The sequence below is a fragment of the Seonamhaeicola algicola genome (genome assembly GCF_007997385.1).
Lineage (GTDB): Bacteria > Bacteroidota > Bacteroidia > Flavobacteriales > Flavobacteriaceae > Seonamhaeicola > Seonamhaeicola algicola.
Genome location: NZ_VOSC01000030.1, coordinates 173852 through 231522, shown reverse-complemented (window position 1 = coordinate 231522; position 57671 = coordinate 173852). Strand labels below are relative to the sequence as shown.

Below are 57671 nucleotides of genomic sequence, written 5' to 3'. Positions count from 1 at the left end.
ACCAGGTAATGGAGAAGATGAAATTTTTGGTCAATTATGGCAAGTGCCTCCAACAGCTGAGATAGACATTAGGGGAAATACAGTTAGTATTGCCGATGGAGATACTACACCCGATACTACTGATAATACAGACTTTGGTAGTGTAGCAACATCTTCATCAATAATTAAAGAGTTTACTATTTATAATACGAATACAGAACAATTAGTTTTAAATGGTACACCTACAATTGATATAACAGGAACTAATGCCGCAGATTTTGTTGTTACTAAACAGCCTAATTTAGCTATAAATGCAGGAGAGTCTACTACTTTTGAAATTACCTTTACACCAACAGCAATTGGCGTAAAAACAGCAAATATTAGCATTGCTAACAACGATGTTGGTGAAAACCCTTATAATTTTAGTATTCAAGGAGAAGGTGAAAATACTTTAGATGTAGAGTTGCCAAAAAAGGAAGAGTTTTTGGTGCTTTACCCAAATCCAGTAGATAATTATTTATACGTTAAGGGATTAAAAGAAACTACCAGTTTTTCGGTTGTAAATATTATTGGTAAGCAAGTTTTAAGTGGTAAGGTTAAACCAAATACGTATGTAGAGCTAGAGAATTTGGTTCATGGAGTATATATTATAAAACTTAAAGGTCATTCACCTGTAAAATTTATAAAAAAATAAAACCAAAATAAAACCCGGTAACTTATGCTACCGGGTTTTTTATATTCATAAAAGAAAATTAATCGTCTTTTCTATCTTCTCTAGGCTTTCTATCGTCTCTACGATTACCTTTGTTGCGGTTGTTATCACGACCACGATTGTTGTCTCTATTACGATTGTTATTATCGCGTTTAGGTCTATCTTCCCAACCTTCTGGTTTGGGTAAAATTGCTTTTCTAGACACTTTTTCTTTACGTGTTCTTTGGTCTATACCAAAGTACTTAACGTCAAATACATCGCCCATGTTAACAACATCACTTACATTTTCTGTGCGTTCCCAAGCTAACTCGCTTACGTGAAGCAATACTTCATTACCTGGCGCTTCAGTATATTCTACTACGGCACCAAAATCTAGCATTTTAATGACTTTTACCTCGTAAATGCTACCAACTTCTGGTTTAAATAACATAGCATCAATACGTGCTAGTACAGCCTCAATACCTGTTGAGCCAACGCCTAATATTTCAACAATACCTTCTTCTGTAACAGGGTCTTCATTAATAACAATAGTAGTTTCAGTCTCTTTTTGTAATTCCTGAATGTTTTTACCACCCGGACCAATAAGTGCACCTATAAACTCATTTGGTATACGTCTTGTAACCATTTTTGGGGCATGACCTTTAACATCTGCATTTGGTGTTGCAATAGTATCGGTTAATTTACCAAGAATGTGCATTCTGCCTTCCTTTGCTTGGTTTAATGCGTTTACTAAAATCTCGTAGCTTAAGCCCTTAATTTTAATATCCATTTGGCAGGCTGTAATACCATCTTCAGTACCAGTAACTTTAAAGTCCATGTCGCCTAAATGATCTTCATCACCTAAAATATCAGATAAAACAGCATAACGTTCACCATCAGAAATTAATCCCATAGCAATACCAGAAACTGGTTTTTTAAGCTGTACACCAGCATCCATCATAGCCATTGTACCAGCACAAACAGTTGCCATAGATGATGAACCGTTAGATTCTAACACCTCAGAAACTACTCTTACAGTATATGGGCAATCTTCAGGAACCATGCGTTTTAATGCACGTTGTGCTAAATTTCCGTGTCCAATTTCACGACGCGAAGTACCTCTTAAAGGTCTAGCTTCACCTGTTGAGAAAGGCGGGAAGTTATAATGTAAATAAAAACGCTCTTCACCTTCTAACGATGGGTTGTCAATCATGTTAGCTTCACGCGATGTACCTAAGGTAACCGTTGCTAAAGCTTGTGTTTCACCACGTGTAAATATTGAAGAACCGTGTGTAGATGGTAAATAATCTACCTCACACCAAATTGGTCTAATCTCTGTAGTTGCACGACCATCTAAACGGATACCTTCTTCTAAAACTAAATTTCTAACGGCGTCTTTTTGTACTTTACTAAAGTATTTTGATACTAAACCGCCAACCTCTTCAAGTTCTTCTTCGGTAAACTCAGCTTTTAAAGCGTCTTTCACTTCAGAAAAAGCCAAACCTCTATCATGTTTAGATGAAGCGCTTTTTGCAATCTCATAACATTTATCATAAGCAAACGCTTTTACTTTTTCAAGTATAGCATCATCTTCAGCTTCTGGTTCATATTCACGCGTTTTTTTAGCGCCAACTTGGGCAACTAAACGTTTTTGAGCTTCAATTTGAATTTTAATAGCTTCGTGGGCAACTTTTATAGCCTCAACCATTTCTTCTTCAGAAATTTCACTCATTTCACCTTCAACCATCATCACAGAATCTTCTGAAGCACCAATAACCATATCAATGTCAGATTGTTCTAATTGTGACTGGCTAGGATTAATAATGAATTCACCATTAAGTCTAGCAACACGTACTTCAGAAATAGGTGTTTCAAAAGGAATGTCACTTAATTGAATAGCTGCAGATGCTGCTAAACCAGCCAATGCATCTGGCATTACATCTTTATCTAAAGACATTAATTGAATCATTACCTGCGTTTCAGCGTGGTAATCTTTCGGGAATAATGGGCGTAATACACGGTCTACAATACGCATTACTAAAATTTCTTCGGTGCTAGGGCGCGCCTCACGTTTAAAAAAACCGCCAGGGTAACGTCCTGCCGCAGCAAATTTTTCACGGTAATCTACCGTTAATGGTAAAAAATCTACATCGGCAGCATCGTAGTTTGATACAACTGTACAAAGCAACATAGTGTCACCACATTGTACAACAACACTACCATGAGCTTGTTTTGCTAGTTTTCCGGTTTCAATAGTAATTTCTCTACCGTCACCAAGGTCAATAACCTCTTTAAAAGTTTGTGGAATCATAAAATTTTTTAATTCTAATTAAACAATGGTCGTTGTGTTGTTGCGGTTGTTGTGTGTGGCAAAATTTGCCTAGACCAATGAAAAACTATAATTAGCTTCTTATATACCAGGATATTTAAACTCTTCCTGATGTTTAGAGTTTTATTTTTTTGGCGTTCCCCGAAGCTTCGGGGTCGGGCTTTACGCTATATCTTTTTTTTCGTACCTCAAAAAAAGGATGCCGCTTCAATCCCTAACGCACCCATCAGCTAAGTTCAGGGCTAAAACAAAAAACCACGCTAAGTGCGTGGTCTTTTTTTATTACGATTATTTTCTTAATCCTAATTCTTTAACTATGGCACGATATCTTAAAATATCTTTCTTAGTTAAGTAATCTAACAACGCTCTGCGTTTACCTACTAACTTTACTAATGAACGCTCAGTGTTAAAATCTTTTCTGTTATTTTTTAAGTGCTCAGTTAAGTGGTTAATTCTGTAAGTAAATAATGCAATTTGCGCCTCCGCTGTACCAGAATCGTTTTTACCTTTTCCGTGTTTTGCGAAGATTTCTTCTTTCTTTTCTTTTGTTAAATACATGCTAATATTATTGTAAATGATTTTTATGTATATGAAAGACCATCTTTCAAGCGGCAAATATAATTATAATTAAATTTTAAATAGCAAAAAACATAAACTTTTTAAAAAGTAATATTTTCCTTGTTAAATGTGCTGATAATCAAATATATTTTCTATTTTTAGGTAAGCTATTACATTATGACGTATGAGGAAAAATATAAGCCTTGACGCTGATAGGATTTTTGAAAACATATTTAATTATGCAAGTGGGGGAATTGCAATAGTTAGTTTAAAAGGCGATTGGATAAAGGTAAACAACAGTATTGAGAAAACTTTAGGGTATACTAAAGAAGAACTCTATAACTTAACATTTCAGGAAATTACGCATAAAGACGATTTAGATTTAGATGTGAGTCTTATGCAATCTCTACTAAGAGGTGAAATTGAAAGTTATCAAATAGAAAAACGGTATTTTCATAAACGTGGCCATATAATATGGGCACTACTCTCAGTGTCTTTAGTAAGAGATGATTACCATAGGCCATTACATTTCATATCGCAGGTTAGTGATATTTCACAACAAAAAAAGGCATCGGTTGGTTTGCAAAACATGCTTGATGTAGCAAAAGAACAAAATACACGTCTGTCAAATTTTGCTAACATAATAACCCATAATTTAAGAACACACGCTTCTAACCTAAAAACGCTGTATAGTTTTATTGAAGATGAAGAGAATGGTTTAATTGCCAAAAGTGAAAATTTTAGTTTCTTAAAAGAATCTATATTAAACTTAAATGAAACAGTTACGCATTTGGCAGAAATTGCAAAAATTAGAGCCGTTTCTGATGATAAAATGGAACGTGTTAATTTAAGATTATATGTTAAAAATGCTATTTATAATGTTAGTGCTTTAGTTAAGAATATAAACTTTACTATAGAAAATAATGTGAAACCAGACCACTATTTAAGAGTAATACCAGCTTATTTAGATAGTATAATTCTTAATTTTTTAACCAATGCCATAAAATACCGAAGTACTAATAGGCCCGGAAAAGTAGTATTATCTAGTTTTTTAGAAGATGACTATGTAGTGTTGTGCGTAAGAGATAATGGTATTGGAATAGATTTAGATAAACACGGTAACCACATGTTTGAAATGTATAAAACATTTCATAGAAATAAAGATGCTATGGGCTTAGGTTTGTTTATTACAAGAAACCAAATAGAATCAATGGGTGGTTATGTTGAGGTTGAAAGTGAAGTAGGTATTGGTACAAAATTTTTAACATACTTAAAAAAGAGCGCATAAAAAAAGCGCCCAAAATAGTATTTATATTTAGGCGCTTTTAATTTTTTTATTTCTTGTAATTATGCTCTTATTGGCATATTTAATATTAAATCTAGATACTGATTTACTTTATTTTTTAATTCTTTTCTTAAAGTAATAAAATCTAAAAAACCATGTTCTAACAAAAACTCTGAAGTTTGGAAACCTTCAGGTAAATCTTGTCCGGTAGTATCTTTTACAACACGTGGGCCTGCAAAACCAATTAAAGCACCAGGTTCACTAATATTAATGTCTCCCAACATAGCAAATGATGCTGTTGTGCCACCAGTTGTAGGATCTGTACACAATGAAATATATGGTATTTTGGCATCAGCTAATTGCGCTAGTTTTACTGATGTTTTAGCTAATTGCATTAATGATAATGCGGCTTCCATCATTCTTGCACCGCCAGATTTTGAAATAATCATTAATGGTACGTTGTTTTTTAATGAGTAATCTGCTGCACGTGCTATTTTTTCACCAACAACACTTCCCATAGAGCCACCAATAAAACTAAAATCCATACAAGCTACTACTAAATCACGGCCTTTTGATTTTCCAACGGCGGTTCTTACGGCGTCTTTAAGTTTTGTTTTTTCTTGAGCTGCTTTTAAGCGTTCAGGGTATTTTTTTGTGTCTTCAAATTTCAAAGGGTCTTTAGATTCTAAATTGGCATCTAATTCTTTAAACTTGTTGTCATCAAAAAGTATTTCAAAATATTCTTTGCTACCAATACGTACATGGTAACCATCTTCTGGACTTACGTAAAAGTTTCTAGCTAGTTCTTCAGTATCAACAATTTTACCTGTTGGGGTTTTGTACCAAAGACCTTTAGGAGTGTCTTTTTTTTCTTCGGTAGTTGTGGTTATTCCTTTTGTTTTTCTTTTAAACCAAGACATATGATTTATAATTTTAGGTTTACGGTTGTTTACCGTTTTATGTTTCTGGGTTTTAGGGTTACTTTTAATGCAGCTTAATTTTAAGTGCTCATTACTCTAAAAGCCTGAAGGCAAAATTAAGGCTTTTTTTAATTTTGTGGTAACACCATGCTGTTTTTATTGTAATGCATGCATACTAAATGTGTTGTACAAAAAAAAGCTCTGTTAAAAACAGAGCTTTTTTTATTTTGTATTACGTTAATTATAACGTGTTTACATTGTTTAAGTCTTCAAAAGCTTTCTTTAAACGCTCTACAAACGTTTTTTCGCCTTCGCGTAACCAAACACGCGGATCATAATATTTTTTGTTAGGTACATCATCACCGTCAGGGTTTCCTATTTGAGCTTTTAAATATTCAGCTTTTGTACCCATGTAATCTCTAATGCCAGTCATAAACGCATATTGTAAATCAGTATCAATATTCATTTTAATAGCACCGTAGCTAATACTTTCTCTAATTTCTTCAACAGTTGAACCTGAGCCACCGTGGAAAACAAAGTCTATATGGTTGTGGCCAACACCATATTTTTCAGCGATGTATTCTTGTGAGTTTTTTAAGATTTTTGGTGTTAATTTAACGTTTCCTGGTTTGTAAACACCATGAACATTACCAAAAGCTGCTGCAATAGTAAATTGGTCACTTACTTTACTTAATTCTTCATAAGCGTAAGCAACTTCTTCTGGTTGTGTGTATAATTTTGAATCATCAACATCGGTATTATCAACACCGTCTTCTTCACCACCAGTAATACCTAATTCAATTTCTAGCGTCATGTTCATTTTGCTCATGCGCTCTAGGTATGTTTTACAAAGCTCAATATTTTCTTCAATTGGCTCTTCTGATAAGTCAATCATATGTGAACTGAATAATGATTTACCAGTTTCGGCGTAGTGTTTTTCACTAGCATCTAATAAACCATCAATCCAAGGTAATAATTTTTTGGCACAGTGGTCTGTATGTAAAATTACAGGAACACCGTAAGCCTCAGCCATAGTATGAACGTGTTTAGCACCAGCAATAGCACCTTGAATAGCTGCTTTTTGCCCATCATTACTTAAGCCTTTTCCTGCGTTAAATTGTGCGCCACCATTTGAGAATTGAATAATAACAGGAGCGTTTAGTGCTGCTGCAGTTTCTAAAACACCATTAATTGCGTTAGAGCCTATTACATTTACAGCTGGTAAAGCAAATCCTTTTTCTTTTGCTAGTTTAAAGATTTCTTGTACCTCATAACCTGTAGCAACTCCTGGTTTTATATTATGTGCCATTTTATGTTGAATTTAATTTGAATTTAATGTTTTCAAAAGTAATTAAATTTTATATAAAAATATGTGGTTTTTAGTATGTTGAAGATAATTTAAAACTAAAACGTTATAGTTTTTTGTTTTAGAATGGGTAGTTAATACCTATGTTGTAAACAGCATTGGCAAAGTTATAATCATTAAACCACCTATTGTTATCTGTATATGTTGGGTTATAGGTTTTAAAACCAATATCAAACCTAAAAACGAAAAAGCTAAAATCATACCTTAAGCCAAAACCAGAACCAATAGCAATGTCTTTTAACGCGCTTAAATTGTTAAAAGTAGCGTTGGGGTCATCAACATCATCAAGTACATTCCAAATATTACCAGCATCAACAAACAATGCGCCGTTTAAGTTTTCAAAAATATTAAAACGTTGCTCAATATTTAAAGCTAATTTTAAGTTAGCTTCATTAAATTCATTGGCAGATTCTGTACTACCAGGCCCTAAACGGTAGGCAGACCATGCTCTGTTGTCATTGGGGCCACCAGCAAAAAAACTTTTTGAAAACGGTATGTTTGATGAGTTGCCATACGGTATAGCAATACCAAAAAAGCTACGTAGTGCTAGTACATTTTTTGAACCCAAATCCCAGTGTTTTGTATATTCTATTTCGGTTTTAGCATATTGTGAAAAAGCAACATCTAGTAGTTTGTAGCGGTTGTTTTCATCTTTTTTTAGTCCTAAAAGGCTTGAGGCGTTTGCTAATAAGTTGCCTGCAAATTCTATTTTGAATCTGAATATTGAAAAATCATCATCAAAAAGATTGGTTCTTTCGTCTTTTGTAAAACTAAAAGCTGTAGATAGTATAAGGTTGTCTTCGGTTAAACGTTCTTTACGTTCATTAATACTATTAATATTGCTTCTTTGAGCGTTTGAAATTTCAGAAGGCGTAGGGTTTGAAAGCGCGTAGTCTATAAATTCTTCGGCTTCATTAACCATATTTTCAGCGTTTGGTAAATTCAAATCATCATCAGTGTAATTAACATCTTTAGCAATATTATTTAATAGTGAATATGAATTTTGGTAAACTTCAAAATAATTATTTGTATTTAAATTTCTGACATATTGTACGTTAAATAAATCTAGTTTATTGGTTATTTTGCTACTAGGAAACCAGTTGTAATTTAAGGTGCCGCTTAATGATTGTTTATCTAAACCAATGTTAGTTTGACTTGATAGCGCTATGCCAATGCGGGTGTTTGGAGACATGTGCTTGGGTATAAGGCGCTCTGTGTAAAATGGTGATAGTAGTCTTGGTATGGTTAGTTTTAAATCTAAACCATATTCAATAATATCAAAAAATGGGTCAGCATCATCTTTGTTGGCATCAATAGAAGCTCCAATAGCACCAATTGTTGAAATTTGAAGTGTTTCTGCTCCTCTAAAAATATTTCGTATTTGTAAACTTGGGTTTACTGAAAACCCTACTTTTTGAATGTTACTTGTAGAAACATCGGCACCTAAACTTAGGCTAAACTTTTTTAATGGCGCTAGTTTTATGGTGCTTGATAGTGAGTTGTCTAAATTTTCAACATACTCAATATTAGGATATTTAAATGTGCGTAGTTGGTTTAAATGGCGGTATGTTAGTGTGCGGTCAGAGTCTCTGTAAATGTCACCTGGTGTAATAAAAATAGCGTCTGTTAAAGCTCTGGGTTTATAGCGCATTTTGCCGTAGCTGTAAAGGTTGTAGCCACCAAACCTAATTGAATCTTGAAAGGGTTGGCTTCTTTTGTTAAACGTATAATCTGTAATAATGTTTACTTCTCTAATATCGTATATGTTAAAAGGTGTTCTTTTAATAGAGTCGGGCGTTCTTATGGCTCTATTGCTAATTAAAACATCAATATCAACATTGTCATTTTCTTTATTATGAATAACATCAAAGTTTATGTTTTCTTGAGTGAAATGATATACTCCAGAATTTCTGAATAAATTAGTTAAACGATCTCTTTCATTAACAAGGTGTACATCTCTATACTGTTCATTACTATTAATAAAGCTTTTTTCAGTTGAAAATTTATAAATAGAATCAACCACTTTAGAGTTTATGGTTGTGTAAATGGAGTCTATAATTTTGGGGTTGCCAGTAGTAACATTGTAAGTAACACTGGCACGTTTATTATCATTTTTATCAATATTATAAGTTACTTGGTTGTTAAACCATCCATTGGCTTTGTAGTAAAGTTCTAGTCTGTTTTGCGATTTTTTGGTTTTATTTTCATCTAAAATAACAGGAGCTTCGCCCGTTTTTTTTAGCCAATTATTAAATCCAATTGATGATTGTTTAAGGTTATCAACCTGTTTTTTTGAAAGTGTTTTAGTTAAGCGTTCTCTACGGTTTGGTTTCTCATCTAACCAAGCTTCAAAAAGCGAGTCTCTATTTTTTCGTGCTAAATTGTATATATGAAGCCTTAATGGCGTACCTAAAATTTTACGGTTAGGGCTTTGTACAATAAGGTTGTTTATTGCTTCTGTATTATTTTTTTTATCATTAATATTTACAGTGTTTTTGGTTAATAAAAACGCGTTTTCGGGCACTCTTTTTGTGGCTTCGCATGCAGTAAATAATGTAATACAAACAAAAAGTGTTATTATCTTTAAAACCTGTGCTTTCAAATGAAACTATAATTTGTGTTTATTGAAGTTTAGCTAAAAACTGCTCAAAAATACACTATTTAATGCGTTTAATTTTTTTTGAATTCTTAATTTTCTCAAAAAATTGAACATTAAAGGTGTTTTAAAAGCTATTTGGGTATTTCTTCATAAATTATTAAACATTAATGCTATAAAAATGGCCTATAATAAAAGTAAGCATCTATTTTTGTTTCTTTATAAAAACAAATTGGTTACATGTTATCAAAAAACCAGATTAAATTAATAACGCGTTTAAAGCAAAAAAAATATAGATTAGAATTAGGTTTTTTTGTTGTTGAAGGTATTAAAACAATAAAAGAACTTTTACAATCTAACCTAGAGCTACACATGTTATTTACTACACAAAGCTTCAATTTTGATGCCAAAAATGAAGTAATAATAACAGATACAGAATTAAAAAAAATTAGTTTTTTAAAAACGCCAAATACAGCATTGGCTGTTTTTAAAATTCCTGATGTAAAACCAATAGATACCACACAATTAATTGTAGCTTTAGATGATGTTAGAGACCCTGGTAATTTAGGAACAATAATTAGACTTTGTGATTGGTTTGGTATAACAGATTTGGTGTGTAGCAACCAAACAGTAGATTGTTTTAACCCAAAGGTAATACAAGCTACAATGGGGTCTATTACTAGAGTAAATATTAATTATGTTGATTTAGAAAGTTTTTTAAAACAAGTAGAATTACCAAAATATGGTGCTTTTATGGAAGGTAATAATGTTTATAAAACTACCTTACCAAACAAAGGTGTTTTAATACTAGGAAATGAAGCCAACGGCGTAAGTAATTCTATTGAAAACTTAGTAACTAATAAAATTTCAATTCCAAGGTTTGGGGTTTTACAAGCAACCGAAAGCTTAAACGTAGCTACTGCAACAGCTATTTTATTAAGTGAATTTAGAAGAGGTTAAATGTATACAAAATAGATGATTTTGTTATTGTTTATTGAAATGTGAAGTTTACAAAAACACCTCTAGTTTTCATGCTGTTAATGTTGCTTGTCCATGGGCTATTAGGGTCTTCATCTCTAACTAACTCGTCATTTAAACCAAATACACCGCGTATTGAAGGCGTAAATTTAAAATTGTACAAATACAAATCTATACCAAAACCAAGTTCATAAAACAACGCATTCTTTTTGGTTCTAAATTGGCCATTGCTATTATCTTCAGGGTTATCTTCATTACTAGATAAATTAAGTGCAGTTGAAAAACCACCTACAATAAAGGGCTTAAAGTTATTTATACGTTTTGTTGAAACTTTTAAAAGTAAAGGCACATGTATGTATGTAGATTTAATTTCTCTAACTAAATCGTTTTGGTTTATTGTCATGCCCGTAAAATATGTTTGGCTGTAATGTAGCTCTCTACTTGTAATAAATAAACCAGGCTCTAAACGCAAGTCTAAAAAGCTGTTAATGCGTAAATTACCAATAAGCCCAACGTTAAATCCAGCATTACGTTTTACATAAATATCACGAAGGTTTTCATTGTAATCAAAATTAAAATCATATTGACTAAAACCTAAAAAATACCCCCAACGTAATAAATTATTATCAGTAGAGCCACGGCCTTGATTGGCATCATAGGTTACTTTTTCTTTTTTGAAAAGTTGTGCGTTAGTAGTTTGTATTACTAGTAAAAATGATATTAATGCAAAAAACTGCTTCATATTATTACTTAGATGATTTATAAATTGTTGCCACGCCAAATGTTTGCGGAAAATCTTCAACATTAATAAACCCCGTTTTGCGTAAAATATTGTTTAAAGCTTCACCATAAGGAAAAACAGATGCAGATTCGCTTAAATATTTATAAGCACTTCTGTCTTTTGAAAACACTTTGCCAATTAGTGGTAAAATATGTTTTGTGTATAGCTTATAGCCTTGTTTAAAAGGTGTTTTTGTAGGTACCGAAGTTTCTAAAATAACAAATGTGCCATTAGGTTTAAGCACCCTGTAAATTTCTTTTAAGCCGTTTTCTAAATTTTCAAAATTTCTAACACCAAAGGCAACAGTAATAGCATCAAAAGTGTTGTTGGCAAAAGGCATGTTTTCGCTATCACCTAAAACCATTTCAATTTTAGTGTCTAAACCTTTAGTTTTTATCTTTTGTTTGCCAATTTCAAGCATGCCACTACTAATATCTAAACCAGTAATTTTTGTAGCATTAGTTTGTGCTAAATTTATAGCTAAATCGCCTGTGCCGGTAGCAATATCTAAAATAGTATTAGGGTTGGTGTTTTTTACAATGTTAACAACTTTTTTGCGCCATTTAACATCAATTCCAAAGGAGATAACGCGGTTTAAACCATCGTAATCACCAGAAATTGTATCAAACATTTTGGTAACCTGTTCTTTTTTACCTAAATCGCTATCTTTATAAGGTTTTATTTTTGACAAATCAGTATTTTTTAGCAAACCTACACATTTTATTTTTACTATAAAACACTAGCAATGTAGAAGTAAGTAAATATTATAATAATGTAATATTAATGCATCTGTGAGTAAAATAGTGTATATTTGCATCACTTTTTATGATTATTAAGAAATGAAAATAATTATTGCAGGAGCTGGTGAAGTAGGGTTTCATTTGGCCAAATTATTGTCTTACGAATCTCAAGAAATTACCTTAATAGACCCCAACAAAAAAAGTTTAGCACACGCAGACTCTCAATTAGATATTAGAGTTGTTAAAGGTGATGCTACGTCTATTTCAGTATTAAGAGATGCCCGAATAGATAGTGCAGACTTGCTTATTGCTGTAACATCAAGCGAAACTACAAATATTACCATTAGTGTATTATCAAAACAGCTTGGTGCTAAAAAAACAATAGCTAGAATTTCTAACACAGAATTTATTAGATATAAAGATGAAGTTGGTTTTACCAAGTTTGGTATTGATGAATTGATTTCGCCCGAAGCTTTAGCAGCAGCCGAAATTGAATTGTCTTTAAAACAGTCATCATTCAAAGAAAATTATGAGTTTGAAAATGGTGCTTTAACCATGCGTGGTTTAACACTTTCAAGTACAGCATCTTTTGTTGGTAAAACCGTAAAAGAAGCTGCTCAAATATTTCCAGAAATTCATTTTGTACCTATTGCCATACAGCGTTTTGGTACACAAAACACTATTATACCACGAGGTGATACACAGTTTAGAAGAGGTGATACCGTTGTTTTTGTAACTTCAGAAGGAGGCGCCGATGAACTTTGTAGGCTTACAGGAAAAGCAAAGGCAGATATTAAAAATGTTATGGTTTTAGGTGGTACACAAATTGCCTATAAAACAGCCAGAAACTTAAGTGAAAAAGGTATTAATGTTAAGCTTTTTGAAGGCAATAGAGAACGTGCTTTTGAAATAGCAGAAGAACTAGATAGAGTACTGGTAATTAATAGCGATGGTAGAAATGTTGATGTTTTAGAAGAAGAGAATATAAGCGAAATGGATGCTTTTATTGCAGTAGGGCCAAACTCTGAAACCAATATTATGTCCTGTTTAGTGGCCAAATCAAAAGAGGTTAAAAAAACCATAGCGCTTGTTGAAAACATGGATTACTTTGATTTGTCTCATTCTATTGGTATTGATACACTTATAAACAAAAAACTACTGGCCGCCAACAATATTTTTAGGTACATTAGGCGTGGTGAAGTAGTAGCTATGACTAAGCTTAGCAATTTAAATGCCGAATTACTTGAGTTTGAAGTAAAATCATGTTCAGCAGTTTGTAATAAATCAATTAAATCTATAGACTTCCCAAGAACAGCCATTATTGGTGGTGTAGTAAGAAATGGCGAAGGTATTATTGCTTTAGGAGACTTTGTTATAAAAGAAGGAGACCGCGTAGTAGTTTGTAGTTTACTAAAATCTATTAAGCGTGTTGAAAAATTATTTTTATAACATAATTTCATGAAGCTCAATTACAAAATCATATTTCAATTTTTAGGGTTATCAATGGTGTTTAATGGTGCTTTTATGCTATTATCAGCCTTGGTAAGTTTTATATACAATGATGGTGTAACCAACCAAATACTTTTAGCAGGTTTTTTAACATCAGCTTTAGGAGGTATAGCAATGCTTGCCACCAGAAAACATAAAAAGGAAATTAATAAAAGAGACGGATATGTAGTAGTAACATTTGGTTGGTTAGTAATGTCTTTTACAGGGGCTATGCCATATGTTTTTACCCAAAGCATTCCAGATTTTACCAATGCTTTTTTTGAAACCATGTCTGGCTACACAACAACCGGAGCCTCCATATTAAATGATATTGAAGCAGTGCCAAAAGGTGTATTATTTTGGCGAAGTTTAACACATTGGATTGGTGGTATGGGTATTATTGTTTTGGCTATAGCAATTTTACCATTATTAGGTATTGGAGGTATGCAGCTTTTTGCGGCTGAAGCTCCAGGACCCAGTGGCGATAAGTTGCACCCCAGAATTACAGATACTGCCAAACGTTTATGGCTTATTTATTTTGGTTACACTGCTGCCGAAACCATTTTATTACAAGTAGCAGGTATGTCTTTTTTTGATGCTATAAACCATGCGCTTTGTACATTGTCTACAGGAGGTTTTTCAACTAAAAATGCAAGTGTTGCCTATTGGAATGATAAGCCAATAATTCAATACATAATTATTGTTTTTATGTTTTTGGCCGGAACAAATTTTGTTTTAAGTTATTTTGCTTTTAAAGGAAAGGTTCAAAAAATAATTCAAGACGAAGAATTTAAACTATACTTTAAATTTATAGCCGCTTTTACAATTGTTGCAGCCCTATTAATTTATTTTAAAGCCGATGTAAGTGCATCTTCCATTGCGCATCCAATGGTTTGGGGTGAAGCTGAGAGTGCATTTAGGCATTCGTTATTTCAAGTATTAGCCATAATAACAACCACGGGTTTTGTAACAGCAGATTATACACTTTGGACACCCTTTTTGGTAGTGTTTTTCTTTGGGTTGATGTTTTTAGGAGGCTCTGCAGGCAGCACATCGGGTGGTGTAAAAGTAGTAAGGCATTTAATTTTAATTAGAAATGGATTTTTAGAGTTTAAACGTACATTACACCCAAATGCTATAGTACCTGTACGTTATAATAATAAAGCTATTAACAGGTTTATTGTATTTAACGTATTGGCATTTTTTATTCTCTATATGCTATCATTTATAATTGGAGGCTTAGTATTTTCAATGTTCGATATAGATTTTAAATCGGCCATTGGTTTAGCAGCATCTACATTAGGTAATGTTGGGCCAGCTTTAGGTGAATTTGGTCCAGTTAACAATTATGCAGCACTACCGCCTTTGGCAAAATGGTGGGCATCATTTTTAATGCTTATAGGCCGTTTAGAACTTTTTACGGTACTTATTTTATTTACACCTTTTTTCTGGAGAAATAGATAGTTAAAGCTATATTAAACCTAACTTTTTAGCACTTTTTACAAGGTTGAACCCTTCGTTAGAGTCTTTGGTGTCTAATAATGTTTTTAGTTTGTTTTTTCTAACTTCAATGGCACGGGTAGACAGAGGAATAAATTTTGTTAAATCTTTTGTTTTTTCTCCCATAGATAAATGATACAGTATTTGCCTATCAAAATCGTCAATTATCAAATCATTAAAAACAGATGTACTTACATAGTTTTCAATGGTTTTACTGTAATATGTTTTGTTGTTAATTACAGTTATAACGGCATCTTTTAATTCTTTAGATTCAATGTCAGATTTTATCATAAAACCTTCAGGGTTTAGCTCTTTAATAATGCTAGATATTCTGGCTAAATCTGTAATAGAAGTGAGTATAATTATTTTAGCATCAGGAAGTTTTTCTCTAATTAGCAAACTTAAATCTTCACCAGATAAAAAACGTTCATTGGTTGATATTGGTAATTGTAAATCTAAAATAAAAAGATCATTTTGCTCTTTTAATATTTTTGAAATAGCATCATCACAATTATTAGCAAAAGTAAAACTGAAATTAATTTCGGGTATTTCAGTTAAAATGTTTTTATATGCTTGGGCTATAATTTGATGATCTTCAATAATTAAAAGCTTAATACTTTGTTCCCCCATTAACTATTAGTTTTCTCAGCTCTATTTGATAAAAGATAAGCAAAAATATAGATTGTTTTACTGTTTATCATTATCGTAAGAAAAATATGTGGTAAAACCACATAGGATGTACGCTTTTTAATTATTTCTTTGCTATTGGTTGTTTTTATTTATCAATAATTACATTAGACATTGCTGTTCTTAACAGCAGATAAGAGAGGGAAAGCCGCTAAACAGCGGCTTTTTTTTATTTATACTAGTTTTATGGAAGCTTATTAATTTTTTAATATGCACTTTAAAATTTTATGAAATACGTCATTGTTTTCATAAACACCATTAAACATATTAGATTGCGGACCATAGGCGAAAATAGGAACCATAGTACCGGTATGATCATGCGTGGTAAAATCGCCTTCAACACTATGAGTTTTTAAATTACCATGAGGAATACTAAAGCCCGATGTTTCATGGTCGGCAGTGATTAATACTAGCGTGTCTGGGTTTTTATCGGCAAATTTTAGGGCTTCAGTAATTGCTTTATCAAAATCTATGGTTTCTGTAATAATACCATTTGTATCATTAGCGTGCCCAAAAGAATCTATTTTAGCAGCTTCTACCATTAAAAAAAACGGCTTTTCTTTTTTTTCAAAAAATGCTAAACTATTTTTAGTAGCGTTAGCTAATATGTTGTCTCTACCTTGCATAACAGAAGGTAAGTTTTGGCCTGATAAAAATAGGCCAACTCTATCACTTTTTTCAGTAGCAATAGCATTTATATTATGTACCATTTTAAAGGTTTTGTTAACGCTTTTACGTCTAAAAATACTGCCGCCACCAGCTATGAATACATTTAGTTTGCTTGTAATTAAATTGTTAGCAATTAAACTGGTTTGTGAACGATCTTTTTGATGTGCGTAAAACGAAGCAGGTGTGGCACCTGTAACCCAATCTGTTGTAATAATACCTGTTGAATACCCTTTTTCATTGAGTATTTCTGTAATATTTTTAATAGTTTTACCATAAGGGTCTGTTCCAATAGCTCTGTTATTGGTTTTTGTTCCGGTAGCCAAAGCGGTTGCAGCAGCAGCAGAATCTGTTGTGAAATCATCAGCAGATTGTGTTTTTAACAGCCCTATATTTTTTAATTGTGTTAAAGATAATTGACCTCCGTTAGCTAAAGCAGCAGACGATATTTGGGTTAGGCCATTACCATCACCTATCATTAAAATAATATTTTTAACAGGTTGTTGTTTGCCATCATATTTAAAATGAGGTTTATAAACTTTTGATGTAATGGTTGTTGCGTTGTAAATTCTGTTAGCCAAAGTTTTAGTGTATGATACACATTGAAAAGGTAAATCTGTATTAATTACATTTACTCCCAAATCAATAAATGCTTTCCATGCAGTTTTAGAATCTGGTGTGCCCCAAAACCTAAAAGGTTTATTAAGTTTTTTTGCTTTAGAAATAATAGCTGCAACATTTGTATAATCTTCATGGGTTAAACGGCCTTTACCATTCCAATCAGAATATTTTTTAAAATCTAAACTAACCATTGCAACTTTATTTAAACTTTCAGTTGATAGCTTTTGGTTAAGGTCTTGGTGATCAAACCATATAAAGTTTGGGTAATTATTATAAAGCTTAGGGTTTGGTCTATTTCCTGAAATTATAATTGAAATATTTTTATGGTTTATTATAGCAGGGTATAGCTTTAATGTTTTTATTATTTTATTTAAGGTTTTATGTGCGTTAGATTTAACATCAATCATTAACTGTAATGTGTTAATGTTACTTAGTTTCATTTGCATTGCAGTTTGTAAAGGCTTTAGGTACAAAGTTTCTAAAGTTCTAGATGTATCTATTTCATTTTGAGTATGTGCAACATATAGTTTATTGTTTTTTAAATGCACATCAATTTCAATAGAAGTGGCTCCGTTTGAAAAAGCATTCCAAAACGGAATGTTTTGTAAATAATCGTTATGAGCGTGTATTAATGTTTTAGTGTTGTTTTGAGACGTTACACTATTAATGGCAAAAGCAATTAAAAGTATTGTTATAATTATTTTTAAACGGTTAAGCATATTTTATATATTATGTTTTATATAGTTAAAGTTTAAAACAAGTAGATAAATAAGGGAGTTAAAACATAACTCCCTTATAACTAATTGAAAAAAACTAACTATTAATCAAACTCAAAAATGGTATTTTACCATCCTTTGTTTTGAGAAATTCCTGATGATTCTACAGCGGTGTTAGGTATAGGCCATACGTGGTTTACGTTGGGGTCAAAATTTCTAGCAGGCCAAATTATTTCAGAACTATATGGAGAATCTGGGTTGGCTCTATCAGTATGAATTCTACCATGTAACGGTTGTGCGTAAACAGTTTGAGCATCACCCCAACGTACTAAATCAAAATGCCTGTTAGCAAATTCGCCAGCTAACTCAACACGTCTTTCATGTTTTAAATCATTAATTGTAGCGTTAGATATTGGTGCTAAACCAGCTCTGTTTCTTACTAAGTTTAAAGGAGCATCACCGTTTTGGCCTTGCATAATTAAAGCTTCGGCTTTTATTAATAATACTTCGGCATATCTTAAAAGAGGTACATTATAAGCTGTTGTTGGGTTATCTCCGTTTGTGTTTACAGTAGTGCCAATAGCGCCAGCGTCTCTAAATTCATACATGTATTTGTTAAATTGAAAGCCCGATAATGAGTTTTCAGATTGATATCGTCTTGTTTCACCAAAATATTGAAACTCATCACCAAATTTTAAAATTGTAACGGCTCTTCGGGCGTCACCATCTTCATATTCATTGTATAATTCTTCAGTTGGTTGAAAATAGCCCCAACCGTTATATGAGCCCCAACCTTTGTTTTCTAGCATTACACCTGTTAAAATACTTCCGCCATCGGCACTAGAATTAACAGACCAAATATATTCTGTGTCCCATTCTTTTAAAGCACTATGTAACAGCCTGTAATCTTCAGCAGGATTATCTGTATCAATTAATGCTCTTCCAGAGCCAGAGTTTGTTACAGCATCACAATAAGTTACGGCATCAGCATATTTTGTATTATCATATTGTGCCCAGTATAAATATGTTTTTGCAATGTAGGCTAGGGCTGCATCTTTATGTGCTCTACCTTTATCGGCATCACCGTATGTTGTGAAAATCGGTAATAAATCGGCAGCAGCTTTTAAATCTTCAACTATTTGCGCATAATTTTCAGTAACACTAGCAGGCCTTTCAAAGCTACCAGCTGGGGCATTCATGTTTTCAACAGTTACAATAGGTACACCGCCATTTGTACCATTATCACCATACATGTGAGCTACCCAAAAAGCACTAAAGCCACGCATAAAGTAAGCTTCGCCTAAAATTCTACTTTTTAGGTCTTCATTAATATCCATATTAGGTACATTAGCTAAAATGAAATTGGCTCTTCTAATTACTTTATAACAATCTGCGTACATGTTTTTGTATGAACCTTCATCACCATTCATTATAAAGTTTTTTGCATTATCAACATCGGCCCTAATTCTTCCTGTAACCATATCATCTGATGCGTTTAAATACCAAAAGAAACCACGACCAAATAAATTTTGAGCTTGCATTTCATGGTATAAGCTGTTTGAGGCTTGAATGGCATCAGCTTCAGATTTCCAGAAGTTTCCTGTAGATACCCCGCCAATAGGTTCTAAGTTTGTAAATTCATCTGAACATGAGTTTACAGTAAGTACCATACTAGTTGCTAGTAAAGTAGTTTTGGTTAATTTTATAATTGATTTTATCATTTTTTTAATTTTTTTATATATAGTTTTACTATAATTTTAAAGATAAACCTGTAGTAAAGGTTCTAGATAATGGGTATCTGGCTACATCTAAACCATAGCCACCAACTTCTGGGTCTATTCCACTATAATTTGTAATAGTGAACACATTTTCGGCAGAAACATAAATTCTTAGTGATGCATTTTTAATAAACTTGTTCATTGCATTTGCAGGAATATTGTACCCTAGTGTTATGTTTTTTAATCTTAGGTATGATGCATCTTCTAAATACCAACTAGAGTTTGTACCAAAATTGCTATTGTTATCTTTGGTAGATATTCTAGGAATATTTGTGTTGGTGTTTGTAGGTGTCCATGCATTTAGTGTTCTATTATCTAAATTGTACCCTTGTAATGATGCATTGTATGTAGAGTATTTGTAAGCGTTAAACACTTCGGAGCCGCTTACACCCTGAAATATCATGTTTAAATCAAAATTTTTATAATCTAAATTTATTCCAATATTATAAGTGAAATCTGGTTGGTAGCTACCCATTAAAACTCTATCATCTGGGGTTATTTTACCATCGTTATTGGTGTCTGTAAATTTTAAATCACCCGGAACAGCATTAGGTTGAATTAAGTTACCATTTAAATTATGTGCATTAATTTCATCTTGGTTTTGAAAGATGCCTTCATAAGGAACCAAGAAATATGAAAAAGGTTCTTGGCCAACTTGGGTTCTAAAAGGCCTAATAACTTGTCTTGCTGTGGTTTCATCAGTTTGAGGGATATTGTAAACCTGTGTATTTCCATTTAAGCTTACTAATTCATTTTTAATTAAAGAGAAAACGTTAGCGTTAATATTAAAATTAAGATCTCCTATGTTGTTTTTATAATTTAAAGCTATTTCAAAACCAGTATTTAAAACTTCACCACCGTTAACAACTCCAGAGCTTAAACCAATATGAGCGTCGCCATCATCAGGTAAAAGCATATCTTTTGTGCGTTTTTCAAAATAGTCTGCAATAACAGTTAAAGAGCTATTAAAAAGGGCAACATCAACACCAATGTTTGTAGATTCTGAGGTTTCCCAGGTTAAATTTGGGTTAGATTTAATTCTTTCATAAACTGATCTGCTTATTCTTTCACCATTACTACCAATAATTTCTAAACCACTGCTTAAAGGTATATCAAATGAATAAGACTCTACTGAGTTAATGTTTCCTAATTGGCCAAAAGAGGCTCTTAATTTTAAATCATTAATAACGTTGCTGTTAAAAAAGTTTTCATTTGAAATTCTCCAAGCTAATGAGCCTGAGAAAAACTCATCTTTTTGGTTTGTTTTGAAAAGTCTAGATGATTCATCTTGCCTAAAACTAAAACTAGCATAGTATTTACTGTTGTAGTTGTACATGGCTCTACTAATAACAGATTTTAAGGCGCGCTCAAAAGCATTTGAAAACGGATTTCTAATAACTGAAGCATTTTCTAAAAATTGATTAAAAGGCGCTTCGGTACTAAAAATTTCACCACGTTGCGATAATGATTCATACTTTTGGTTTTGTGCAGAATGTATAGCCGTTAGGTTTATGTTATGGTTACCAAAAGATTTTACGTAGGTTAATTGGTTATCCCAAATCCAGGTTCTGTCGTTAGAATTACTTTGGTCTAAAGCATTTGTTAGGTTTGTTCTGCCTAATTCTGGGCGTCTGGGTGTAAATGTTTTAGATTTATTGTGTGTTGTAGCATAAGAAAAGTTTGTTTTAAAGTTTAACCCTTCAATAATTTCATAATTTAAATAAGCATTTGCATTAATGTAAGTTGAAGGTCTTGTTCTTGTTGGTGCTAGTAATAAAGCCATAGGGTTGTAAACATCACCATAAGCTCCTGCAAATTGCGCCAAATTGAAAGGCACAACACCATGAAAAAGACCGTTTTCATCTTTTACAGGTGCAGCAGCTGGCATATAAATTGCATTTATAATAGCTCCAGAATAACCACTTGAGGTATTGGTACCTAAGGCTTCAGTTTGTGAAAAATATACGTTTTCTCCAATAGTTATTTTGTCAGATAAGTCGAAATCAGATTTTACTCTAAACGAATAACGTTCAGAGTTTGTGCCTTGTAAAACGCCTTCGGTAGTATTATAACTAAATGATGTTAAGTAGTTGTAGTTATCTCCGGCACCACTAACGTTGGCATTTATGTTTGTTGTAGCGGCAGATCTAAAAATAGTATCAACCCAATTTGTTCTGGTAACTTGACCCCAAGGATTTTGAGCAGCATCATGTGCAGACTGTCTTGGGTCTCCAGCATTATCTGTAGCTTGGTTATAAACACGTGCTTGTTGCTGAGCATTTAAAGCTGTTGGTAAATTGGTAGCTTGTTTAAAGCCTGTATATGTATCAATACTAACTCTAGGTTTACCTTTTTTACCTTTTTTAGTTTGAATAACAATAACACCAGAGCTTGCAAGCGCACCATAAATAGCTGCTGCGGCACCATCTTTTAATACAGAAACAGATTCAATATCATTAGGGTTTATTGCAGGCCCATAATAAGGTACACCATCAACCACAGTTAATACATTTTCTGAATTTGGGTTTACAGAACCAATACCTCTAATTACAACTTTGCCGCCACTAGTAGGGTCTCCACCATTTTGTAAAACGGTTACACCTGGCACATTTCCTTGTAAAAAATCAGTTAAATTATTTACGGGTCGGCTAGCAATACTTTTAATATTTTCAACTTTAGAAATAGCCGAAGTTAAATCGCCTTTTTTAGAGGAACCGTATCCAATTAAAACAACTTCTTCTAGGGCGCTGGCTTCTTCTTCTAAAGTAATTTTAATGGTTTGGTTGCCATTATAAGCTATTTCTTTAGTTGCATACCCTATGTATGAAAATTTTAAAACACCGTTTTCTTGTTTTAATGATATGGTAAAGTTACCATCAAAATCTGTACTAGTACCATTGTTTAATTGGTTATTAGCAACAATAGTTACACCAGGAATAGGTATACCATCAGCGGCAGATGTTACTGTTCCTTTAATAGTTGTTTGTGCATTAATAAAGGTTGTAAAACCAATACTAAATAACAACAAAAAGTAAATTTTATTAATCATGTTTTTAATTTTTAGTTTGTGTTTCAAAACTATTTTAAAGGCATTTTTTCATGGTGTAAAAATGTTTCAGTAAAGTGTACTATTGTTACAATTGAGGGGTGTTAATGTTTAAAAAAGCAACACTTTTGTTACAGTAACAGTAGGTTAACATTGTTATAATCTGGCATTAACAGCGGGTTTGGTGTTTTGTGCTTTATAAGCTTTAGGGCTAATGCTGTATGTTTTTTTAAATAAGCGACTAAAGTACTTGGGGTCATTATAACCGCACTCAAAACTAACCTCAGATATGTTTAGGTTTTTGTTTTTTAGTAAGTAGCAAGCTTTTTCTAACCTTAGTTTTATTATGATGTCTGATGGAGATTGATTTAGTACTTCTTTAAATACTCTATAGCATTTAACCCGTGAAATTTCTAATAATGTAATTAGCTTTTCAACATTAAAGTTGGTGTCTTGTATATTGTTTTTTATGAGTTGTAAGCTTTTTTTTATTAGTTTTTCATTAGGCGTTTCTAAATCATTTTTATCTGTTAATATTTTGAAAATTTGTTGTTGAAGTTTCTGGTTACTTTTAGTGCTTTTTTGTTCTATGTAAGCTGTTATTTTTTTACTTATATAGTTTCTGGTAGCAGGTAGTTGTATAACGGTATCTATACCTAATTCAATAGATTGCTCCTGCAAATTATAATCAATAGCCTCAGATATATAAATAATAGGAATATTTTGCGAAGCTAAATCTTGCTTTAATGTATTTAAAAATGATACTAATTTGCTATTTATAGAGGCTTGATAAAGTATTATAGCGTTAATTATACTGTTTTTAGTAACGGCTACGGCATTAGTAACTTCGTTTTCAAAAATTAAATTATAGGCTTTGTTTAATAGTAATTGGTTTGCTATATCAAAATTGTTTTGGTGGCAGTAAACAAGAATATTATTACCATTTAAAATGGTTTTAGAAGTTGAGCTTAAGTGTTTCCAAGACACTGTTTGTATTACTTGTGCATTAGTATCAACCTCAGTTACAGGTATAAAAATATGGTTTTTAAATATATGCTCTGTGGTATGGGTAATGGTAGCGTTTAAATCTTTTATTAGTGTTTTTGATGCCCTAAAATAGGGGCTGTAATGTTTAATGTTGTACCAATTGCTTTTTAGTGTTTCACTATTAGATTCTGTAATTATTGTTAAAGCATTGTTTTTGTATTTAATAATGGTATTTAATTGTGTTTCAGAATCTGAATACTTAATAATATCATGAAAGATGTATTGTAACAGTAACTTAAAGCGTAAGATATCTATTTCTACCCATGGAATTTTTGAGGTTATTTCACAATTAAAATTAATAGTATTTTGCTGAAGTATTAATTTTTGCTTTTCAATAAATTTTTCAATTATAGGTTGAATGTTTACTGAGGTTCTTTTGGGTTTTCCTAAATCTTTAACATGGTCTAGATAATTCCATTCAGAAATTAAGTTAATTAGTTTGCTACCCTGTTTTAAAATGGTTTCTTTTATTTCAAGTTGTGAAGTTATATTTTGTGTTTGTTTTATTATTTCTGAAACAGGTTCTCTAAATTCAGATAAAGCAAATGTTTTAAATTTTTCAATTTCAAAAGCCTCACTTTTTAGGTTATTATGAAGCTTTAAAAGTTTTTCTTTTTGAATAGAAATTTCTTTATTTTTTTCGTCAAGTTTATTGTTAGCAATAAGTAAATGTTCTTTTTGTTGTTCAATTTCGTGAGTTCTTAAGGCTATTTGCTGCTCTAATTTTTTGTTGTGGTGTTTAATGCTTCTGTGCCTAATGAAAGAAATGTATCCAACACATGCTAATACAAAAAACGTTACTAAGGCATAAAATGTAAAAGTATTATAAAAAGGTTTGTTTATTTTTAAAACAAAAGCTTTGGTTTCAGGTACCTGTAAATTGCCATTTTTTATGAGTAGTTCATAAAACCCAAAAGGTAAATTGTTATATGATATTGTATTACCTTTTAATAAGTGCCAATTAGTATCAAAGTTATTAAGCTTGTAGTAAATTGATGTTTTTGTGTTACTTGGAAATAGTATAGTTTTTACATTAGCACTTAAATTATTATTGTAGTGTGCCTTAACAATAGTATCATTTACAACAGGAGTTTTGTTAATTAAAATATTTAGTTTGGCTATGGGGTGTTTAAATTTAATATCATTTGGGTGGAAAAAATTTAATCCTCTAATGCCGCCAAAGTAAATAATACCTTTGGGATCTTGGTAATAGGCGCCTTCAGAAAATTCTGCAGCTTGCCAACCTTCTTTTGGGTTGGTAGCATGTACTTTAAACGTGTTTTTATTAATGGCTGCAATACCTTTGGTTGTGCTAACCCAAACTTTATTTAAGTTATTAACTAAGCTGTAAACCATATGGCTAGGTAAACCATCAAATTCAGTAATGTTTTTTACTAAACCATTTTCAAGATTGTAAACACTTACACCACCTAAAGAAGCAAACCAGTAATTATTGGTGTTTTCATCAAAATAAATAGAGAAAATACTATTGCCTAGTATACCATTTTTGGTTGTTATTTTTTTTAAATCGCCTTTTTTTATATCAAAAATAAGAACACCGTTGTTTTCTGTAGCAATTGTAATATTGTTGTTTTTTACTATTATGTTTCTAATATTGAATTTTAATAAGGTGTCTTCGTTTTTAAAGTGTTCAAATTTATTTTTGTTTAAATTAAATTTGGCCAAACCACCCCAACAAGCTATCCATAGTTGTTTATTGCTTTCAAAAAAGTTGTAATTTCTGTTATTAGGTAATTCTGGCGTGTTGCTAGCACTGTATAATGTGTATTTGTTTTGTTTAATTTTTATAATACCAGCGTAGGTTCCTACCCATAGAGAGCCATCAGATGCTGTGAATAATGACCTTACACGAAGCCAATTACTATTAGTTAAAGCTTCTTTAATTTCAAATTCTAAATAGCAATTTGTTTTTTTACTAAAAAAATAAAGACCTTTTGTATAATAACCCAACCAAATATTGCCATTATCATCTTTAGTAATGGCTCTAATAGTTTCGTTAGGTAAATGAGGGAATTTTTTTGGGTGAGAAGCTATTGTTTTAATGTTTTCAGAATTAGAATAGGCCATGCTTAAACCTCCATCTTTATGGCCTAACCAAATGTTTCCAAATACATCTTTGTGTAGGGTGTTAATTTCGTTACTTTTAAAACTATAGTTAGAATAAATATCACTAACATAATGGTCTATTTTGGTGTTATTTATATTTTCGGGTGTGTTAGGTAATATAAATAGCCCGTTATTTCTAGTAGCAAACCAAATATTTCCGTTATCATCTTTAATAATATCATTGACAATTACGTCAGGGTATTTTTTTAATAAAGTTTGTTTAAAGGCGTTGTAGTTGTTATTTGTATGTGTTTGGGTATTGTATGTTTTTTTAAAACCTCCATTTTTATAAACATATAAGCTTTTAGTAGTTTGCACAACAATGTTTTTAGTATTGTTGTTATAAATACGTATAACTGGATTTGTAAAATTAAAATGCTGAAATGTATTGTTGCCAAGGTATTGGCTTACCTTATAGTCTTTAGTTAGTAACCAAATACTGTTGTTTTTATCTTTAGCTAGTTGTATAATATCATTACCAGGAAGTGAGGTTTCATCATTTTTTTTATGCTTAAAAACAGTAAAATTATCACCATCATAATAATTAAGTCCGTCCCAAGTAGCAATCCACAATCCACCGTTAGCATCATTTTCAATATCTGTAATGGAGTTGTTTGATAAGCCTGAGCTAGTTTCAAAAGTTTCAAACTTTAGATTTTGAGACCAATTTGATAAGCTAAAAAGAAGTAATAAGAGCGTGAATATTTTTTGCAACATTTTAATAAAAATAACTAACAATATTAGCTGTATTTTTTTATTTAAATGTTACTAGGTAATTAACTATAGGTTACTGTTTTATTGCTTTTGAAGCTTTTTTTAACAGATTTGTAGGTAAAAGTTTATTTAAAAAAAATGCCATTGTAAAACACTTACAATGGCATTTTTGTATGATTTAATAACGTTAGTTTAGCTAACTGCTTCTTTAATTCTTTTAATAGCTTCTTTTATTTGCTCTTGAGATGCTGCATAAGAAATTCTAATACAGTTAGGATTTCCAAAAGCATCACCAGTAACAGTTGCAACTAAGGCTTCTTCAAGTAAGTAAAGTGAAAAATCTGTAGCATTGTTTATAGTTTTTCCTTTTAAGGTTTTTCCAAAGAAATAAGAAACATCTGGAAACACATAAAAAGCACCGTCAGGTGTGTTAGTGTTAAAACCTTCAATATCACCTAATAAATCTAATATAATATCTCTACGAATATTAAACTCATCAATCATGTATTTTATACGTGATGGCGATTCGTTTAAAGCAGTAATTACAGCACGTTGTGCAATACAATTAGTGCCACTGGTTGTTTGCCCTTGTAATTTGTTACATGCGCGCGCTATTTTTTCGGGAGCACCAATAAAACCAACACGCCACCCAGTCATGGCAAAGGCTTTTGAAACACCGTTTACTGTAATTGTTCGGTCATACATTTCATCAAATTCAGCAATACTTGTATGGCCTTTTCCGTAGTTTATGTGTTCATAAATTTCATCAGAAACCACATAAATATTTGGGTATTTAGCTAAAACATCAACCAATGCTTTTAATTCTTCTTTACTGTAAACAGAGCCACTTGGGTTACATGGTGAGCTAAACCACATCATTTTAGTTTTAGGCGTAATGGCTGCCTCTAATTGTTCAGCAGTCATTTTAAAATCTGTTTCAATAGATGTTTTTACTTCAACAGGAACACCACCAAAAAGTTTTACAATATCGGCATAACTTACCCAGTATGGGCATGGTAAAATAACTTCGTCTCCATCATTTAACATAACACCAGCAACGTTAAATAGTGCTTGTTTTGCACCCGTTGAAACTACAATTTGTGAAGGTGTATAAGTTAAATTGTTATCGCGTTTAAATTTTGTTATAACTGCATCCTTTAAATCGGCATAACCATCAACAGGTGTATATGAGTTGTAGCCTTCGTTAATGGCATCAATTGCTGCATCTTTAACAAAATCTGGCACTTTAAAATCAGGTTCTCCAAGGCTTAAGCCAATAATGTCTTTGCCTTCGCCTCTTAATTCTCTTGCTTTTGCAGCCATGGCTAAGGTTGCTGAAGTAGCCATGTTTAAAATTCTATCAGATAGTAAGTTCATCTTTTAAGTTAATAGTGGTTGTTAGACTTGTAAAGCGGGTTTCATGCCCATTTCTTTTAAATGTTTAAAATGAGCAATAATGGCTTTACGTGTAGTTTTGTATTCGTTGTAAGGTAAATTAAATTCTTTAGCTGTTTCTTTAACTATTTTTGAAATATTAGTGTAGTGAATATGACTAATATGCGGGAAAATATGGTGCTCTACTTGATGGTTTAAACCACCAGTAAACCAATTTACAATGCTGTTTTTAGTACTAAAATTAATAGTAGTTTTTAGTTGGTGTACAGCCCAAGTATTTTTCATGGTGCCATCTTTTTGTGGCAATGGCATTTCAGCATCTTCCATAACATGTGCTAATTGAAAAACAACACTTAAAATTAAGCCAGCAGTGTAATGCATTATAAAAAAGCCAATTAAAATTTTCCACCAAGCAATATCTAAAATAAGCATTGGTAAAACAATCCAAATAGAAACGTATATAATTTTTGAAATAACAAGTTTGCTCCAATTCCAAACAGGGTTTGGGTACTTTCCGTATGATAATTTACGTTTCATATAACGCCTCATTTGTTGCCAATCTGTAGTAATGGCCCAATTTATTGTTAGTAAACCGTATAATAAAATAGAGTAGTAGTGTTGAAATTTATGATACCATTTCCATTCAGAGTGTTTTGTAAAACGTAAAATTCTACCAGCATCTAAATCTTCATCGTGCCCATGAATGTTTGTATATGTGTGGTGCAAAACATTATGTTGTACTTGCCAGTTGTAAACATTACCAGCTAGTATGTAAATGCTGCTACCCATTAAGCGGTTTATCCATTCTTTATTAGAAAAAGAGCCATGGTTACCATCATGCATAACATTCATGCCAACTCCGGCCATACCAACCCCCATAACAATGGTTAATAGTAAATTAACCCAATTAGGAAAATTTAGTGTTAAAATTAAAAAGTATGGAGCTAAAAATATTGAAAACATTACAATGGTTTTCATCCAAAGTTTCCAATTACCGGTGCGTTTTATATTGTTTTCTTTAAAGTAGCTGTTTACTCTTTTGTTTAATGTTCTAAAAAATTTTGCAGAGTCTGTGCGTGAAAATGATAGGGTTTGTTTAGCCATGCCTTTATTTTTTCTTACTAAAAATTAGTTTAGTCTTTGCTTTTCAACGGGCAAAGATAGGTATAAACCTTATGAAGTAATAACGTTTTTATGTAAAAATATGTACTTAAAAAGTATATTTTTGTTGAAAATTTAACAGATTTAAATAAGTGTGATAAAAAATTGAATTTTTATTTAATTCATTGATTTTCTTATTGTATTTATTTTTTGAAAAGTAATAACTAATGGAACTCATTTTAAAATATTTCCCTAACCTAACCGAAACGCAAATACAACAGTTTAAAAAACTTGAAGCGCTTTACCAAGATTGGAACTTGAAAATTAACGTAGTATCTAGAAAAGATATTGATGAACTTTACTTAAGGCATGTATTGCATTCTTTAGCAATAGCAAAACTTATAAGCTTTAAAGATGGTACAAAAATTATGGATGTTGGTACTGGCGGAGGTTTTCCAGGTGTGCCATTAGCAATAATGTTTCCTAATTGTACTTTTCATTTGGTTGATAGTATTGCAAAAAAATTAAAGGTTGTTAATGAGGTTGTTGACGGTTTAGGTATTACAAATGTGAAAACTACACATACACGCGTTGAAGAAATTAATGATACTTATGATTTTATTGTAAGTAGGGCCGTAGCTGCAATGCCAACTTTTGTACATTGGACTAAAGGTAAAATTGCTAAAAATCAAAATAACAGTTTAAAAAATGGTATTTTGTATTTAAAAGGCGGCGATTTAACCGATGAGCTAAAAGAATATACAACAGCTAAAATTTATAACCTAACAGATTATTATACTGAAGATTTCTTTGAAACCAAGAAATTAGTGCATTTGCCTAAAAAATTTAAAGGCTAATTTTTAATAGAATTTTCTAAGGCTTTAATGTTATTTATAAAAAAATAATATTGGTTTTGCTGCCAGTAGGTGTTTTCAAAAACTTCCGAAGGTTCCAAATCTTTATTAGGGTTTAGTATGGCTTTGGCTTTGTTTAAGTTTTCTGTGGCTTTTTCAAAATTATTCATCTTAAAATAGGTTAGAGCCAAACCTAAAAGTGCATCAAAATCTAAAGCATCTAGCGCTAAAGCGTTGTTAAAATCATCAACAGCTTCGGTGTATTTTCCTAGTAATAAAAATGAAGCGCCTCTATAAAAATGAGCAAAAGTGTTATTACTGTTTAATCTTATAGATTTGGTTAAATCTCTATTTGCTTTGGCGTAATAATTAATATCCATGTAAAACACACCGCGGTTGTAAAATGTGTTAGCGTCTGGTGAAATATAAATAGCTAAAGTGTAATCTTCCAGTGCTTTTTTTGGTTTATCTAGTGCTTTGTAGCAAGCAGCTCTAAGCATATACACGTTTGGAAAATTTGGTGCTATTCTTAAAACTTTATCAAAATCTGCTATGGCATTTTTGTAATCTTCTAAATCATATTTTACACAAGCTAAACTATAAAGCGCATCAATAAAACTAGGATCTAGTTCATAGGCTTTTTCATAATCATTTTTAGCACCCACCAAATCTTTTAAACTAAACCTTGAGTTTCCACGGTTAAAATAGCTATCAGCATCGGGCTTGTTTAATATAATTTTAGAATAATCAACAATGGCACCACTGTAGTCTCCTATATCATTTTTAGTAATGGCTCTTAAAAAATAGGCATCTAAATGGTCGGGTTCTAACGTAATAGCTTGGTCTAATAGGTTTAATTTTTCATTTAAATCTGTAGCTCTTACCGCTTGTCTGTATAGTTTGTTTGCTTGCCCAAACGAAAGCAGCGGAGCTATGGCGCAAAAGATTAATAGAAGTTTTTTCATATGCACATAAACAGCAAATAATATGCCGCAATTTTTAATGGAAAGATAATTAATTTTGAAAACATAAATGATATTGCTTTTCAAAAAATATTGAAACAAAAAAAGCGAGCCTGTTAAAAGCTCGCTTTTTAATTTTATAAAAAAGAGTCGTTAGCCTAAAAACGGATATCTGTAATCTGTAGGTGTAACAAACGTTTCTTTTATTAATCTTGGAGATACCCAACGTAATAAGTTTTGGGCGCTTCCTGCTTTATCATTTGTTCCTGAAGCTCTAGCGCCTCCAAACGGTTGTTGGCCAACTACGGCACCTGTTGGTTTATCATTAATGTAAAAGTTACCTGCGCTGTTTTGTAATAGTTTGGTAGCTTCAACTATAGCGTATCTATCTGCAGCAAGAATAGCACCTGTTAAGGCATATTCACTAGTGCTGTCAACAAGCTTTAAAGTTTCTGTGTAAGCATCATCTTCATAAACATAAATAGTTACTACCGGACCAAAAAGCTCTGTACACATGGTAGTGTATTTTGGGTCTTTGGTTACAATAACTGTAGGTTCAATAAAATAACCTTTACTTTTATCGTAATTTCCTCCAGCAATAATTTCAGCATCATCATCAGCTTTTGCTTGGTCAATGTATTTTGCTAATTTATCAAAAGAGCCTTCATGAATTACAGCTGTAATAAAGTTGCTCATATCTTCAGGCGATCCCATTTTAAACGATTTTAAATCGGTTAATAAATGGTTTTTTACAGCTTCCCAAATGCCTTTAGCTACATAAACTCTTGAAGCTGCACTGCATTTTTGACCTTGAAACTCAAAGGCACCACGTGCAATAGCGGTGGCAACTTGCTTAGGGTTTGCTGTTTTATGTGCAACAATAAAATCTTTTCCGCCTGTTTCGCCTACAATTCTTGGGTATGTTTTATAGTTGTGAATGTTTTGGCCAATTTGTTTCCAAAGTTCCTTAAAAACAAAGGTTGAACCTGTAAAGTGTAATCCTGAAAAATCTGGACTTGCTAAAACGGTATTTGTAATCATTACCGGATCTCCAAACACAACATTAATAACACCAGCAGGTACGCCAGCTTCTTTAAACACATCCATAATTACTTTAGCTGAATAAATTTGGCTGTCACTTGGTTTCCAAACAACAACGTTACCCATTAAAGCCATACATGCAGGTAAGTTACCAGCAATAGCAGTAAAGTTAAAAGGCGTTACAGCATAGGTAAAACCTTCTAATGGGCGGTATTCAACACGGTTCCAAGCATCACTTGTGCTTTCGGGTTGCTCCATGTAAATATCGCTCATAAACTGTACGTTAAAACGTAAGAAGTCTATTAACTCACAAGCCGAATCTATTTCTGCCTGATGGATGGTTTTAGACTGCGCAATCATTGTGGCAGCGTTAATTTTAGCTCTGTACGGGCCAGCAATAAGTTCGGCAGCTTTTAAAAATATGGCAGCGCGTTGTTCCCAAGGCGTGTTAGCCCATGCATCTCTTGCTTGTAAAGCCGTTTTTATAGCATCTTCTACGTTGTTTTGTTCTGCTAAATGGTATGTTCCAACACTATGTTTATGATCATGAGGAGGCGATATTTGTCTTGTATTTCCTGTTGTAACATCTTCACCGTTAATATATAAAGGCACGTCAACTTTACTGTTAAACATAGCTTTATAAGCTTGTAAAACTGCTTCGCGCTCCGGTGATCCTGGAGCGTAACTTTTTACGGGCTCGTTTACCGCAATTGGTACATTAAAAAAGCCTTTTCCCATGATTTTTTAGTTTTTATTAAAAATATTTCATTGAATTGGTCGCAAATTTAAGAATTATTAAATGATTTAATTGAACATAGCTTTATAAAATAACGTTAATTTTTATTTATTTTTTGTAAGTTGCTGCTTTGTATTTAGACTACAGTTTGCATGTGTACAGTTACCATTATTCCTACTAGTAATTCTAATTTTGTTTTAACTTCAAATAGAGATGAAGCACCCAATAGAACATCTTTAACTCCAGAATTTTATAATGTTGAAGGTGTGAAAACATTGTTTCCTAAAGATGAACAATCTGGCGGAACATGGGTTGGTGTAAGCCAAAAACATAGAGTTGTTTGTGTTTTGAATGGCGCATTTAAGCCGCATTTAAGAAACCCTCAATACAGAAAGAGTAGAGGTTTAGTAGCAAAAGACTTAATGATTGCTGATGATATAGAAAGCACCATTGAAAGTTATGATTTTACAGATATTGAACCGTTTACAATTGTTATAGCAGATTGGAATACAGACTTGGCATTTTTTGAATTAATTTGGGACGGTAACCAAAAACACTTTACAAATTTACCTTTAGCGCCTAAAATTTGGTCGTCTTCAACATTGTATAATGATGTAATGAAAGCTGAGCGCCACATGTGGTTTGATAATTTTATAAAAACACATGCTTTAACTGCCGATAATTTATTGGAATTCCATAATGAAGCAGGAAAAAACAAGCCCAATTACGGAGTTGTAATGGATAGAGGTTTTGTTAAAACTACCAGTATAACTCAAATTGAAAAACAAGGTAGTACATTGCATATGGCTTATGAAAATATTCATGATAAAACAGTAGCTAACCAAATATTTAATTTACCACAAACAGTAAATGAGTAATACAGGTATAATTTTAACATTGGCATATCCTGAAACAATTGTAATGGTAGCAGATGAATGGTATTCGCCATTTTTAAAGTATTTGGGTATTGGTAAAACAAATTATTTACGAGCAGGTCATGCAGCATTGGTTTTAATTAATAAGCAAACAGGTGTGTTAGAGTATCATGATTTTGGACGTTACATTACCCCAGAACCTATGGGGCGCGTTCGTGGTGCTGATACTGATAATGAACTTCATTTTCCATTAAAGGCTATTATTAAAAACAACCAAATAACTAATTTAAATGCTATTTTAAAGTTTTTAGGAACACACCCAAAATTAACACATGGCGATGGTAAATTAGTAGCCTCAGTTTGTAATGCTGTAAATTATGAAAAAGCTAGAGCGCATATAACTAATATGCAGCAAAAACATTTTATTAGGTACGCTGCTTTTATTAAAAATGCATGTAATTGTGCGCGGTTTGTTACTGATAGTTTAATTGCTTCGGTTACTGATTTGAGTATTAAAAAAGCACTACAAAAATCTAAATGGTTTACACCAAGTACTGTGGGGAATGTATTGTTGGCTAACACTGAAAATAATGCTTATGAAGTACTTGAAACAGGTGAGATTTTAAATTTTACAGGATCTCAAAAAAGTGAAAATTTACGTTGTTTTTTAGATAAGCTAAAAAATCATAATGTAAATTTAGTGGGTACATTGCAACCAAAACCTGTAGATGTGGCTCATGAAAATGCACAGTGGTTATCGGGTATTGCGGCGGGTGCTTGGTTTGAATTACATAAAACCGATATTGCTAACATGTTTCGTTTTAGGCGTTTATCGCCTTACGGTAATATTGATTGTGATGCTATTTTTAAGGTTGAAAATAACGCTTTTAATTTTGATGCAGGTTATAAGTTTGTGCATTACTCTAACTGTAAGTTTTTTCATGTAGAACAGCAGGGTGTGGTTTTTAGGTTTGATAGGGTTTAAAAACAAAGACTTGTAGTATAAAATGGTGTGGCGGTTTGCGTTAGGGATTGAGACGGCATCCTTTTTGAGGCACGAAAAAAGATATAGTTGAAAGCCCGACCCGATAGGGGAACGCCCAAAAAATTAATTTATGGCAAACGGTGCGCTAAGTTTAAATGTTGGTATATCTACTGTAAATTTTTGTGTGGTTGTAAAATTTACCATGGTGTAATGGCCATACATGGCACCAAATGGTGATGTTAATAGGCAACCGGATGTGTATGTGTGTGATTCGCCGGGTTTTAAAACGGGTTTTTGGCCAATAACGCCTTCGCCGTCAACTATTTCAACATTATTTAAAGCATCGAGTATTTCCCAGTGACGCCATTGTAGTTGTACTGAGTCTTTACTTTGGTTTTCTATAGTAATTTTATAGCCAAAGGCATATTGTATTTTGTAGTTTCTGTAAAAAGACCCTTCAAAAGTAGTTTCAACTGAAATTTTTATACCTTTTGTTACTTGTTGTACCATGTTAAGTGCTTATAAACAATAAGTTTACAGTGCAAAAATAATAATTTTTTAAATGGTGGTTGAAAAAAGTGGATAAAATACGTGTTTTAGTTGCTAATGTTTACAGAAGTTGTTTCGCCTAAACCTATTATTTTATCGTAGCGAGCGCCTAAATCTCTATAATATACTAAAACTTTATAGTTGTTTTCGGTTTGGTAGAAATTACCACTAATTGCGCCTTCGTTAACCGTGTTGTTATTTAGGGTAACAAATTTATAATTATAAAAACCTTGTTTAAGTAGTATGCTGGCGGTGTAAATACCTTTGCTTTTATTAAAAACCATTTTGTTGGTTTGGTTTAAGGCGTAATTGTTGTAGTTTCCGTATACAAAAACAGGTGTGTTGGTGTTGAAGGTTGGATTGGGTTTTAGGGAAAAATGTACCCAAACGTAATCTGATTCTATGCTAACATCACCATTGTTTACGTTGGTAATTAAGTAGGTTCCGTTAATATCAGGGTTGTAAGTGTAAGGTGTGTTGCTACGTTGTATGTTTGTATATAAATAGTTATGGTATAGGGTTTGCAAATCTATATTTTGCACACCGTTGCTGGCGGCTCTAACATCTTTGTTTTCAAAATAAAAATATTCATTACCACCCCAAAAACTGGCTTCGGTATCATATTTGTAAATTAACTGATTGCCAACTGTATATTGCGGTTTTAGGTTGTTAATAGCTGTGTGTAAATTGTTGTTTTGTACTATTAGTGTTTTTACGGTTTGCATGGGGTTGTTTAGTTGAAATCCTTTAGGATCAATTATAATTTCTACCCGTTGTTTTTGGTTTATAAAACTTATATCTCTGGAGCGTTTTATGCTTAAGCCAACATTTGCTTTGTTTTCATAAATCATGAATTTTCTTGAAAAAACAAGCTCATCATAACTGTTGTAAATACTCATTATGTAATTGCCAGATTTTTTTATGCCTCGTGTAAATTGGTTTGGTATTGTTAATTTGTAGTTTGAAAATATTTGTAATGTATTGTAAGAGTTTTGGTAATCTCGAATACGCTGGTTGTCAAATCCGTTTAAGTATTCAGATTTTGCTAAAATTGAAGGCGTCCAATCAAAATTACAATGTTGTATTTTGTAGTAGTAATCATCTTCATTACCGTTTAAAACATCAAATTCTAATACTAGTGGCGTTCCTAATTTTATAACCGGTAATTGTGTTTCGGGTGTATTACCCTTAAAATTAATGGTTTTAATATACTCAGGTGCATTTACTTCATTAATTTGACTAAATGCTGTAAATGTTGCCAATAAAAAAATACATACGAAGCTAAACTTTGTTAACATATAAAGTTGTTTTGGGTAAATATAAACAAAATTAATGCCTAAGTTATTTTTGTTGTTTAGAATGAATATAAATAATATAACGTTAACTAAATTAAATAAAAAAATGTGTTATTAATTTGTACTTTTGCCTCGATTTTTAGACAACTAATTTCAATAAAAAAAATATGTCAAACGACATTCGTATTAAAAAAGGTCTAGACATAAATCTAAAAGGTGCTGCCGTAAAAACTCTAGATACGGCAATTGTAAGCAATTTTAGCACTATTAGACCTGAAGACTTCCACGGCGTTATACCAAAATTGATATTAAAAGTTGGATCTAAAGTAAAGGCAGGTGAGGCTGTTTTTTATGATAAATCTAACGAAAATGTAAAATTTGCTTCTCCTGTTTCTGGTGAAATAGTTGAGATTGTACGTGGTGAAAAGAGAAAAATTTTAGCAATTAAAATTCAAGCAGACAAAACACAAGCCTACCACGATTATGGTAAATTTGATGTTGATGCTGCAAAAGCAGATGATGTGAAAACACATTTATTAGCTGCAGGTTGCTGGCCATTTGTAAAACAACGCCCATATGACGTTATTGCAAAACCAGACAAAACACCAAAAGCTATTTTTATTTCTGCTTATGCTAGTGCACCTTTAGCTGCAGATTTAGATTTTACATTGCAAGGAAAAGAAGCCGAGTTACAAGCAGCTGTTACAGCACTAGGAAAGCTTACAGAAGGTAAAGTGCATATTTCAGTTGGTAAAAACTCTAATTCTCCACTAGCATCTGTTTCTGGCGCAACTATTCACAAAGTGTCTGGTCCGCATCCTTCAGGTAACGTTGGTACACAAATTAACAACATAGATCCTATTAATAAAGGTGAAACAGTGTGGACGGTAAGTGCACAAGACCTTGTTATTATTGGAGAATTATTATTAACAGGTAAATTCAATGCAGAACGTATTGTAGCCATGGCAGGCTCATCAGTTGAGGCTCCTAGATATTTCAAAACTAAAATAGGAAGTGAAATATCTACAATGGTTTATGATAAAGGTATAGCTAAAGATGCTAACGTTCGTATCATTTCTGGTAATGTGCTTTCAGGAAAAGAAGTAAAACCAGATGGTGAGTTAGATTACTACAGCAATGTTATATCTATTATTCCTGAAGGTGATGATTATGAACTGTTTGGTTGGAATAAGCCAGTTTTTAATAAAGTATCAACTTCTAGAGCTTTAACCTTTTCTTGGTTAAATCCTAAAAAAGAATACGATTTAGATACGAATACTAATGGTGAACACAGAGCTTTTGTGGTTACCGGAGGCTACGAAGAAGTATTTCCTTTAGATATTTATCCGTTACAAATTTTAAAAGCTTGTATGTATAAAGATTTAGATGAAATGGAAGCTTTAGGTATGTATGAAGTAGCTCCTGAAGATTTTGCCTTAACAGAATTTATTTGTGTGTCTAAACAACCACACCAAAAAATAATTAGAGAAGGTTTAGACTTAATGCTTAAAGAGATTGGATAATGGGTTTAAAACAAAATTTACATAATTTAAAAAAGAAGTATGAAGGTACCAAAATGGCTCCTTTGTTCAATGGTTTTCATACGTTCTTATATACACCTGATGAGGTAACACACAACGGTACTCACATTAAAGTAGTTGATGATTTAAAGCGTACCATGAATACAGTTATCATGGCTTTAATACCATGTTTAATTTTTGGTATGTTTAATGCTGGTTATCAACATTATTTAGCAATAGGTGAAATTGAAGCTGTATCATCAGGTTTTTTTAGTGCAGAATTCTGGACTTTAGATAACTTTTTAATTGGTGCAATTAAGGTACTACCATTAGTAGTTGTATCTTATGTTGTTGGTTTAGCAATTGAGTTTGTTTTCTGTATTATTAAAGGTCATGAAATTGAAGAAGGTTACTTAGTAACAGGTATGCTAGTGCCTTTAATAGTTCCTGTAGATATTCCACTATGGATGCTTGCCGTAGCTGTAGCTTTTGGTGTTGTTATTGGTAAAGAAGTATTTGGAGGGACAGGAATGAATATACTAAATCCTGCTTTAACCATTCGTGCATTTTTATTCTTTGCATACCCAACATGGATGTCTGGAGATAAAGTATGGGTACACGGTGCGGTAGAGCGTGCTGAAGAAATAGCGGGAGGCGCTAATTTAGATGCCATTTCTGGTGAAACTATTTTAGGTAGTTTAGCTCAAGGTAACAGTGCGGGCTATTCAGTTGCCGATATGTTTTTTGGGTTTATTCCTGGTTCTGTTGGCGAAACATCAGCATTACTAATCCTTATAGGTGCACTATTCTTAATATTCACAAAAATAGGAAGCTGGAGAATTATGTTATCTTCAGTGGTTGGTGCATTAGCAATGGGCTTAATATTTAATGGTGTTGTAAGTTCTGGTTGGATTACAGAAAGTAGTAAGTTTTACGGTTTAATGAGTACAGAATTTTGGCATCATTTACTAATTGGTGGTTTTGCTTTTGGTACTGTGTTTATGGCTACCGATCCTGTAACTGCATCGCAAACAAATAAAGGAAAATGGATTTACGGTTTTTTAGTAGGTTTTATTTCTATTTTAATTCGTGTATTCAACCCAGCGTATCCAGAAGGTGTTATGTTAGCTATATTATTAATGAACGTATTTGCACCAACCATAGATCATTATGTGGTACAAGCAAACGTTAAGAAAAGAATGAAACGTTTAAAAGTAAAAACAGCTTAAAAGATGAGTAATAAAACAGATAGTAACGTATACACTATATTATTTGCCATAGGAATGGTGGTAGTAGTAGGCGCTTTATTAGCTTTTACAGCAGCGTCTTTAAAGCCTAATATTGCAGAAAACGTACGTTTAGAAAAACAACAAAACATTCTATATGCTATGGGTGTTAATGAAAACGATGAAAGTTCAGCCGTTTTTGTTGATAAAACTGAAGCTCCAGAATTATTCAAAAAATACATCACTAAACAATTGGTAATTAAAGGAGGTGATGTTTCTGAAAATAATGAAGCTTACCTAATAGATATTAAAAAACAAAAAGCAATAGGTAATGACAACCCAAGCGAGCGTAAGTTGCCTTTATTTGTTGGTGAAAAAGATGGTAAAACATATTATGTGGTGCCAATTTATGGTAAAGGTTTATGGGACGCCATTTGGGGTTATGTATCTTTAGATAAAGACATGGTAGTACAGGGTGCTTATTTTGATCACAAAGGTGAAACACCAGGTTTAGGTGCTAACATTAAAGAACGTTTTTTTATGGACGATTTTATTGGTGAGCATTTATTAGATGAAAGTGGGTACTTTAAAGGTATTGATGTTGCCAAAGGTAACGCCGACCCAAAAAATGAAAATAAAACCGATAACGAGGTTGATGCCATTGCAGGAGCAACTATTACAGGTAATGGTGTAACAGCAATGATTAAGAGCGATCTTAAATTGTACAAACCTTATTTCGATAATCTTAAAAATAATTAAAACATATGGGACTTTTATCAAAAAAAGATGCCAAGTTAATAACAGATCCGTTAGCAGATAATAACCCAATTACTATTCAAGTATTAGGTATTTGTTCTGCATTAGCAATTACTGCAGAGCTTAAAGCATCTATTGTAATGGCGGTATCAGTATTATTTGTATTAGGTGTTGGTAACGTTGTTATTTCTTTAATGCGAAATATAATTCCATCAAAAATCAGGATTATCGTTCAACTTACTGTAGTTGCTGCTTTAGTAATTATTGTAGACCAAGTGCTAAAAGCATTTGCTTATGAATTAAGTAAAACACTATCGGTTTTTGTTGGTTTAATTATTACAAACTGTATCATTATGGGGCGTTTTGAAGCTTTTGCTTTAGGTAATGGCCCTTGGAAATCATTTTTAGATGGTATAGGTAACGCTTTAGGTTACGGTGTAATACTAATTATAGTTGGTTTCTTTAGAGAATTATTAGGTTCTGGTACACTATTAGGATTTAAAGTTTTAGGCGATCCTATTGAAAAAACAGGGTTGTACGCTATAGGCTATGAAAACAACGGTTTCATGCTTTTATCTCCAATGGCATTAATTGTTGTTGGTATTATTATTTGGGTGCAACGTAGTAGAAATAAAGACTTAATAGAAGATTAAAAATTAGTAAGCAATCAATAGTAGTAAGTAACTGTTACCAAATACTTGAAGATTGTATACTGAAGACTTAAAAATATGGAACATTTAGAATTATTTTTTAAATCAATTTTTATAGATAACATGGTGTTTGCAACATTCCTAGGAATGTGTTCTTACCTTGCAGTATCTAAAAAAGTAAGTACAGCCGTAGGTTTAGGAGCAGCTGTAGTTTTTGTACTAGCAGTAACAGTACCTGTTAACTGGTTGTTAGATCAATATATATTACAACCAGGAGCATTACAATGGTTAGGTGAAGAGTATGCAGATTACGATTTAAGTTTCCTTTCATTCATAATGTTTATTGCTACCATAGCAACCATGGTACAATTAGTAGAAATTATTGTTGAAAAATTTGCACCTGCATTATACAATTCATTAGGTATATTTTTACCGCTTATTGCCGTAAACTGTGCTATTTTAGGAGGTTCATTATTTATGCAATCTCGCGAAATTCAAAGTATTGGTTTAGCATTTAACTACGGTATTTCTTCAGGTATTGGATGGTTTTTAGCAATTTTAGCTATTGCAGCCATACGTGAAAAAATTCGTTATTCAAACGTGCCAGCACCTTTAAGAGGCTTAGGTATTACGTTCATCATTACAGGTTTAATGGCCATTGGTTTTATGAGCTTTGGTGGTATGTTAACAGGTGGCGATGAAGAGAAAAAAGAAGAAAAAACAGCTAAGGTAGAAGAAGAAAAAGCAAGTAAGGAAATAGCTGATAACACAATAAAAATAGTAGAATAACATGGTATTTTTAGCAGCTAGTACAACAGGAACAGTTATAGCAACTGTAGCAGCATTTTTAGTTTTAACACTTGCTTTAGTTGGATTACTATTATTTGTAAAGCAAAAATTAGCACCGTCTGGTCCTGTAAAAATTAAAATAAACGGTGAAAAAGAAATTGAAGTACCATCAGGTGGTAGTTTATTATCTACTCTAGGGAATCAAAAAATATTTTTACCATCAGCTTGTGGTGGTGGTGGTACATGTATACAATGTGAGTGTCACGTATTAGAAGGTGGTGGTGAAGCACTACCAACGGAAACACCACATTTTACACGTAAAGAGTTACAACATGGCGCCCGTTTAGCTTGTCAAGTAAAAGTTAAACAAGACATGAATATTACCATTCCTGAAGAAGTTTTTGGTATTAAAAAGTGGGAAGCTGAAGTAGTACGTAACTATAACGTAGCATCTTTTATCAAAGAATTTGTGGTTCGTATTCCAGAAGATATGAACTATAAAGCAGGTGGATATATTCAAATTGAAATTCCTAAATGCGAAATTAAATATTCTGATATTGATATTACAGCACACCCAGAAGAGCATGAAACACCCGATAAATTTCAAGCTGAATGGGATAAGTTTGGCTTATGGCCATTAGTGATGAAGAACGATGATATTGTAGAACGAGCTTACTCAATGGCTTCTTACCCAGCTGAAGGGCGTGATATTATGCTTAACGTTCGTATTGCTACACCACCATGGGATAGAAACAAAAACGGTTGGATGGATGTAAACCCAGGTGTTGCTTCATCATACATTTTTTCTAGAAAACAAGGTGATAAAGTAACAATTTCTGGCCCTTACGGAGAGTTCTTTATTAATGAAAGTGATGCTGAAATGTTGTACGTTGGTGGTGGTGCAGGTATGGCACCAATGCGTTCGCATTTATACCACTTATTTAAAACTTTAGAAACAGGCAGAACAGTTACATATTGGTACGGTGGTCGTTCAAAACGTGAACTATTCTATTTAGAGCATTTTTATGAGTTAGAGCGTAAGTTCCCTAACTTTAAATTCTTCTTAGCATTATCAGAGCCTTTACCAGAAGATAACTGGAAAGTTAAAAAAGATATTCATGATGAAGAGGGAGACGGTTTTGTTGGATTCATTCACAACTGTGTAATTGATAATTATTTAAATCATCATGAATCACCTGAAGATATCGAGTTATATTTCTGTGGACCTCCATTAATGAATAAAGCTGTTCAAAAAATGGGTGAAGATTTTGGTATTCCTGATGAAAACATCCGATTTGATGACTTCGGAGGATAAAATTTTAAACTATTTTGCTACATTATTTAGCATACTGTATAAAATAAAAGAACCAACGCATTGCGTTGGTTCTTTTATTTTATACAAATTGAATCAGATTCCTTTAGTTTATGTTTAAACAACCCTTTATAATCCATAACATTACTAATATTATCTAGCTTACATAGTAGCTCAATAACATCACTTAATCCATTAAAAAGCACATTAGTATCAGTAGGGTTTTCAGGTTTTCTATTCTTGTAATGTAATGGTAATTGATAACCACAGGCTTTCAAAAAAACACGTTCAATTTTTAACAATTCAATAGGAGAATACCCATTAAATTTTCTTCCTAACGTTTGGTGCACATTTCCAATGTAATTCAATTGTAATGCACCGTGATTATCCGCTAAGTGTTTCCAACTATCAGTATTATCTAAAATATTTCCAACAGCACACTGCTTACAACAATCTGGGTTTAACGTGTTGTTGTAAAAAGCATTATATAATTTACTAATGGCAGCATCAAAACGGGGAGTAGTTTTCATAAACAAATTTTTTAAACATTATAAAGTTAAACAAATTTTATGCAATGTAATAAAACCAGTAAATTTGCAATATGAGTAAACCACTTTCACCGCAAGAGTTACATAATTTAGCCATGAACCATGTTGGCAAAGATTTAGAAAATAGAGGGTTTGAGTTTGTAGCTATAAATAGTCAGTTAAAAAAACATCCGCAATTTGTATGCATTGATAAAAATAGCCAATACTATTTTGTAATTGTAAAAGCTGTTTTATTACCTGATAACCCAAATAATTATGATGTTATTTGGATGGAAACTTTTAAGAAACATGCACGCGATAAGAATGCAAAAGTGTTGTATGCAGGCGTAGGTTTAGGCAATCCAAATGGTGAAAGCTTACCCGTTTATTTAAATCAGGAATATTTAATAGAGTATAATGGTATTCAAGTTATAGAAACCAATTTAAATTAACTTATGAAAAAAACACTTGTTTTATGTTTTATAATAGCTTTTTTTAGCTGTAGTAAAGTAACTAAAAACACTAAGGTTACTGGGCATGTTTTTGGTACTACCTATTCATTTATTTATAGCGCTAGTGAGAATTATCAAAAAGAGTTTGATAGTATTTTTAAGGTATTAAACACATCATTATCAACTTACCAAAGCAACTCATATATATCTAAATTTAACCGTAATGAACCTGTTGAAGTTGATCATCACTTTATAAAGGTTTACAATGCTGCTAAAAACATTTATAATGAAACAGAAGGCGCTTTTGACCCCACAATAGGTAATGTTGTAAATGCATGGAGTTTTGGCGCAGAAAAGGCCATAAAAAACATTAATAGCGTTAAAATAGATAGTTTGATGCAGTATGTTGGTTTTAATAAAACCCAATTAAACGGCAATACTATTACAAAAAATAACCCCAACATTTATTTAGAATTTAATGCGCTTGCCAAAGGGTATGGTGTAGATGTTATTGCAGAATTTTTAGAATACAAAGGTGTTGGTAACTACTTAGTTGAAATTGGTGGAGAAATACGCGTTAAAGGAATAAATATAGAAAAGCAATTACCTTGGAAAGTAGGTGTAGAAAAACCTCATTTTGATGGTAAGCAATCTATTTTAAAGGCTATAGTTTTAAAGGAAGGCGCTATGGCAACTTCAGGCACTTATCGTAAGTTTAAAATTGATGAAAACGGTAACAGGTTTTCTCATATAATTGATACCAAAACAGGCTATTCTAGCAAAACCAATTTATTAAGTGTTTCTGTTATAGCTGAAAATTGTATGACTGCCGATGCTTATGCAACAGCTTTTAAAGCTATGGGCATACAAAAGGTTAAAGCATTTTTAAAAAAACATCCAGAACTGAAAGTATTTTTGATTTTTGAAAACGAAGAAAATAGCTTTGAAACGCTAGCTTTAAATAATTTTCCTGAGTAAAATAAAATATTATAGTATGTGACCAATTAAGAAATAGAGTGTCTTATAAATGCTATTAATCACATTTGATTAAAAAGTCGTGCCTTTGTTCGTTTTTTGGTACGGCTTTTTTTTGTTTTAGCGCTAAAATCGCGCAATTAAAATAGGTTATGTTTTGTTATATTGCTTTTATAATAATAAGTAACCAGCCAGCAACAAAAAGTAAACCTCCAATAGGCGTAACAGGCCCTAGGAATTTTAGTTTTTTCCCTTTGGCATCACTTAACACTAATCCATAAATACTAAACGAGAATAATAAAATACCAATAGTGAAACACCAATACATTGGTGTGGAAGAAAACTGAAAATTAAATCCAAGAACTAACAAAACTATAGCATGATACATTTGGTATTTTACGCCAGTTTCAAAACTTTTAAGTTGGTCTTCAGAGAGTGTTTTCTTTAAAGCATGAGCACCAAAAGCACCAAGTATAATGGCTAGCATTCCGAATAAAGCACCTGTAATAATAAAAGCTTGTTGCGTCATGTTGGTTTAAGTTTTTTTAACTAAAGGAATAATTTCGCCTTTTGCTAAACGGAATTTATCAATTTCAGAGTCTGGTAAAGTAGCCGTATAATCCACCTCTTCAACCTTAAATCCAATAGCACGAAGTTTATCAAAATAATCACGACCGTACACACGTACATGGTCATACTGCCCAAATATTTTAGCGCGCTCTACTTTATCTGTTATTGTGTTGTCTTCAAATGTAAACGCACGATTTAAATCTTGCGGAATTTGAAAAATACCCCAACCACCTGGTTTCATAACACGATATAACTCTTGCATTGCTTTAGTATCGTTTGGTATATGTTCTAAAACGTGATTACAAAAAATAACATCATAACTATTATCATCAAACGGAAGGTTGCATATGTCTGCTTTAACATCGGCAATTGGCGATAGTAAATCTGTAGTAGTGTAGTTTATATTATTAAGCTTTCTAAAACGCTTTAAAAAACATTGTTCGGGTGCAAAGTGAAGAACTTTATAGGCATTTGAAAAAAAATCTGTTTCATTTTGTAAATAAAGCCAAAGCAATCTGTGGCGCTCTAAAGATAGGGTAGAAGGCGATAAAATATTGTTACGCTGTTTTACATAACCATATGATAAAAACGATTTAAAACTTTTACCATCAATAGGGTCTGTGTAAGTGTTTCCTTTTAAAAAAAAGGCTAAAAGCGGTTTAATTACATAGCTAAGCCTTATAAGTAAAGGTCTTGGTATAAGGTTTAATATAAGTTTTGAAAAGTGTTTCAAAATACGTTAAACTTCTAAAGTTTTGTTTTCTTTTATAGTATTGTAAATACCATCCCAAAGCGCTATACGGTGCTGTAATGCTAATTTAGAAACGGTTAGTACATCATCCCATTTTTGAGAATCATTGCCACATAAATCTTCAATCATTTTTAATGATAAAGGGCCGTGTTCATCACCATCTAATTCAATATGTCTTTGTAAATAATAGCTTAATTTACTGTAGTTTTTACCATTTGTTTCAGCTTTATTTATAATTTCAAAAAACATATCAGGTATAATATCTTCTCTTCCAAAAGTAAAAGCAGCTGCAATTTTATGGGGTTGGTTTGTAGCTATAATATTAAATGTAAAGTTTACAAACTTGGTAATGTGCTCTGGTGTTTGGCTGTGTTTTAAACTATCTTCTATAGAAAACCCTTTATTTAAAAGCGTTAAAAAAGCATCAATATTATTGGTGCTTGCCGTAACTTGTTGCATGGCATCAATGTACATTTCATAATGGCTTTTAGGCTCACCTAACTCATTAACATCACTTTCTTCACCTAAAACAATTTCATTAATAAAACGTGCAGTAGCTGGATTTTTAGCAGGCACCCAAGGTAAAACAGTACAGGTTAAACTATTTTGTAGTGCTTTTAAAAGCGACATAAAATCCCAAACGGCAAAAACATGCGCTTCCATAAAAATTTTAATGTCATCAATAGTTTTTAAATGGCTGTATAATGCATGTTTATTAAGTTGATTACGCAGTTGTGTTAACTGGTTTTCAATAGTATGTATGTGTGTCATGTGTATTAAATAACTAAAGTGTTTTGCCTAAAAGCATCTTCTTCATTACTTGTAATACCTAATGCTTGATGAACGTAAGCAAAAGTTGAAAGGATTTCAGGTTTTCCGTCTATTAAAGCCACATCATGCTCAAAATGTACACTAGGCTTACCATCACGCGTAACAATTGTCCAGCCATCTTTAAGTTGTTTAATTCTGTGTGTGCCCATGTTAATCATAGGCTCTATGGCTACAACCATTCCTTCAATGAATTTTTTACCTCTACCGCGCTTACCGTAGTTTGGCATTTCAGGATCTTCGTGTAGTTTTTTACCTACACCATGCCCAACTAGTTCTCTAACAACACCATAACCTTCAGCCTCACAGTGCTGTTGTATGGCGTAGCCAACATCGCCCACACGGTTACCGTGTTTAAATTGAGCAATACCAGCGTATAAAGATTCTTTGGTAGTTTGTATAAGTTTTTTAGTGTCTTCAGCAACATTACCTATTTCAAACGTATAAGCGTGGTCTCCGTAAAACTCATTCATTAAAGCACCACAATCAATAGATACAATATCGCCATCTTTTAATGGCGTATCAGTAGGTAAGCCATGTACAACAGCGTCATTTACACTGCAAAGTAATGTAGATGGGCAATCATAAAGGCCTTTAAAACCGGGCAAAGCACCGTTATCTCTAATAAATTGTTCTGCAATAGTATCTAAATAGTTTGTGGTAACCCCTTCTTTAATTTCGGTGGCTAGCATACCTAGGGTTTTAGATACTATAAGCGCACTTTGGCGCATTAACTCAATTTCTTCTCTTGTTTTTACTACTATCATACCTAAAAAATATTTGCAAAGATACTAAATAGAAAACAAGAAGCCTTTAAAAAGGAAAAAGTGTTGGAGGGTGTTATTTAAAAAGCCCAAAAAGACCTTTTTTCTTTTCAATTTTAGGCGGTTGGCTATTTGTTAGTTCTTGGTAAATTTCTCCCCAACCAGGAAAACCTCCAAAGTTCCTATCGTCAATAAAAAGGTCGGCGTTAATTTTTCGGCTAGCGTCGTTATTAAATTCTTCTTCCGGAAAACTACTATTAACAGCATAAAAAATAACGCCATTTTCTTTACAAAAATTAACGGCTTCGTCTAGTTTATCACCAAACCTGTAGGTCCATAAAATTAGTCTATGCCCTTTATCTTGTAACATCTTTAATGTTTCAAAAGCAAACATTTGAGGTTTGCCAATTTTAGGGTAAGCATCTTCAACTATGGTACCATCAAAATCAACAGCAATTATTAAGGTGTCGTTAAAATTCATATGTTTTTACAGACTTGAGTTTGTACAAAAATACATTAATTTTTTAGGTAAACAATTAGGGCGTTTCCCTAACGGGTCGGGCTTTACGTTGTATCTTTTTCTCGTGCCTTAAAAAAGGATGCCACTTCAATCCCTAACGCAAAAAAGCCTGCTTTTGGGCAGGCTTTTTTTAAGGAAATTTATTTTTATACTAAGGCATGTTGTGTCATAGCTTCAGGTTGTTTAACCCCCATTAACTTAAGTATTGTTGGTGCAACATCACCAAGAACTCCGTTTTCTATATTTTTTAATTCGTTATCAATTAAAATAACAGGTACTGGGTTTGTGGTGTGTGCTGTATGCGGAGAACCATCAGGGTTTATCATAGTTTCACAGTTACCGTGGTCTGCAATTAAAAGTGTTGTGTAACCATTTTCTAAGCCTGCTGTAATAACATCTTTGGCACAAGCGTCAACAGCTTCACAGGCTTTAATGGCAGCTTCCATAACACCTGTATGCCCAACCATGTCTCCGTTAGCAAAGTTTAAACAAACAAAATCAGTGTCACCTTTTTGTAATTCAGGCACTAAAGCATCGCGCAATTCATAAGCGCTCATTTCAGGTTTTAAATCGTAAGTAGCTACTTTAGGTGAGTTTTTCAAAATTCTAGATTCGCCTTCAAACGGTGTTTCTTGTCCGCCAGAAAAGAAAAATGTAACATGTGGGTATTTTTCGGTTTCGGCAATTCTAATTTGTTTTTTTCCGTTTTTAGCTAAAACTTCTCCTAAAGTTTCAGAAATATTATCTTTATTAAAAATAACCTTTATGCCTTCAAAATCATCACTATAATTTGTAATGGTAACATAATAAAGGTCTAATTTTTTAGTGTTGTACTCAGTAAAATCTTTTTGGTTTAACATTTCTGTTAATTCACGACCTCTATCAGTTCTAAAGTTGTAAAAAATAACAACGTCATCTTTTTGTACTTTGGCAATGGGTTCTCCATCATTATTAGTTACAATAAGTGGTTTTATAAACTCATCAGTAATATCATTATCATAATTAGATTGTACAGCCGCGGCAGGGTTTGTAGTTTTTGTACCTTGGCCGTTTACAATTGCATTGTAAGCTAGCTGTACACGTTCCCAACGTTTATCTCTATCCATGGCGTAATAACGGCCAGTAACGGTAGCTAATTTAGTATTAGTGTTTGCAATATAGTTTTCTAAATCTTCAATGTAACCTTTTCCAGATTTTGGGTCTACATCTCTACCATCAGTAAATGCATGTACATATGAATTAACGCCCGCTTTATTGGCAGCATCAATAAAACCTTTTAAATGGCTGGTATGTGCATGAACACCACCATTACTTAAAAGACCTAAAAAATGAACATTTTTATTGTTATTTGCAGCATATTTTAAAGCATCAACAAGCACTTTTTCATCTTTTAAAGTGTCTTTTTCAATAGCTAAATTAATTTTTGCTAAATCTTGGTATACAATTCTACCGGCACCTAAATTCATGTGTCCAACTTCACTGTTTCCCATTTGGCCTTCGGGTAAACCTACGTGTAAACCATCGGTTCTAAGCGTTGCAAAAGGGTATTTTTTGTAAAGTGAATCTATAAAAGGCGTGTTTGCATGGTCTATTGCTGAAACCTTTGGGTCTGGAGAGTTTCCCCAACCGTCAAGTATCATTAAGATGACTTTTTTGTTCATTTTTAATAATTTTTTGTACTAAGCAAATATAGGTAAGTTTACTAAAATACTGGCAATAAAAACAGCTGAAATGCCCTGTTTTTTAGGGCGTTTTGTGCTGTTTTTTTAAGAAAACGTTTTCGTTAATGCTTTGTGAAATAAATGTTAAAAGTGTGTTATATAAATTTTTTGATGTAACAATTTAAATTTTTTATCGTCTCTTTAGTATATCAAAAAACGTAACATAAATTATCAATTAATCAAATAAATCAAACTTAAATTCTTTCATCATGAAAAAAACAATCATTACAACCGCAATTGCATTATGTGTATCTGTAGTATCAATTAATGCTTTACCAGCTACTTCAACAAGTAATACATCTACATCAGAGTATTATTTTAAAGTAAATTCATTTTGTGTATCTATTGCTAAAGGCGATTTTGATACAGTAAAAAAATTAATAGAAAGAGGTGCCGATGTTAACGCACGTTCAAATGGTATGACGCCAGCTATGTATGCAGCAAAGTTTAACAGAACTGAAATTTTAGAACTTTTAATTGCTGAAGGTGCTAATTTAAAATTAAGATGTTCAAACAAAAGCTATACTGCAGCAAAATATGCCCAATTACACGGTGCTGATGAAGCAGCTGCAATTATTAAAGATGCTTTAAAGAAAAAGAAGAAAAAATAATTATAATAATTTTTTAAAATTAATTATTTTGAGTTAGTCTGAAAAGGCCTCGCACTGCGAGGCCGTTTCTATAGGTTTCTGTATTTATTGATGGCTTCTTTTATTTTTTCTATACGGTTGTCAGGGTCTGGGTGTGTGCTTTGAAATTCTGGAACTCTGTTAGGGCCAGCTGCCGCTTTTAAAATTTGCATAACCCCAATCATTTCTTCAGGGTTGTAACCCGCTTTAATCATAAATTTCACACCTAAATCATCACTTTCAAGTTCATCATCACGTCCGTTTGTTAATAGTTTTTGTTGGCCAATACCGCTAACCACGCCTCCCATATCTGCACCAACAGAGCCAGCTGTTGCAAGCCCTTGCCAATATTCGCTTTCAGCGATACGTTCGGCACTATGCCTTCCTAAAACATGACCAATTTCATGACCTAAAACCCCAGCAAGCTGATCTTCATTTTCTAATTTAGAAAACAAAGCATAGGTTATAAATATTTGTCCACCAGGTAAGGCAAAAGCATTAATAGTATTAGGGTCGTTTAATAAATGAAACTCATATTTATAAGGTGTTTCATTGGCAATACTATTGTTAATTAATTTATTGCCAACATTGTCAACCAATGCTTGGTATTGGTTGTTAGGGTGCAAACCACCATGTTGTTGTGCCATTTGCGGAGCACTTTGTAAGCCAATTGCTATTTCTTTATCGGGTGTCATTGAAATAGTTTGTGTTCTGCCTGTATATGGATTAACTTCTTGTTGGCTGCAGCGTTTAAAAACAAAAAATAGTGCAATAGCTACACCTATTAGTAGTCTGAATTTTAAATTCCTTCCTCTCATTTGGTTATAAATTAGGGTATAATTTACAAAATTATGTGGTTCTAAAAAGTTACAATTTATAATTAAGACACATTTTTTAAGTTAAGTCACTTATTTTTACAGTGTAATAGCAAAGTAAAAAGGCATGAGTTTTATATTTAAAATATTAGAAAAAGAAAATATAGATTTAATTATACCATTGGTTTATCAATTAAATAATGAAAAGCTTGATAAGGCTTTATTAAAACGGCGCTTTAACGAAATGGTAACTTATAAAAATTATGAATGTGCTGTAATTTATGATGATGATAAAATAATAGGTGTGAGCGGTTTATGGTTTTGTACAAGACATTATTCGGGGAAAAGCGTTGAGCCAGATCATGTTTTTATTGATGAAAGCTACAGAGGAAAAGGCTTAGGTAAACAATTTTTTAAATGGATTTATAATTACGCAAAAACAAAAGGGTGTGAAGCCGTAGAGTTAAACACGTATGTAGCAAATGCAGCTTCTCACAAATTCTATTTTAACGAAGATTTTAAAATTTTAGGCTTTCATTTTTTAAAAAAGCTGTAAAAAGTGTTGCACAAATAAAAATAGGTTTTATATTTGCATCCGCTAATGCGGGAGTAGCTCAGTTGGTAGAGCGTCAGCCTTCCAAGCTGAATGTCGCCGGTTCGAACCCGGTCTCCCGCTCCAAAGCCTCACAAATTTTGTGGGGCTTTTTTATTTTAAATCATTAAGTTTAGTGCCAGTTTCAACCTCATAAGGCGTTTTGTTTACTTCAAAAATTCTAGCAGATAAATTCCCTTTTAAAGTAATAGTATTGTTTTTTACCTGTAACCAGCTACCTTCTCTTAAACCAACAACGGGCTGCGTATTAAATTTATGAAACTCTTTAATTCTTGTTTCTCGTGTTTCACCCATGTGTTTACTTTTACTATCAGGATCTAAGTAATGCGGATTAATGTTAAACGAAACCAGTTTTAAGGCATCAAAACTTGGCGGATACACAATAGGCATATCATTTGTTGTGCGTATGGTAAGTCCGCAAATATTACTACCAGCGCTAGTGCCTAAGTATGGCGTACCTTTATTAACCACTTGGCTTAAAACGTTTATAAGGTTATTTTTGTAAAGCATATTTGTTAATACAAAGGTATTACCACCACCAACAAAAATGCCTTGAGCATTTTGTACAGCTTCAATAGGGTTTTTAAACGTATGTAACCCTACAATCCGTTTATTAATTTTTATAAAAGCTTTTGTGGCAATTTCGGTGTAAGCATCATGAGTAATACCACTTGGTCTTGCATATGGTACAAATAAAATTTCTTCAGTATCTTTATATAAAAGGGTTAATTCGTCTAAAATATATTCTAAATAACCACTACCATGTATTGTTGAAGTGCTTGCAATAATAATGTTTTTCATAATAAACAGTAATTAAATGGTTGGTAAAAGTATGTAAATTGATGTTTTAACAAAAGTTTAAAATGTTATTTCATTTTAATTAAGATTATAAAACCGAACTTTAAATTTTAAAACCAACCTTATGAAAACTAATGTACTTTTATTCAAATTTTTATTTGTTATTACAGCTGTTCATGCGCAGTTTGTAGACAGAATTTCTGTGAAGGGAGAAATTTATGCCCTTGCTAATGATGTAGAAGGCGTTACAGTTTTCAATGCATCATCAAACCAAGGAACTATTACTGATGAGAAAGGAACATTTATACTTGATGTTGCTGAAAATGATATTATTCAAATTTCGGCATTACAGTTTCAACCTCTTTCAGTAACTGTTACAAAAGATGTTATAAAATCCAGACAATTAAAAATTCATTTGGTAGAACAAATACATAAGCTAGATGCTGTTTTGCTATCATCGGGCCTAACAGGTAATATTAATACAGATATTGAGAATGTGGCTTACATAAAACCCATAATTTTAGATATGGGAAGTATGAATGTAGATTATGAATATAATGATGAAAAGCCTTTTGATGAAAAATCTGTTGAATATGATTTAAAATCTAGAATTAGTAAAGGTGAACTATACAATGGTTTTGATTTGGGTAAAATATCTCAACTAATATTTGGTAAAAAGAACAAAAAATATAAAAAACCAGAGTATATAACTGTTGAAAAACCTTTTGAATTAACAGATTTATACACACCACAATACATAAGCGAAATGTTTAATATTCCTTTAAATAAAGTAAATGCGTTTATAGCCTATGTTGATACTCAAGATTTAGATGCCGAACTACTTGAAAAAGGTAATGAAATTAAATGTTTACAATTTTTATATGAAAAAAGTAAGCAGTTTTTAAATACACAAAATGCCAAAAATTAACTGCTATTTTGCAATAATAGCTACTTTTTTTACTATTAAAACCGTGGCGCAAACTGTAGAAATTTCAGGACGCGTTATAAGTAAAACCGATGTTGAAAATATTCATGTAATAAACAAAACAGCTAAAGTTTTTACAATTACTACAGCAACAGGAAACTTTATTATTACGGCTAAGGTTAATGATACACTTCAGTTTTCATCAATTCTCCATGGCGTAAAAGATATAAAAGTATCTCAAGGTTCAATTGTTTCAAAAACCATACTTGTTAATTTAGATGAGCAAGTAAATCAGCTAGATCAAGTAGTTGTAGGTAAGGTGTTAACGGGTAATTTAATTTCAGATATTGAGAACGCTAAAAAAGACCGCCCAATTAACTTTTATGATGTTGGTATACCAGGCTACACAGGAAAAATAGCTACACAAAGTGAACGCCGTTTAAGTGAAGCATCAAGCTTAAACCCATCAATAGGTTTTGGTGGCTCAGTAGGTTTTACACCATTAATTAATGCAATAACCGGCAGAACAAAAATGTTAAAACAGCGTGTAGAATTAGAAAATAGAGACCAATTAATGAGGCGTATAAAAAGTAAATTAGCTGCCGATTTTTTATTATCTAACCCTTTGGAAAATGATGAGGTTAACGATTTTTTTTATTTCTGTTCAGAAGATGAAAATTTTTTAAAACATTGTAAAAATCAATCAGATTTTAAAATTTTAATTTTTTTACGAATGAAATATAAACAGTACCAAGCCAATAAACAAACTACAGATAATTAAGTTTTTTTTGGAATACTTTTTGAAATAACATTTACTTTAGCAAAAAAAATACATGAAGTATACAAAACTAGTACTGTTTTTTTTAATACTACCATTGCTTGCTTTTACAAGCTTGCACAAATATTACATAAGTGTAACACAAATTGAGTTTGTACCAGAGCAACAATCTGTTCAAATAATTTCAAGACTTTTTTTAGATGATTTTGAAAACGTTTTAAAACAACGTTATGACGAAAAAATAACGCTAGATGAAGCTTTTGAAATACCAAATACAAACAGTTTTATAAACAAATATCTTGCTGATAAACTGCAAATTACAATAAATGGAAAGCCAGCAACATTTCAGTTTATAGGTAAAAAATACGATTTAGATGTAATGAAATGCTACCTTGAAATTAAAAATGTAAAAACCATTGAAAGTATTCAGGTTAGCAATAAAATATTATTTGATATGTTTCCAGATCAACAAAACATTATCAAAACAAAAATAAACTCCAAACAAAAAAGCTTTATTCAAACAGTGCAAAATGCTAATGCATTGTTAAATTTTAATGAAAATTAAGTTAAAGCTACATTAAAATCATTATTTTCGTTCAGTTTTTAATAAAAAGCTAATGGTTTGTTATAATCAGTAAGCTAATATTTGGTAAAATCTAAAATTTGAAAATGAATAAACTAAAGTACTACTTTCTATCTGTAATTTTTATTTCTGCAGCTGCAATAGCACAAGAAAAAACCGAGCAAACGGTTAAAAAAGGTCATACAAATACAAACAAATTTAAACAATTGTATGATGAGTTTTCTACACCAAATATGTACAGGGCAGCCTCAGGGGCTCCAGGTAGTGCATATTACCAGCAGCAAGCAGATTATAAAATGAATATTGTTTTAGATGATAAAAAAGCTAAAATATCAGGATACGAAACTATTACTTACACCAACAATTCTCCCGATCTTTTAAAATACTTGTGGGTACAATTAGATCAAAATCAAAGAGCCAAAGACTCTAAATCGCCATTAATAGAAACCAGTGGATTACAACCTGTAATGAGGCCAAATGAATTTGCTTCAAAATTTATGAAAGAACCTCTAGAAAGAGGTTTCAATATTTTAGAAGTTACTGATGTTAATGGTAAAGATTTACCATACATGATTAACAGAACTATGATGCGTATAGAGTTGCCAAAACCAATGGCAACCGGAGATAAGTTCTCATTCTCAATTAAATGGTGGTATAACATTAATGATCATGTTAACGAAGGCGGACGTTCAGGATATGAGTATTTTGAAAAAGACGGAAATAGAGCTTACGTAATAGCACAGTTTTACCCAAGAATGGCTGTTTATAATGATGTTGAAGGTTGGCAAAATTCGCAATTTTGGGGGCGCGATGAGTTTGCGTTACCATTTGGAGATTTTGATGTAGATATTACAGTACCTGCAGATCATATTTTAGATGGCACGGGCGAGCTTATAAATCGTAAAGACGTTTACACTAAAAACATGCTAAAACGTTACGAGTCTGCAAAAAAATCATATAAAACACCAGTTGTAATTGTAACACAAGAAGAAGCCGAAGCTGCTGAAAAAGGATTTTCAAAAGATACCAAAACTTGGAAACTTCGTGCCAAAAACGTTAGAGATTTTGGTTTTGCAACATCACGTAAGTTTATTTTAGATATGATGGCTGTAAAAATAGGAGACAAAGATGTTATGGCTGTATCATTATACCCTAAAGAAGGTAACCCTTTGTGGGAAGAATGGTCAACCAAAGCCGTAGCAAGTACTTTAGAGTCTTATTCTAGAATGACGTTTGACTATCCTTACCATAAAGCCATTTCTGTTCACGCAAAAAGACAAGGTATGGAGTACCCAATGATATGCTGGAACTATGGTAGACCAAGAGAAGACGGTGTTTACAGTGACCGTGTAAAATACGGTATGATGGGAGTTATTATACATGAAGTTGGGCACAATTTCTTCCCAATGATTGTAAATAGTGATGAGCGCCAATGGACGTGGATGGATGAAGGCTTAAATACCTTTGTTCAATATGTTGCAGAGCAAGATTTTGGCGAAAAATATCCTGAAGCCCTATCGGCAGAACACACGCATTTCCCATCAGACAGAGGTCCTGCTAAACTTATAGTGCCTTACATGAGCGGTAATCAAGATTTTATAGCACCAATAATGACCAAAGGTTTAAACACCTACCAATTTGGTAATAATGCCTACGGTAAACCAGCCACAGCATTAAATATTTTAAGAGAAACCATTATGGGGCGTGAGCTTTTTGATTACGCTTTTAAAGAATATTCAAGACGTTGGATGTTTAAACACCCAACACCCGAAGATTTCTTCAGAACCATGGAAGATGCATCAGCAATAGATTTAGATTGGTACTGGCGTGGGTGGTTTTACACCACAGACTGGGTAGATATTGGAATAAAAGATGTTAAAAAACTATACGTATCATCTAAACCAAACAAATTTGTTAGAGATTTAGCTGCCGAAAGAGGCATGAGGTTAGAAGACTTACCACCTTTAGTATATTTAGTTGAAGAAGATAGTGATGATTATACACCAGAGTTAAAAGCAAAATCACTTTTAGAAAACTCAAAGCCTCTAAAAGAGTACATCATGGATAACTTTACACCGCAAGAGCAAAAACAAATTAAAGAACCAAACTTCTTCTACAACATTACATTTAACAAACCAGGAGGTTTAGTAATGCCAATAATTGTAGAGTATACCTATGCCGATGGAACTAAGAAAACAGAAACATATCCGGCCCAAATATGGCGTTTAAATGATAACGAAGTATCAAAAGCCATAGCATCAGATAAAGAAATTGTAAGTATAACAATAGACCCTAACCTTGAAACTGCCGATGTTGATACAAGCAACAATTCATGGCCGCGAAAAGAAACCGTTAGTGAGTTTGATACTTTTAAAAATAAAGCAAAGAACTAAAAATTTTAACCGACTTTTTTAAAGTCGGTTTTTTTTATTCTCTATATTTGCATCGTGATCTATCAAACAACATTTTTATTTATAAGTGGCCCAGAAATAGTACTCATTCTATTTGTGATGGTAATGGTTTTTGGCGCAGATAAGCTGCCAGAAATAGCACGCGGTTTAGGTAAAGGCATGCGCACACTTAAAGATGCCACCAATGACATTAAGCACGAAATAACAAAAAGTGCCGAAAATCATGGCATAGATACCAGCGTAACCAATGATGTAAAAAAAGAATTAGACAAAGTAAAAGACGATTTAGAAGATTTTACAGGCTCTATAAAACGTAAATTTTAGCATTCATTTTTGTGGGCGTTACCCTATC

Annotated in this window: 50 protein-coding genes and 1 tRNA gene (1 of these 51 cut by a window edge); 24 read left to right on the top strand and 27 right to left on the bottom strand. The window is 32.4% G+C overall.

The window, feature by feature from the left end; genetic code table 11:
• On the top strand, positions 1-673 hold the 3' portion of the coding sequence (locus tag FUA26_RS13355) for a choice-of-anchor D domain-containing protein (RefSeq protein ID WP_147137110.1). Its footprint begins 2552 nt before the window's first position; 673 of the gene's 3225 nt are visible here — the last part of the coding sequence; the start codon falls outside the window, past its left edge; it ends in the stop codon at positions 671-673.
• Between the two features lie 58 nt (positions 674-731).
• On the opposite strand, the gene FUA26_RS13350 is transcribed toward FUA26_RS13355, so the two are convergent.
• Together FUA26_RS13350 and rpsO are read right to left on the bottom strand one after the other, a co-directional pair.
• Complete coding sequence (locus FUA26_RS13350; protein ID WP_147137108.1) at positions 732-2981, bottom strand: polyribonucleotide nucleotidyltransferase; 2250 nt, start codon at positions 2979-2981, stop codon at positions 732-734.
• Positions 2982-3287: 306 nt separating this feature from the next.
• On the bottom strand, positions 3288-3557 hold the full coding sequence (rpsO, locus tag FUA26_RS13345; protein WP_147137105.1) for a 30S ribosomal protein S15: 270 nt from the start codon (positions 3555-3557) through the stop codon (positions 3288-3290).
• Between the two features lie 184 nt (positions 3558-3741).
• Here rpsO and FUA26_RS13340 point away from each other — a divergent pair, with 184 nt between their 5' ends.
• Entirely contained in the window at positions 3742-4845 is a 1104-nt protein-coding gene (locus FUA26_RS13340) for a sensor histidine kinase (protein ID WP_147137102.1), read from the top strand.
• 59 nt (positions 4846-4904) lie between these two features.
• Here FUA26_RS13340 and accD read toward each other — a convergent pair whose 3' ends face one another.
• The 3 genes from accD to tamL all read right to left on the bottom strand — a co-directional run bounded on the left by accD (position 4905) and on the right by tamL (position 9730).
• Positions 4905-5762: an acetyl-CoA carboxylase, carboxyltransferase subunit beta gene (accD, locus tag FUA26_RS13335; protein WP_147137099.1), complete on the bottom strand. Its 858-nt coding sequence runs from the start codon at positions 5760-5762 to the stop codon at positions 4905-4907.
• 241 nt (positions 5763-6003) lie between these two features.
• Complete coding sequence (fbaA, locus tag FUA26_RS13330; RefSeq protein ID WP_147137096.1) at positions 6004-7071, bottom strand: class II fructose-bisphosphate aldolase; 1068 nt, start codon at positions 7069-7071, stop codon at positions 6004-6006.
• Between the two features lie 118 nt (positions 7072-7189).
• The gene (gene tamL / locus FUA26_RS13325) at positions 7190-9730 is read right to left on the bottom strand and encodes a translocation and assembly module lipoprotein TamL (protein WP_147137093.1); all 2541 of its coding nucleotides are present in this window, start codon (positions 9728-9730) and stop codon (positions 7190-7192) included.
• 234 nt (positions 9731-9964) lie between these two features.
• Between tamL and FUA26_RS13320 the strand changes: the two genes are divergently transcribed.
• Positions 9965-10684: a TrmH family RNA methyltransferase gene (locus FUA26_RS13320; RefSeq protein WP_147137090.1), complete on the top strand. Its 720-nt coding sequence runs from the start codon at positions 9965-9967 to the stop codon at positions 10682-10684.
• A gap of 31 nt (positions 10685-10715) precedes the next feature.
• On the opposite strand, the gene porT is transcribed toward FUA26_RS13320, so the two are convergent.
• Together porT and ubiE are read right to left on the bottom strand one after the other, a co-directional pair.
• Positions 10716-11444, bottom strand: a complete 729-nt coding sequence (gene porT / locus FUA26_RS13315) for a type IX secretion/gliding motility protein PorT/SprT (protein WP_147137086.1) — start codon at positions 11442-11444, stop codon at positions 10716-10718.
• A gap of 4 nt (positions 11445-11448) precedes the next feature.
• Positions 11449-12174: a bifunctional demethylmenaquinone methyltransferase/2-methoxy-6-polyprenyl-1,4-benzoquinol methylase UbiE gene (gene ubiE, locus FUA26_RS13310; RefSeq protein WP_147137083.1), complete on the bottom strand. Its 726-nt coding sequence runs from the start codon at positions 12172-12174 to the stop codon at positions 11449-11451.
• A 148-nt stretch (positions 12175-12322) separates the two neighbouring features.
• On the opposite strand from ubiE, the gene trkA reads away from it, so the two are divergent.
• Positions 12323-13672: a Trk system potassium transporter TrkA gene (gene trkA / locus FUA26_RS13305; RefSeq protein ID WP_147137080.1), complete on the top strand. Its 1350-nt coding sequence runs from the start codon at positions 12323-12325 to the stop codon at positions 13670-13672.
• 9 nt (positions 13673-13681) lie between these two features.
• Positions 13682-15175 (top strand): TrkH family potassium uptake protein, encoded by a 1494-nt coding sequence (locus tag FUA26_RS13300; protein WP_147137077.1) that lies wholly within the window; start codon positions 13682-13684, stop codon positions 15173-15175.
• A gap of 6 nt (positions 15176-15181) precedes the next feature.
• Here FUA26_RS13300 and FUA26_RS13295 read toward each other — a convergent pair whose 3' ends face one another.
• The 7 genes from FUA26_RS13295 to FUA26_RS13265 form a co-directional block, all read right to left on the bottom strand.
• On the bottom strand, positions 15182-15841 hold the full coding sequence (locus FUA26_RS13295) for a response regulator (protein WP_147137074.1): 660 nt from the start codon (positions 15839-15841) through the stop codon (positions 15182-15184).
• A 254-nt stretch (positions 15842-16095) separates the two neighbouring features.
• Positions 16096-17904, bottom strand: coding sequence for an alkaline phosphatase (locus FUA26_RS13290; RefSeq protein ID WP_147137071.1), 1809 nt, complete (start codon positions 17902-17904; stop codon positions 16096-16098).
• A gap of 125 nt (positions 17905-18029) precedes the next feature.
• Positions 18030-19571 carry a RagB/SusD family nutrient uptake outer membrane protein gene (locus FUA26_RS13285; protein WP_449441405.1) on the bottom strand — a complete coding sequence of 514 codons (1542 nt, stop codon included), beginning with the start codon at positions 19569-19571 and terminating at the stop codon, positions 18030-18032.
• Between the two features lie 79 nt (positions 19572-19650).
• Positions 19651-22728, bottom strand: coding sequence for a SusC/RagA family TonB-linked outer membrane protein (locus FUA26_RS13280; RefSeq protein ID WP_147137065.1), 3078 nt, complete (start codon positions 22726-22728; stop codon positions 19651-19653).
• A 153-nt stretch (positions 22729-22881) separates the two neighbouring features.
• On the bottom strand, positions 22882-26616 hold the full coding sequence (locus tag FUA26_RS13275; RefSeq protein WP_147137062.1) for a two-component regulator propeller domain-containing protein: 3735 nt from the start codon (positions 26614-26616) through the stop codon (positions 22882-22884).
• 189 nt (positions 26617-26805) lie between these two features.
• Positions 26806-27990 carry a pyridoxal phosphate-dependent aminotransferase gene (locus FUA26_RS13270; RefSeq protein WP_147137059.1) on the bottom strand — a complete coding sequence of 395 codons (1185 nt, stop codon included), beginning with the start codon at positions 27988-27990 and terminating at the stop codon, positions 26806-26808.
• Positions 27991-28011: 21 nt separating this feature from the next.
• Entirely contained in the window at positions 28012-29112 is a 1101-nt protein-coding gene (locus tag FUA26_RS13265) for a fatty acid desaturase family protein (RefSeq protein ID WP_147137056.1), read from the bottom strand.
• Between the two features lie 224 nt (positions 29113-29336).
• On the opposite strand from FUA26_RS13265, the gene rsmG reads away from it, so the two are divergent.
• Positions 29337-29966, top strand: coding sequence for a 16S rRNA (guanine(527)-N(7))-methyltransferase RsmG (rsmG, locus tag FUA26_RS13260; protein WP_147137052.1), 630 nt, complete (start codon positions 29337-29339; stop codon positions 29964-29966).
• Here rsmG and FUA26_RS13255 read toward each other — a convergent pair.
• Complete coding sequence (locus FUA26_RS13255) at positions 29963-30928, bottom strand: tetratricopeptide repeat protein (RefSeq protein WP_147137050.1); 966 nt, start codon at positions 30926-30928, stop codon at positions 29963-29965. The genes rsmG and FUA26_RS13255 overlap by 4 nt on opposite strands.
• 150 nt (positions 30929-31078) lie before the next feature.
• On the bottom strand, positions 31079-32704 hold the full coding sequence (gene pruA / locus FUA26_RS13250; protein WP_147137049.1) for an L-glutamate gamma-semialdehyde dehydrogenase: 1626 nt from the start codon (positions 32702-32704) through the stop codon (positions 31079-31081).
• 150 nt (positions 32705-32854) lie between these two features.
• Between pruA and FUA26_RS13245 the strand changes: the two genes are divergently transcribed.
• The gene (locus FUA26_RS13245) at positions 32855-33580 is read left to right on the top strand and encodes an NRDE family protein (protein WP_147137047.1); all 726 of its coding nucleotides are present in this window, start codon (positions 32855-32857) and stop codon (positions 33578-33580) included.
• Positions 33573-34562, top strand: a complete 990-nt coding sequence (locus FUA26_RS13240; RefSeq protein WP_147137045.1) for a DUF6695 family protein — start codon at positions 33573-33575, stop codon at positions 34560-34562. The genes FUA26_RS13245 and FUA26_RS13240 overlap by 8 nt, the downstream gene beginning before the upstream one ends.
• 123 nt (positions 34563-34685) lie before the next feature.
• Here the strand turns inward: FUA26_RS13240 and apaG are convergent, their stop codons facing one another.
• Both apaG and FUA26_RS13230 read right to left on the bottom strand, forming a co-directional pair.
• Positions 34686-35072, bottom strand: a complete 387-nt coding sequence (gene apaG / locus FUA26_RS13235; RefSeq protein WP_147137042.1) for a Co2+/Mg2+ efflux protein ApaG — start codon at positions 35070-35072, stop codon at positions 34686-34688.
• Between the two features lie 86 nt (positions 35073-35158).
• Positions 35159-36409 carry a type IX secretion system plug protein gene (locus FUA26_RS13230; RefSeq protein WP_147137039.1) on the bottom strand — a complete coding sequence of 417 codons (1251 nt, stop codon included), beginning with the start codon at positions 36407-36409 and terminating at the stop codon, positions 35159-35161.
• Between the two features lie 164 nt (positions 36410-36573).
• Here FUA26_RS13230 and FUA26_RS13225 point away from each other — a divergent pair, with 164 nt between their 5' ends.
• From FUA26_RS13225 to nqrF, 6 genes are all read left to right on the top strand, one after another.
• On the top strand, positions 36574-37929 hold the full coding sequence (locus tag FUA26_RS13225) for a Na(+)-translocating NADH-quinone reductase subunit A (RefSeq protein ID WP_147137036.1): 1356 nt from the start codon (positions 36574-36576) through the stop codon (positions 37927-37929).
• Positions 37929-39155 carry an NADH:ubiquinone reductase (Na(+)-transporting) subunit B gene (locus FUA26_RS13220; RefSeq protein WP_147137034.1) on the top strand — a complete coding sequence of 409 codons (1227 nt, stop codon included), beginning with the start codon at positions 37929-37931 and terminating at the stop codon, positions 39153-39155. Before FUA26_RS13225 ends, FUA26_RS13220 begins: the two co-directional genes overlap by 1 nt.
• 3 nt (positions 39156-39158) lie before the next feature.
• Positions 39159-39911 (top strand): Na(+)-translocating NADH-quinone reductase subunit C, encoded by a 753-nt coding sequence (locus FUA26_RS13215; RefSeq protein WP_147137029.1) that lies wholly within the window; start codon positions 39159-39161, stop codon positions 39909-39911.
• Positions 39912-39916: 5 nt separating this feature from the next.
• Complete coding sequence (locus FUA26_RS13210) at positions 39917-40561, top strand: NADH:ubiquinone reductase (Na(+)-transporting) subunit D (RefSeq protein WP_147137026.1); 645 nt, start codon at positions 39917-39919, stop codon at positions 40559-40561.
• A 75-nt stretch (positions 40562-40636) separates the two neighbouring features.
• Positions 40637-41347, top strand: a complete 711-nt coding sequence (gene nqrE, locus FUA26_RS13205; RefSeq protein WP_147137023.1) for an NADH:ubiquinone reductase (Na(+)-transporting) subunit E — start codon at positions 40637-40639, stop codon at positions 41345-41347.
• A gap of 1 nt (position 41348) precedes the next feature.
• Positions 41349-42662, top strand: coding sequence for an NADH:ubiquinone reductase (Na(+)-transporting) subunit F (gene nqrF / locus FUA26_RS13200; protein WP_147137020.1), 1314 nt, complete (start codon positions 41349-41351; stop codon positions 42660-42662).
• Positions 42663-42736: 74 nt separating this feature from the next.
• Here the strand turns inward: nqrF and FUA26_RS13195 are convergent, their stop codons facing one another.
• Positions 42737-43189, bottom strand: coding sequence for a Na(+)-translocating NADH-quinone reductase subunit F (locus tag FUA26_RS13195; RefSeq protein WP_147137018.1), 453 nt, complete (start codon positions 43187-43189; stop codon positions 42737-42739).
• Between the two features lie 71 nt (positions 43190-43260).
• On the opposite strand from FUA26_RS13195, the gene FUA26_RS13190 reads away from it, so the two are divergent.
• Positions 43261-43638, top strand: coding sequence for a Na(+)-translocating NADH-quinone reductase subunit F (locus tag FUA26_RS13190; protein ID WP_147137015.1), 378 nt, complete (start codon positions 43261-43263; stop codon positions 43636-43638).
• A 3-nt stretch (positions 43639-43641) separates the two neighbouring features.
• Positions 43642-44616 (top strand): FAD:protein FMN transferase, encoded by a 975-nt coding sequence (locus tag FUA26_RS13185; protein WP_147137012.1) that lies wholly within the window; start codon positions 43642-43644, stop codon positions 44614-44616.
• Between the two features lie 157 nt (positions 44617-44773).
• On the opposite strand, the gene FUA26_RS13180 is transcribed toward FUA26_RS13185, so the two are convergent.
• From FUA26_RS13180 to gpmI, 6 genes are all read right to left on the bottom strand, one after another.
• On the bottom strand, positions 44774-45142 hold the full coding sequence (locus FUA26_RS13180) for a DUF423 domain-containing protein (RefSeq protein WP_147137009.1): 369 nt from the start codon (positions 45140-45142) through the stop codon (positions 44774-44776).
• A gap of 6 nt (positions 45143-45148) precedes the next feature.
• Positions 45149-45916, bottom strand: coding sequence for a class I SAM-dependent methyltransferase (locus FUA26_RS13175; RefSeq protein ID WP_147137006.1), 768 nt, complete (start codon positions 45914-45916; stop codon positions 45149-45151).
• Positions 45917-45922: 6 nt separating this feature from the next.
• Positions 45923-46705, bottom strand: a complete 783-nt coding sequence (locus FUA26_RS13170) for a DUF3050 domain-containing protein (RefSeq protein WP_147137003.1) — start codon at positions 46703-46705, stop codon at positions 45923-45925.
• A 5-nt stretch (positions 46706-46710) separates the two neighbouring features.
• Positions 46711-47529, bottom strand: a complete 819-nt coding sequence (gene map / locus FUA26_RS13165; RefSeq protein ID WP_147137000.1) for a type I methionyl aminopeptidase — start codon at positions 47527-47529, stop codon at positions 46711-46713.
• Between the two features lie 73 nt (positions 47530-47602).
• A complete protein-coding gene (locus tag FUA26_RS13160) occupies positions 47603-48007 on the bottom strand; it encodes a BT0820 family HAD-type phosphatase (RefSeq protein ID WP_147136997.1) in 405 nt (134 codons plus the stop codon).
• A 185-nt stretch (positions 48008-48192) separates the two neighbouring features.
• Entirely contained in the window at positions 48193-49707 is a 1515-nt protein-coding gene (gpmI, locus tag FUA26_RS13155) for a 2,3-bisphosphoglycerate-independent phosphoglycerate mutase (RefSeq protein WP_147136994.1), read from the bottom strand.
• Between the two features lie 269 nt (positions 49708-49976).
• Here gpmI and FUA26_RS13150 point away from each other — a divergent pair, with 269 nt between their 5' ends.
• Positions 49977-50378: an ankyrin repeat domain-containing protein gene (locus tag FUA26_RS13150; protein ID WP_147136991.1), complete on the top strand. Its 402-nt coding sequence runs from the start codon at positions 49977-49979 to the stop codon at positions 50376-50378.
• Between the two features lie 68 nt (positions 50379-50446).
• Here FUA26_RS13150 and FUA26_RS13145 read toward each other — a convergent pair whose 3' ends face one another.
• On the bottom strand, positions 50447-51214 hold the full coding sequence (locus FUA26_RS13145) for a M48 family metalloprotease (protein WP_147136988.1): 768 nt from the start codon (positions 51212-51214) through the stop codon (positions 50447-50449).
• A 124-nt stretch (positions 51215-51338) separates the two neighbouring features.
• Here FUA26_RS13145 and FUA26_RS13140 point away from each other — a divergent pair, with 124 nt between their 5' ends.
• Both FUA26_RS13140 and FUA26_RS13135 read left to right on the top strand, forming a co-directional pair.
• Entirely contained in the window at positions 51339-51767 is a 429-nt protein-coding gene (locus tag FUA26_RS13140) for a GNAT family N-acetyltransferase (RefSeq protein ID WP_147136985.1), read from the top strand.
• Between the two features lie 47 nt (positions 51768-51814).
• A tRNA-Gly gene (locus tag FUA26_RS13135) sits at positions 51815-51890 on the top strand.
• A gap of 27 nt (positions 51891-51917) precedes the next feature.
• On the opposite strand, the gene pepE is transcribed toward FUA26_RS13135, so the two are convergent.
• A complete protein-coding gene (pepE, locus tag FUA26_RS13130; protein ID WP_147136982.1) occupies positions 51918-52625 on the bottom strand; it encodes a dipeptidase PepE in 708 nt (235 codons plus the stop codon).
• A gap of 121 nt (positions 52626-52746) precedes the next feature.
• Here pepE and FUA26_RS13125 point away from each other — a divergent pair, with 121 nt between their 5' ends.
• The 5 genes from FUA26_RS13125 to FUA26_RS13105 all read left to right on the top strand — a co-directional run bounded on the left by FUA26_RS13125 (position 52747) and on the right by FUA26_RS13105 (position 57643).
• Positions 52747-53550, top strand: a complete 804-nt coding sequence (locus FUA26_RS13125; protein WP_147136979.1) for a carboxypeptidase-like regulatory domain-containing protein — start codon at positions 52747-52749, stop codon at positions 53548-53550.
• Positions 53537-54328 (top strand): carboxypeptidase-like regulatory domain-containing protein, encoded by a 792-nt coding sequence (locus FUA26_RS13120; RefSeq protein ID WP_147136976.1) that lies wholly within the window; start codon positions 53537-53539, stop codon positions 54326-54328. Before FUA26_RS13125 ends, FUA26_RS13120 begins: the two co-directional genes overlap by 14 nt.
• Positions 54329-54380: 52 nt before the next feature.
• Complete coding sequence (locus FUA26_RS13115; protein ID WP_147136973.1) at positions 54381-54890, top strand: DUF6702 family protein; 510 nt, start codon at positions 54381-54383, stop codon at positions 54888-54890.
• Positions 54891-54994: 104 nt separating this feature from the next.
• Positions 54995-57301, top strand: coding sequence for a M1 family metallopeptidase (locus FUA26_RS13110; protein WP_147136970.1), 2307 nt, complete (start codon positions 54995-54997; stop codon positions 57299-57301).
• 54 nt (positions 57302-57355) lie between these two features.
• Positions 57356-57643 carry a Sec-independent protein translocase subunit TatA/TatB gene (locus FUA26_RS13105; RefSeq protein WP_147136967.1) on the top strand — a complete coding sequence of 96 codons (288 nt, stop codon included), beginning with the start codon at positions 57356-57358 and terminating at the stop codon, positions 57641-57643.
• Positions 57644-57671 lie beyond the last annotated feature (28 nt).

Bases quoted from the DNA above. Each gene is read 5' to 3' on its own strand.
- FUA26_RS13285 (WP_449441405.1), bottom strand. From the start codon at position 19,571: ATGGTACTTACTGTAAACTCATGTTCAGATGAATTTACAAACTTAGAA.
- FUA26_RS13160 (WP_147136997.1), bottom strand. From the start codon at position 48,007: ATGAATTTTAACGACACCTTAATAATTGCTGTTGATTTTGATGGTACC.
- FUA26_RS13110 (WP_147136970.1), top strand. From the start codon at position 54,995: ATGAATAAACTAAAGTACTACTTTCTATCTGTAATTTTTATTTCTGCA.
- FUA26_RS13290 (WP_147137071.1), bottom strand. From the start codon at position 17,904: ATGCTTAACCGTTTAAAAATAATTATAACAATACTTTTAATTGCTTTT.
- FUA26_RS13185 (WP_147137012.1), top strand. From the start codon at position 43,642: ATGAAAAAAACACTTGTTTTATGTTTTATAATAGCTTTTTTTAGCTGT.
- map (WP_147137000.1), bottom strand. From the start codon at position 47,529: ATGATAGTAGTAAAAACAAGAGAAGAAATTGAGTTAATGCGCCAAAGT.
- FUA26_RS13140 (WP_147136985.1), top strand. From the start codon at position 51,339: ATGAGTTTTATATTTAAAATATTAGAAAAAGAAAATATAGATTTAATT.
- FUA26_RS13170 (WP_147137003.1), bottom strand. From the start codon at position 46,705: ATGACACACATACATACTATTGAAAACCAGTTAACACAACTGCGTAAT.
- FUA26_RS13210 (WP_147137026.1), top strand. From the start codon at position 39,917: ATGGGACTTTTATCAAAAAAAGATGCCAAGTTAATAACAGATCCGTTA.
- porT (WP_147137086.1), bottom strand. From the start codon at position 11,444: ATGAAGCAGTTTTTTGCATTAATATCATTTTTACTAGTAATACAAACT.
- FUA26_RS13120 (WP_147136976.1), top strand. From the start codon at position 53,537: ATGCCAAAAATTAACTGCTATTTTGCAATAATAGCTACTTTTTTTACT.
- FUA26_RS13240 (WP_147137045.1), top strand. From the start codon at position 33,573: ATGAGTAATACAGGTATAATTTTAACATTGGCATATCCTGAAACAATT.
- FUA26_RS13115 (WP_147136973.1), top strand. From the start codon at position 54,381: ATGAAGTATACAAAACTAGTACTGTTTTTTTTAATACTACCATTGCTT.
- FUA26_RS13150 (WP_147136991.1), top strand. From the start codon at position 49,977: ATGAAAAAAACAATCATTACAACCGCAATTGCATTATGTGTATCTGTA.
- FUA26_RS13295 (WP_147137074.1), bottom strand. From the start codon at position 15,841: ATGGGGGAACAAAGTATTAAGCTTTTAATTATTGAAGATCATCAAATT.
- rsmG (WP_147137052.1), top strand. From the start codon at position 29,337: ATGGAACTCATTTTAAAATATTTCCCTAACCTAACCGAAACGCAAATA.
- fbaA (WP_147137096.1), bottom strand. From the start codon at position 7,071: ATGGCACATAATATAAAACCAGGAGTTGCTACAGGTTATGAGGTACAA.
- pruA (WP_147137049.1), bottom strand. From the start codon at position 32,704: ATGGGAAAAGGCTTTTTTAATGTACCAATTGCGGTAAACGAGCCCGTA.
- FUA26_RS13230 (WP_147137039.1), bottom strand. From the start codon at position 36,409: ATGTTAACAAAGTTTAGCTTCGTATGTATTTTTTTATTGGCAACATTT.
- FUA26_RS13255 (WP_147137050.1), bottom strand. From the start codon at position 30,928: ATGAAAAAACTTCTATTAATCTTTTGCGCCATAGCTCCGCTGCTTTCG.
- gpmI (WP_147136994.1), bottom strand. From the start codon at position 49,707: ATGAACAAAAAAGTCATCTTAATGATACTTGACGGTTGGGGAAACTCT.
- FUA26_RS13270 (WP_147137059.1), bottom strand. From the start codon at position 27,990: ATGAACTTACTATCTGATAGAATTTTAAACATGGCTACTTCAGCAACC.
- FUA26_RS13320 (WP_147137090.1), top strand. From the start codon at position 9,965: ATGTTATCAAAAAACCAGATTAAATTAATAACGCGTTTAAAGCAAAAA.
- trkA (WP_147137080.1), top strand. From the start codon at position 12,323: ATGAAAATAATTATTGCAGGAGCTGGTGAAGTAGGGTTTCATTTGGCC.
- FUA26_RS13350 (WP_147137108.1), bottom strand. From the start codon at position 2,981: ATGATTCCACAAACTTTTAAAGAGGTTATTGACCTTGGTGACGGTAGA.
- nqrF (WP_147137020.1), top strand. From the start codon at position 41,349: ATGGTATTTTTAGCAGCTAGTACAACAGGAACAGTTATAGCAACTGTA.
- FUA26_RS13265 (WP_147137056.1), bottom strand. From the start codon at position 29,112: ATGGCTAAACAAACCCTATCATTTTCACGCACAGACTCTGCAAAATTT.
- pepE (WP_147136982.1), bottom strand. From the start codon at position 52,625: ATGAAAAACATTATTATTGCAAGCACTTCAACAATACATGGTAGTGGT.
- FUA26_RS13300 (WP_147137077.1), top strand. From the start codon at position 13,682: ATGAAGCTCAATTACAAAATCATATTTCAATTTTTAGGGTTATCAATG.
- FUA26_RS13145 (WP_147136988.1), bottom strand. From the start codon at position 51,214: ATGAGAGGAAGGAATTTAAAATTCAGACTACTAATAGGTGTAGCTATT.
- accD (WP_147137099.1), bottom strand. From the start codon at position 5,762: ATGTCTTGGTTTAAAAGAAAAACAAAAGGAATAACCACAACTACCGAA.
- FUA26_RS13190 (WP_147137015.1), top strand. From the start codon at position 43,261: ATGAGTAAACCACTTTCACCGCAAGAGTTACATAATTTAGCCATGAAC.
- FUA26_RS13275 (WP_147137062.1), bottom strand. From the start codon at position 26,616: ATGTTGCAAAAAATATTCACGCTCTTATTACTTCTTTTTAGCTTATCA.
- FUA26_RS13340 (WP_147137102.1), top strand. From the start codon at position 3,742: ATGAGGAAAAATATAAGCCTTGACGCTGATAGGATTTTTGAAAACATA.
- apaG (WP_147137042.1), bottom strand. From the start codon at position 35,072: ATGGTACAACAAGTAACAAAAGGTATAAAAATTTCAGTTGAAACTACT.
- nqrE (WP_147137023.1), top strand. From the start codon at position 40,637: ATGGAACATTTAGAATTATTTTTTAAATCAATTTTTATAGATAACATG.
- rpsO (WP_147137105.1), bottom strand. From the start codon at position 3,557: ATGTATTTAACAAAAGAAAAGAAAGAAGAAATCTTCGCAAAACACGGA.
- FUA26_RS13245 (WP_147137047.1), top strand. From the start codon at position 32,855: ATGTGTACAGTTACCATTATTCCTACTAGTAATTCTAATTTTGTTTTA.
- FUA26_RS13220 (WP_147137034.1), top strand. From the start codon at position 37,929: ATGGGTTTAAAACAAAATTTACATAATTTAAAAAAGAAGTATGAAGGT.
- FUA26_RS13195 (WP_147137018.1), bottom strand. From the start codon at position 43,189: ATGAAAACTACTCCCCGTTTTGATGCTGCCATTAGTAAATTATATAAT.
- FUA26_RS13180 (WP_147137009.1), bottom strand. From the start codon at position 45,142: ATGACGCAACAAGCTTTTATTATTACAGGTGCTTTATTCGGAATGCTA.
- FUA26_RS13225 (WP_147137036.1), top strand. From the start codon at position 36,574: ATGTCAAACGACATTCGTATTAAAAAAGGTCTAGACATAAATCTAAAA.
- FUA26_RS13215 (WP_147137029.1), top strand. From the start codon at position 39,159: ATGAGTAATAAAACAGATAGTAACGTATACACTATATTATTTGCCATA.
- FUA26_RS13125 (WP_147136979.1), top strand. From the start codon at position 52,747: ATGAAAACTAATGTACTTTTATTCAAATTTTTATTTGTTATTACAGCT.
- FUA26_RS13280 (WP_147137065.1), bottom strand. From the start codon at position 22,728: ATGATTAATAAAATTTACTTTTTGTTGTTATTTAGTATTGGTTTTACA.